At 64.1% G+C, this 56,885-nt stretch carries 53 protein-coding genes (2 of these 53 cut by a window edge); 37 read left to right on the plus strand and 16 right to left on the minus strand.

The window, feature by feature from the left end:
* The 3 genes from L0V05_RS04490 to L0V05_RS04500 form a co-directional block, all read left to right on the plus strand.
* Positions 1–1,454: the 3' portion of an electron transfer flavoprotein-ubiquinone oxidoreductase gene (locus L0V05_RS04490; protein ID WP_234868885.1), read on the plus strand. 199 nt of this gene lie to the left of the window's left edge; only the last 1,454 of its 1,653 coding nucleotides appear in the window; its start codon lies off the left edge, out of view; the stop codon is at positions 1,452–1,454.
* 104 nt (positions 1,455–1,558) lie between these two features.
* Positions 1,559–3,313 (plus strand): tetratricopeptide repeat protein, encoded by a 1,755-nt coding sequence (locus L0V05_RS04495; RefSeq protein WP_234868886.1) that lies wholly within the window; start codon positions 1,559–1,561, stop codon positions 3,311–3,313.
* On the plus strand, positions 3,303–4,148 hold the full coding sequence (locus tag L0V05_RS04500) for a 4-(cytidine 5'-diphospho)-2-C-methyl-D-erythritol kinase (RefSeq protein ID WP_234868887.1): 846 nt from the start codon (positions 3,303–3,305) through the stop codon (positions 4,146–4,148). Before L0V05_RS04495 ends, L0V05_RS04500 begins: the two co-directional genes overlap by 11 nt.
* Before the next feature lie 4 nt (positions 4,149–4,152).
* Here L0V05_RS04500 and L0V05_RS04505 read toward each other — a convergent pair whose 3' ends face one another.
* Complete coding sequence (locus L0V05_RS04505; protein ID WP_234868888.1) at positions 4,153–5,154, minus strand: polyprenyl synthetase family protein; 1,002 nt, start codon at positions 5,152–5,154, stop codon at positions 4,153–4,155.
* A gap of 56 nt (positions 5,155–5,210) precedes the next feature.
* Here L0V05_RS04505 and L0V05_RS04510 point away from each other — a divergent pair, with 56 nt between their 5' ends.
* The 3 genes from L0V05_RS04510 (at position 5,211) to L0V05_RS04520 (ending at position 6,451) form a co-directional block, all read left to right on the plus strand.
* Positions 5,211–5,426 carry a putative signal transducing protein gene (locus tag L0V05_RS04510; protein ID WP_234868889.1) on the plus strand — a complete coding sequence of 72 codons (216 nt, stop codon included), beginning with the start codon at positions 5,211–5,213 and terminating at the stop codon, positions 5,424–5,426.
* The gene (locus L0V05_RS04515; protein WP_234868890.1) at positions 5,426–6,187 is read left to right on the plus strand and encodes a tRNA1(Val) (adenine(37)-N6)-methyltransferase; all 762 of its coding nucleotides are present in this window, start codon (positions 5,426–5,428) and stop codon (positions 6,185–6,187) included. The genes L0V05_RS04510 and L0V05_RS04515 overlap by 1 nt, the downstream gene beginning before the upstream one ends.
* Before the next feature lie 96 nt (positions 6,188–6,283).
* Positions 6,284–6,451 (plus strand): YdcH family protein, encoded by a 168-nt coding sequence (locus tag L0V05_RS04520; protein ID WP_234868891.1) that lies wholly within the window; start codon positions 6,284–6,286, stop codon positions 6,449–6,451.
* A 6-nt stretch (positions 6,452–6,457) separates the two neighbouring features.
* On the opposite strand, the gene yddG is transcribed toward L0V05_RS04520, so the two are convergent.
* The 5 genes from yddG to L0V05_RS04545 form a co-directional block, all read right to left on the minus strand.
* Complete coding sequence (gene yddG, locus L0V05_RS04525) at positions 6,458–7,315, minus strand: aromatic amino acid exporter YddG (RefSeq protein ID WP_234868892.1); 858 nt, start codon at positions 7,313–7,315, stop codon at positions 6,458–6,460.
* 86 nt (positions 7,316–7,401) lie between these two features.
* On the minus strand, positions 7,402–8,127 hold the full coding sequence (phbB, locus tag L0V05_RS04530) for an acetoacetyl-CoA reductase (RefSeq protein WP_234868893.1): 726 nt from the start codon (positions 8,125–8,127) through the stop codon (positions 7,402–7,404).
* Positions 8,128–8,227: 100 nt separating this feature from the next.
* Positions 8,228–8,620, minus strand: coding sequence for a hypothetical protein (locus tag L0V05_RS04535; protein WP_234868894.1), 393 nt, complete (start codon positions 8,618–8,620; stop codon positions 8,228–8,230).
* A gap of 10 nt (positions 8,621–8,630) precedes the next feature.
* A complete protein-coding gene (locus L0V05_RS04540; protein ID WP_234868895.1) occupies positions 8,631–9,806 on the minus strand; it encodes an acetyl-CoA C-acetyltransferase in 1,176 nt (391 codons plus the stop codon).
* Positions 9,807–9,884: 78 nt separating this feature from the next.
* Positions 9,885–10,775 (minus strand): EAL domain-containing protein, encoded by an 891-nt coding sequence (locus L0V05_RS04545; RefSeq protein WP_234868896.1) that lies wholly within the window; start codon positions 10,773–10,775, stop codon positions 9,885–9,887.
* Positions 10,776–10,868: 93 nt separating this feature from the next.
* On the opposite strand from L0V05_RS04545, the gene L0V05_RS04550 reads away from it, so the two are divergent.
* Together L0V05_RS04550 and L0V05_RS04555 are read left to right on the plus strand one after the other, a co-directional pair.
* A complete protein-coding gene (locus tag L0V05_RS04550; RefSeq protein WP_234868897.1) occupies positions 10,869–11,444 on the plus strand; it encodes a DNA-3-methyladenine glycosylase I in 576 nt (191 codons plus the stop codon).
* A gap of 184 nt (positions 11,445–11,628) precedes the next feature.
* The gene (locus L0V05_RS04555; protein ID WP_234868898.1) at positions 11,629–12,168 is read left to right on the plus strand and encodes a DUF2087 domain-containing protein; all 540 of its coding nucleotides are present in this window, start codon (positions 11,629–11,631) and stop codon (positions 12,166–12,168) included.
* Positions 12,169–12,221: 53 nt separating this feature from the next.
* Here the strand turns inward: L0V05_RS04555 and L0V05_RS04560 are convergent, their stop codons facing one another.
* Positions 12,222–12,770 carry a TlpA family protein disulfide reductase gene (locus L0V05_RS04560; RefSeq protein WP_234868899.1) on the minus strand — a complete coding sequence of 183 codons (549 nt, stop codon included), beginning with the start codon at positions 12,768–12,770 and terminating at the stop codon, positions 12,222–12,224.
* Between the two features lie 24 nt (positions 12,771–12,794).
* Between L0V05_RS04560 and argH the strand changes: the two genes are divergently transcribed.
* The 5 genes from argH to L0V05_RS04585 all read left to right on the plus strand — a co-directional run bounded on the left by argH (position 12,795) and on the right by L0V05_RS04585 (position 18,614).
* Positions 12,795–14,201: an argininosuccinate lyase gene (gene argH / locus L0V05_RS04565; RefSeq protein ID WP_234868900.1), complete on the plus strand. Its 1,407-nt coding sequence runs from the start codon at positions 12,795–12,797 to the stop codon at positions 14,199–14,201.
* A complete protein-coding gene (locus tag L0V05_RS04570; RefSeq protein WP_234868901.1) occupies positions 14,198–14,398 on the plus strand; it encodes an argininosuccinate lyase in 201 nt (66 codons plus the stop codon). Before argH ends, L0V05_RS04570 begins: the two co-directional genes overlap by 4 nt.
* A 16-nt stretch (positions 14,399–14,414) precedes the next feature.
* A complete protein-coding gene (locus tag L0V05_RS04575) occupies positions 14,415–14,732 on the plus strand; it encodes a DUF2834 domain-containing protein (protein WP_234868902.1) in 318 nt (105 codons plus the stop codon).
* 64 nt (positions 14,733–14,796) lie between these two features.
* On the plus strand, positions 14,797–16,065 hold the full coding sequence (gene lysA / locus L0V05_RS04580; RefSeq protein ID WP_234868903.1) for a diaminopimelate decarboxylase: 1,269 nt from the start codon (positions 14,797–14,799) through the stop codon (positions 16,063–16,065).
* Between the two features lie 20 nt (positions 16,066–16,085).
* On the plus strand, positions 16,086–18,614 hold the full coding sequence (locus L0V05_RS04585) for a TIGR02302 family protein (protein ID WP_234868904.1): 2,529 nt from the start codon (positions 16,086–16,088) through the stop codon (positions 18,612–18,614).
* A gap of 22 nt (positions 18,615–18,636) precedes the next feature.
* On the opposite strand, the gene L0V05_RS04590 is transcribed toward L0V05_RS04585, so the two are convergent.
* A complete protein-coding gene (locus tag L0V05_RS04590; RefSeq protein ID WP_234868905.1) occupies positions 18,637–19,080 on the minus strand; it encodes a helix-turn-helix domain-containing protein in 444 nt (147 codons plus the stop codon).
* A gap of 69 nt (positions 19,081–19,149) precedes the next feature.
* Here L0V05_RS04590 and L0V05_RS04595 point away from each other — a divergent pair, with 69 nt between their 5' ends.
* A complete protein-coding gene (locus tag L0V05_RS04595; protein WP_234868906.1) occupies positions 19,150–20,403 on the plus strand; it encodes an MFS transporter in 1,254 nt (417 codons plus the stop codon).
* Between the two features lie 2 nt (positions 20,404–20,405).
* Here L0V05_RS04595 and L0V05_RS04600 read toward each other — a convergent pair whose 3' ends face one another.
* Entirely contained in the window at positions 20,406–21,266 is an 861-nt protein-coding gene (locus tag L0V05_RS04600; protein ID WP_234868907.1) for a zinc-ribbon domain-containing protein, read from the minus strand.
* Between the two features lie 240 nt (positions 21,267–21,506).
* On the opposite strand from L0V05_RS04600, the gene L0V05_RS04605 reads away from it, so the two are divergent.
* The 4 genes from L0V05_RS04605 (at position 21,507) to L0V05_RS04620 (ending at position 24,550) form a co-directional block, all read left to right on the plus strand.
* Complete coding sequence (locus L0V05_RS04605; protein WP_234868908.1) at positions 21,507–22,178, plus strand: cell division ATP-binding protein FtsE; 672 nt, start codon at positions 21,507–21,509, stop codon at positions 22,176–22,178.
* Positions 22,179–22,213: 35 nt separating this feature from the next.
* On the plus strand, positions 22,214–23,071 hold the full coding sequence (locus L0V05_RS04610; RefSeq protein WP_234869198.1) for a cell division protein FtsX: 858 nt from the start codon (positions 22,214–22,216) through the stop codon (positions 23,069–23,071).
* Complete coding sequence (locus tag L0V05_RS04615; RefSeq protein WP_234868909.1) at positions 23,071–23,808, plus strand: lysophospholipid acyltransferase family protein; 738 nt, start codon at positions 23,071–23,073, stop codon at positions 23,806–23,808. Before L0V05_RS04610 ends, L0V05_RS04615 begins: the two co-directional genes overlap by 1 nt.
* 136 nt (positions 23,809–23,944) lie before the next feature.
* Positions 23,945–24,550, plus strand: coding sequence for a pyridoxamine 5'-phosphate oxidase family protein (locus L0V05_RS04620; protein WP_234868910.1), 606 nt, complete (start codon positions 23,945–23,947; stop codon positions 24,548–24,550).
* A gap of 21 nt (positions 24,551–24,571) precedes the next feature.
* On the opposite strand, the gene L0V05_RS04625 is transcribed toward L0V05_RS04620, so the two are convergent.
* Positions 24,572–27,124 (minus strand): hybrid sensor histidine kinase/response regulator, encoded by a 2,553-nt coding sequence (locus L0V05_RS04625; RefSeq protein WP_234868911.1) that lies wholly within the window; start codon positions 27,122–27,124, stop codon positions 24,572–24,574.
* Between the two features lie 179 nt (positions 27,125–27,303).
* On the opposite strand from L0V05_RS04625, the gene L0V05_RS04630 reads away from it, so the two are divergent.
* Together L0V05_RS04630 and pbpC are read left to right on the plus strand one after the other, a co-directional pair.
* Positions 27,304–32,763: an alpha-2-macroglobulin family protein gene (locus L0V05_RS04630; RefSeq protein WP_234868912.1), complete on the plus strand. Its 5,460-nt coding sequence runs from the start codon at positions 27,304–27,306 to the stop codon at positions 32,761–32,763.
* Entirely contained in the window at positions 32,760–34,802 is a 2,043-nt protein-coding gene (gene pbpC, locus L0V05_RS04635) for a penicillin-binding protein 1C (RefSeq protein WP_234869199.1), read from the plus strand. The genes L0V05_RS04630 and pbpC overlap by 4 nt, the downstream gene beginning before the upstream one ends.
* On the opposite strand, the gene L0V05_RS04640 is transcribed toward pbpC, so the two are convergent.
* Positions 34,803–35,639 (minus strand): AraC family transcriptional regulator, encoded by an 837-nt coding sequence (locus tag L0V05_RS04640; RefSeq protein ID WP_234868913.1) that lies wholly within the window; start codon positions 35,637–35,639, stop codon positions 34,803–34,805.
* A gap of 112 nt (positions 35,640–35,751) precedes the next feature.
* Between L0V05_RS04640 and L0V05_RS04645 the strand changes: the two genes are divergently transcribed.
* Positions 35,752–36,711, plus strand: coding sequence for an acetyl-CoA carboxylase carboxyltransferase subunit alpha (locus tag L0V05_RS04645; protein WP_234868914.1), 960 nt, complete (start codon positions 35,752–35,754; stop codon positions 36,709–36,711).
* Between the two features lie 13 nt (positions 36,712–36,724).
* On the opposite strand, the gene recQ is transcribed toward L0V05_RS04645, so the two are convergent.
* Together recQ and L0V05_RS04655 are read right to left on the minus strand one after the other, a co-directional pair.
* Positions 36,725–38,767 (minus strand): DNA helicase RecQ, encoded by a 2,043-nt coding sequence (gene recQ, locus L0V05_RS04650; RefSeq protein ID WP_234868915.1) that lies wholly within the window; start codon positions 38,765–38,767, stop codon positions 36,725–36,727.
* A 26-nt stretch (positions 38,768–38,793) separates the two neighbouring features.
* Positions 38,794–39,081 carry a YggT family protein gene (locus L0V05_RS04655; protein WP_234868916.1) on the minus strand — a complete coding sequence of 96 codons (288 nt, stop codon included), beginning with the start codon at positions 39,079–39,081 and terminating at the stop codon, positions 38,794–38,796.
* Positions 39,082–39,210: 129 nt separating this feature from the next.
* Between L0V05_RS04655 and L0V05_RS04660 the strand changes: the two genes are divergently transcribed.
* The 6 genes from L0V05_RS04660 (at position 39,211) to arfB (ending at position 44,344) form a co-directional block, all read left to right on the plus strand.
* Complete coding sequence (locus L0V05_RS04660) at positions 39,211–39,753, plus strand: acyl-CoA thioesterase (RefSeq protein ID WP_234868917.1); 543 nt, start codon at positions 39,211–39,213, stop codon at positions 39,751–39,753.
* 57 nt (positions 39,754–39,810) lie between these two features.
* The gene (locus L0V05_RS04665) at positions 39,811–41,196 is read left to right on the plus strand and encodes an MFS transporter (RefSeq protein ID WP_406565956.1); all 1,386 of its coding nucleotides are present in this window, start codon (positions 39,811–39,813) and stop codon (positions 41,194–41,196) included.
* A gap of 14 nt (positions 41,197–41,210) precedes the next feature.
* A complete protein-coding gene (gene mepA / locus L0V05_RS04670; protein ID WP_234869200.1) occupies positions 41,211–42,089 on the plus strand; it encodes a penicillin-insensitive murein endopeptidase in 879 nt (292 codons plus the stop codon).
* 29 nt (positions 42,090–42,118) lie between these two features.
* Positions 42,119–42,958, plus strand: a complete 840-nt coding sequence (locus tag L0V05_RS04675) for an esterase-like activity of phytase family protein (protein ID WP_234868919.1) — start codon at positions 42,119–42,121, stop codon at positions 42,956–42,958.
* Between the two features lie 82 nt (positions 42,959–43,040).
* Complete coding sequence (locus L0V05_RS04680) at positions 43,041–43,664, plus strand: queuosine precursor transporter (protein ID WP_234868920.1); 624 nt, start codon at positions 43,041–43,043, stop codon at positions 43,662–43,664.
* A gap of 257 nt (positions 43,665–43,921) precedes the next feature.
* The gene (gene arfB, locus L0V05_RS04685) at positions 43,922–44,344 is read left to right on the plus strand and encodes an alternative ribosome rescue aminoacyl-tRNA hydrolase ArfB (RefSeq protein ID WP_234868921.1); all 423 of its coding nucleotides are present in this window, start codon (positions 43,922–43,924) and stop codon (positions 44,342–44,344) included.
* Position 44,345: 1 nt separating this feature from the next.
* Here the strand turns inward: arfB and pncB are convergent, their stop codons facing one another.
* Together pncB and pncA are read right to left on the minus strand one after the other, a co-directional pair.
* Complete coding sequence (gene pncB, locus L0V05_RS04690) at positions 44,346–45,638, minus strand: nicotinate phosphoribosyltransferase (RefSeq protein ID WP_234868922.1); 1,293 nt, start codon at positions 45,636–45,638, stop codon at positions 44,346–44,348.
* Between the two features lies 1 nt (position 45,639).
* Entirely contained in the window at positions 45,640–46,248 is a 609-nt protein-coding gene (pncA, locus tag L0V05_RS04695) for a bifunctional nicotinamidase/pyrazinamidase (protein ID WP_234868923.1), read from the minus strand.
* A gap of 113 nt (positions 46,249–46,361) precedes the next feature.
* Between pncA and trhO the strand changes: the two genes are divergently transcribed.
* The 5 genes from trhO to L0V05_RS04720 all read left to right on the plus strand — a co-directional run bounded on the left by trhO (position 46,362) and on the right by L0V05_RS04720 (position 49,741).
* Positions 46,362–47,273 carry an oxygen-dependent tRNA uridine(34) hydroxylase TrhO gene (gene trhO, locus L0V05_RS04700; RefSeq protein ID WP_234868924.1) on the plus strand — a complete coding sequence of 304 codons (912 nt, stop codon included), beginning with the start codon at positions 46,362–46,364 and terminating at the stop codon, positions 47,271–47,273.
* A 146-nt stretch (positions 47,274–47,419) separates the two neighbouring features.
* Positions 47,420–47,602 (plus strand): hemin uptake protein HemP, encoded by a 183-nt coding sequence (locus L0V05_RS04705; RefSeq protein WP_234868925.1) that lies wholly within the window; start codon positions 47,420–47,422, stop codon positions 47,600–47,602.
* Positions 47,603–47,643: 41 nt separating this feature from the next.
* Positions 47,644–47,940 (plus strand): (2Fe-2S)-binding protein, encoded by a 297-nt coding sequence (locus L0V05_RS04710; protein WP_234868926.1) that lies wholly within the window; start codon positions 47,644–47,646, stop codon positions 47,938–47,940.
* Complete coding sequence (bfr, locus tag L0V05_RS04715) at positions 47,888–48,376, plus strand: bacterioferritin (RefSeq protein WP_234868927.1); 489 nt, start codon at positions 47,888–47,890, stop codon at positions 48,374–48,376. Before L0V05_RS04710 ends, bfr begins: the two co-directional genes overlap by 53 nt.
* 12 nt (positions 48,377–48,388) lie before the next feature.
* On the plus strand, positions 48,389–49,741 hold the full coding sequence (locus L0V05_RS04720; protein ID WP_234868928.1) for a di-heme oxidoreductase family protein: 1,353 nt from the start codon (positions 48,389–48,391) through the stop codon (positions 49,739–49,741).
* A gap of 13 nt (positions 49,742–49,754) precedes the next feature.
* Here the strand turns inward: L0V05_RS04720 and L0V05_RS04725 are convergent, their stop codons facing one another.
* Positions 49,755–50,348, minus strand: a complete 594-nt coding sequence (locus L0V05_RS04725; protein ID WP_234868929.1) for a TetR/AcrR family transcriptional regulator — start codon at positions 50,346–50,348, stop codon at positions 49,755–49,757.
* A gap of 272 nt (positions 50,349–50,620) precedes the next feature.
* Here L0V05_RS04725 and L0V05_RS04730 point away from each other — a divergent pair, with 272 nt between their 5' ends.
* The 5 genes in view from L0V05_RS04730 to L0V05_RS04750 are tightly spaced (at most 9 nt apart) and all read left to right on the plus strand, a layout consistent with a single transcriptional unit that may run on beyond the window.
* Positions 50,621–51,973 carry an aspartate aminotransferase family protein gene (locus L0V05_RS04730; RefSeq protein ID WP_234868930.1) on the plus strand — a complete coding sequence of 451 codons (1,353 nt, stop codon included), beginning with the start codon at positions 50,621–50,623 and terminating at the stop codon, positions 51,971–51,973.
* Positions 51,970–53,586: a phytoene desaturase family protein gene (locus L0V05_RS04735; RefSeq protein ID WP_234868931.1), complete on the plus strand. Its 1,617-nt coding sequence runs from the start codon at positions 51,970–51,972 to the stop codon at positions 53,584–53,586. Before L0V05_RS04730 ends, L0V05_RS04735 begins: the two co-directional genes overlap by 4 nt.
* Positions 53,573–55,132 carry a phytoene desaturase family protein gene (locus L0V05_RS04740; RefSeq protein WP_234868932.1) on the plus strand — a complete coding sequence of 520 codons (1,560 nt, stop codon included), beginning with the start codon at positions 53,573–53,575 and terminating at the stop codon, positions 55,130–55,132. Before L0V05_RS04735 ends, L0V05_RS04740 begins: the two co-directional genes overlap by 14 nt.
* Positions 55,129–56,334, plus strand: a complete 1,206-nt coding sequence (locus L0V05_RS04745; RefSeq protein WP_234868933.1) for an aminomethyl transferase family protein — start codon at positions 55,129–55,131, stop codon at positions 56,332–56,334. Before L0V05_RS04740 ends, L0V05_RS04745 begins: the two co-directional genes overlap by 4 nt.
* Positions 56,335–56,343: 9 nt before the next feature.
* Positions 56,344–56,885, plus strand: the start of a protein-coding gene (locus L0V05_RS04750; protein WP_234868934.1) for an aromatic ring-hydroxylating oxygenase subunit alpha. It continues 595 nt past the right edge of the window; 542 of the gene's 1,137 nt are visible here — the first part of the coding sequence; its start codon is at positions 56,344–56,346; the stop codon falls past the right edge of the window.

Below are 56,885 nucleotides of genomic sequence, written 5' to 3' on the forward strand. Positions count from 1 at the left end.
TCCCGGATTGGCGCGAGAGGGGCGCTCCGATCAGGACCGAGGTCAAGTCGGACAACTTCTATCTCCTCGGCCCGGCGGGCGGTCTTCGTATCCCGAACTGGCCGATGCCGCCGCTGATGAGCAACCACGGCAACTACATCGTCTCGATGGGTAATGTCTGCCGCTGGCTGGCTACCCAGGCCGAGGCGCTCGGCGTCGAGATCTTCCCCGGCATGTCCTGCTCGCAACTGGTCTATGGCGACAACGGCGAGGTGAAGGGGGTGGTTGCGGGCGAGTTCGGCAAGAATGCCGACGGCACGCCGGGCCCGTCCTATGAGCCGGGCATGGAGCTGCGCGGCAAGTACGTGTTCCTGTCGGAAGGCGTGCGCGGTTCGCTGTCCAAGGAAGTGATCGCAAAATACGACCTGACCAAGGGTCACGAGCCGCAGAAGTACGGCATCGGTATGAAGGAAATCTGGGAAATCGACCCTGCCAAGCACCACGAAGGCACGGTCACCCATACGATGGGCTGGCCGCTTGGGTCGAATGCCGGCGGCGGGTCGTTCATCTACCACGCCGAGAACAATCAGGTGTTCATCGGTTTCGTGGTCCATCTGAACTACGCCAACCCCTACCTTTACCCCTACGCCGAATTCCAGCGCCTGAAGCAGCACCCGATGGTGGCCGAGCTTCTGAAGGGCGGCAAGCGCGTGGCCTATGGCGCGCGGGCGATCAGCGAGGGCGGCTGGCAGTCGATCCCGACGATGGTGGCGCCGGGCATGGCGCTGCTCGGCTGCTCAGCGGGGCTGGTCAACGTGCCGCGGATCAAGGGCAACCACAATGCCATGCTCTCGGGCAAGGCGGCGGCCGAAGCGGCCCATTCTGCGATCAAGGCCGGGCGGTCGGGCGACGTGCTGGCCGACTACGAGGCCGAGGTGCGGTCGGGCCCGATCGGCAAGGACCTGAAGCGGGTTCGCAACGTCAAGCCGATCTGGTCGAAATGGGGCCTGACCGCGTCCTTGGCACTTGGCGGGCTCGACATGTGGACGAACAACCTCTTCGGGCTGTCACTCTTCGGGACGGTCAAGCACGGCAAGACCGACGCGGCCGCGACTGGCAAGGCGAAGGACTTCAAGCCGATCGACTATCCCAAGCCGGATGGTGTGCTGACCTTCGACAGGCTGACCAACGTCGCCTTCAGCTTCACCAACCACGAAGAAAGCCAGCCCGCGCACCTTAAACTGAAGGATCCGTCGATTCCGATCCGAGTTAACCTTCCGGAATTTGCCGAGCCGGCGCAGCGTTATTGCCCGGCAGGGGTATACGAGGTGCTGGGAGAAGGTGCCGAAGCCACCTTCCGGATCAACTTCCAGAACTGCGTCCACTGCAAGACCTGCGACATCAAGGACCCAAGCCAGAACATCACCTGGACGACCCCCCAGGGTGGCGACGGGCCAAACTATCCCAACATGTGACATTTGCGCGAGGTGCGGCCCAACTTGCCCCGTCAGCGGGCCGCCCTCATGGACATGGCGCAGAGGCAAGGCTAGCTTCCCAGCAAAGCAGACGGAGATTGCCCTTGCCTTTGCCCCGCCCGTTGATCGCCCTTTGTCTGGCGCTAGGTGCCCTCCCGCATTCGCTGGCGGCGGCAGAACCTGACGCAGGCGCATATCTGGCGGCGCGCAGTGCCGTGATAGCGGCGGACTACGAGGATGCGGTGACATGGTTCACCCGCGCGATAATCTCCGATCCCACGAACATAATGCTGTTGGAAGGCGCGCTGGTCGGGCAGATCTCTCTCGGTCAGTTCGATCCGGCCATCACGATCGCCGAACAGATGAAGCGAAGCGGGCTGAAGACCCGCAGCCAGGCTATCGTGCTTGCCGCCGAGGATGCCAAACGCGGCGCGTTCGAGGGGTATCTGAGCGGGCTAAAGGCCGGCGAAGTGATCAATCCCGCAGTCGACGCGCTGAATGCCGCCTGGGCCGAACTCGGTGCGGGGCGGATGTCGGATGCGCTTGCAGGGTTTGACAAGATCGCCGCCACCAAGGGGCTTGAGGCATTCGGGCTGTACCACAAGGCCCTGGCACTGGCGGCAGTCGGCGATTTCGAGAATGCCGACAAGATCCTGTCGGACCCCAAGCTGCAGGTCATGCGCCGCGGCGTCATCGCCCGCGCCGAGATTCTGAGCCAGCTTGAGCGCAAGGACGATGCCATCAAGGTTCTGGAAGAGAATTTCGGCACCGGGCAGGACCCCATGGTCGACTTGATCATTGCGGACCTGAAGGCCGGAAAGACCTTGTCATTCGACGTTGTCCGCAATGCGACAGACGGCTTTGCCGAAGTGTTCTACACGGTCGCTGCTGCGATGAACGGCCAGGCCGCCAACAGTGAAACTCTGGTTTACAGCCGCACCGCTGCCTATTTGCGCCCCGATCACATCGACGCCATCCTGATGAGCGGCGCGCTGCTTCAGGCGCAGAAGCAGTACGATCTGGCGATCGCAGCCTACAAGACCGTGCCGGCAGACAATCCCGCCCATTACGCGGCGGTCATCGGCATCGCTGAGGCGACCGAAGCCAAGGGCGACGCGGTTCAGGCGATCAAGGATCTGAAGGAACTGGCGAAAGGCACCGATCTGATCGTGGTCAATGTCGCGCTTGGCGACGCCCTGCGTCGGAATGAGCAGTTCGCAGAAGCCGCTGCAACATATGACAAGGCCATTGCCCAGATCACCGAGCCGGAACCGCGCTATTGGGGCCTGTACTACAGTCGTGGCATCGCCAACGAGCGAACCAAGAACTTCGACAAGGCCGATGCTGATTTTCGCGCGGCGCTCAAGCTGAATCCCGATCAGCCTCAGGTTCTGAACTACCTCGGCTATTCCATGGTCGAGCGGAACATCAACCTCGATGAAGCGCTCGCGATGATCCAGAAGGCGGTCTCGCTGGAACCGCAAAGCGGCTACATCGTCGACAGCTTGTCCTGGGCTCTTTTCACCTTGGGCCGCTATCAGGAGGCGCTGCCTATCCAGGAACACGCCTCGCTTCTGGAACCCGTCGAGCCGACGGTGACCGACCATCTGGGCGATGTCTACTGGGCCGTCGGGCGCACCCGCGAGGCAAGCTACCAATGGCAGCGCGCCCTGTCCTATGACCCGACCGAAGAGCAGGCGAAGCGCATCCAGCGCAAGATCGAAATCGGTCTTGATGCCGTGCTGAAGGAGGAAGGCGCAAAGCCATTGCAGGCGGTGGCGCCACCCGAGAACCCGATCGTGCTGCCCGCCGACGAGGGGGTCTCGGAAGAAGAGCCCCCCGCTGACGATGGCAATTGACGCCTTCGCCCCCGCCAAGATCAACCTGACCCTTCACATCACCGGCCGTCGCGCCGATGGCTATCACCTTCTGGACAGTCTCGTGGCATTTGCCGGGGTCGGCGACACGGTCACAGCCGGCCGCGCAGATCAGCTGTCGCTGCGCATCGACGGTCCTATGGCTGCGGGTCTGTCGGCAGGCGAGGATAACCTGGTGCTTCGTGCGGCCCGGCTCCTGGCGCCCAACATGGGCGCTGCATTGCGTCTGACAAAACGCCTGCCCGTTGCCTCGGGGATCGGCGGGGGCTCGGCGGATGCAGCCGCTACGCTGCGCGCCTTGGCCGAACTCTGGACACTGCCGTTGCCCGATAGTGGACGTGTCCTTTCCCTTGGCGCCGACGTGCCGGTCTGTCTGGACGGACGCCCGGCGCGCATGAGCGGCGTTGGCGAGATCGTCGAGCCGTTGGCGGCGCCCTTGCCGCAGGCGTGGCTGGTTCTTGCAAACCCGGGCGTCGCCGTCTCGACCCCGGCCGTCTTTGCCGCGCTTGAGCGGCGTGACAATCCGCCCATGCCTGACCGGCTGCCGGATTGGCCAGATGCCGCCGGCCTGGCGGCATTCCTGATTGGCCAGCGCAACGACATGGAGGCGGCTGCGATCCGGCTTCTGCCGGTCATCGCCGATGTGAAGGCAGCACTCGCTGCACAGCCCGGTTGCCTTGTCGCACGGATGTCAGGGTCGGGGGCGACGTGCTTCGGCCTGTTCGAGGACGCGGCAGAGGCGAGCGCTGCCGCGGGCAGACTACAACAGGACCATCCCGGCTGGTGGGTCGCACCGGCGCCCCTGCTGCGCTCTTAGCGCCTCAGTTAAGCCGCGACACCACATAGTCGGCAAGATCCTCAAGCATCTCGCGCAAGGGGTGGTCCGGCAGGCGGCTCATGGCCGCCTTGGCCTTTGCCGTCCAGGCGAACGCGTCGGCCCGGGCCGCATCGAGTGCGCCGCGCCGCTTCAGGATCGCGATGGCAGCGTCCAAGTCACCTTCGCGCTGGTCGCCCTTTTCGATGACCCGCTCCCAGAAGGCGCGTTCGGCCGCATCAGCCGCAGCGACCGCCTTGATTACCGGAAGAGTCAGCTTCCGCTCGCGAAAGTCGTCTCCGGTGTTCTTGCCGATCTCGGTGCTGTTGCCGCCGTAATCGAGCAGGTCGTCGGCAATCTGGAAGGCAATGCCAAGCGCATCGCCGTAATCCCGGAGCGCGATGACCTGTTCTTCGGTCGCGCCGGCAACGACAGCGCCTGCTTCTGTCGCGGCCGAGAACAGCGCGGCGGTCTTGCCGCGGATCACCTGAAGATAGATCGACTCGTCTGTGCGCAGATCCTGGGCGGCGGTCAGCTGCAGCACCTCACCTTCTGCAATGACGGCTGCGGCGTTCGACAGGATGTTGAGAACCCGCAGGTTGCCCGGCTCGACCATCAGCTGGAAGGCGCGGGCGAAGAGGTAGTCCCCGACCAGTACGCTGGACTTGTTGTCCCACAAAAGGTTGGCCGTAGGCCGGCCACGGCGGCGCTGGCTTTCGTCGACGACATCGTCATGAAGAAGCGTCGCGGTATGGATAAACTCCACCGTCGCGGCCAGGTGGACGTGATAGGGCCCCGCATAGCCACAGAGCCGCGCCGCTGCGAGCGTCAGCATCGGGCGCAATCTCTTGCCGCCCGCCTCGACCAGATGCGCGGTAACTTCCGGAATGCGCGGCGCATGTTCTGACACCATCCGTTTCCGGATCATGTCGTTCACGCCGTCCATGTCTTCCGCAAGCCAACGGCCCAGCCGCTCGTGCGGCTTCACCTTCACTTCGTCCAATCCCATGACCGCCCTGTCAGTATTCCTCGACAGCCCCCGGATCGCCGACTATGTCCTTCGACATGAAAGAGCTTTTGCGCAGCAGCGACCCGACGGTCATCGCCTTTGCTTCGGCCCTTCTCGACGGTGAGGATATAGCCGTCTTTCAGATGGACGTCCACATGAGCATCCTCGAAGGATCGCTTGGCATATTGCCGCGGCGCCTCATGGTAAAGGACAGCGATTTCTACCGCGCCTGCCGCGTGCTTGAAGACAACGATATCCCCCGGGGACTGTGATGTTCTCCGATGCCGAACTGACAGAAGACGGGTTTCTGGACAGTAGACTGCGGGTTCTCCAGCCGATCTCCGGCTACCGGGCTGCGACTGACCCGGTCTTTCTGGCGGCGGCCTGTCCGGCAGAGCCGGGTGACAGCGTGCTTGAACTGGGCTGCGGCGCCGGGGTGGCAATTCTTTGCCTTGGCCACCGGATCGGCGGACTGACCCTGCACGGGCTCGAGCGCCAACCCGACTATGCTGATCTTGCCCGCCGTAACGCCCAGCGCAACGCCATCGACCTTACCGTGACCGAGGGCGACCTGACGCAAATACCCGAACCGTTGCGGATCGCCTTCGACCACGTCATCGCCAATCCCCCCTATTATCCTCCCGGGGGCGGCACCCCGGCCCGCGATCCGGGCCGCGAAGCGGCGCTTCGGGAAGAAACGCCGCTTGCTGCCTGGATCGACGCGGCGACGCGCCGGCTTGCTCCCGGCGGCTGGCTGACGGTCATACAGTCGGTGGACCGTCTGCCCGAGTTGCTGAACGCAGTGGACGGCAGGCTTGGATCGCTTGCCGTACTGCCCCTGCAGGCCCGTTCGGATCGCCCGGCCGGCCGCATCATCTTGCGCGCCCGAAAGGGTGGCCGGGCCGCGTTCCGGCTTCTTGCGCCCCTGCTTCTGCATGAAGGCGCCGCGCATGACGGAGACCGCGACAGCTTCACCCCGCTTGCGCGCTCTGTCCTACGGAATGGTGAAGGGATCGACCAAAGTTTTCACTGAAAGTTGCGCGGGCATTCGCCGAAGCGGCCCAAGATTGCGTGACACGACTCGGGCTTTGTGATGCACTTATGACATTGCAACTGATGGAGGACGAATATGTCGATCACTTCGCACCTGCAGGAACTTCGCCGCAAGCACGAGATCCTTTCTGAACAGGTCGAACGAGATCAGCGCAGTCCCGGGGCCGACGATCTGAAGATCGCGGAACTGAAGAAGCAAAAACTAAAGATAAAGGAAGAGATCGCCCGCCTGATGCAGGCGTGATGGCTTTCAGGCGCTGGCGCGGGCCGCCAGCGCCGCCCCTGCGGCGATAAGTGCCGCAGAAATCAGCAATATGGTCGACGGCTCGGTAACACCCGCCGCAACCAGTGCGAGTGTCGAGAGCAGCGGTGCGGCATAGGACGCAACGCCGAGCAACTGGATATTCCCGCGCTTGACACCGATATCCCACGTATAGAAGGCCAGCCCGACCGGCCCGAGGCCGAGCGCAAGAATGCTCAGCCATCCGGCCGCAGTTGTGGGCCAGACGGTCTGTTCGAAGACCAGATGCGCCAGCGCCGACAGGGCGGCTGTTGCCAGGCAAAAGATGGTGACGCTCGCCGTAGGCACGTCCCCGAAGCGCCGCGAGACAACCGAATAGGTCGACCAAGTCAAGGCGCAGAGAAAGGCCAGCCCCAGCCCCGGCACTGCCTCGCCCGAAATGCCCCCAGCCCCCCGCAGCACGATCAAGGCAGCGCCACCAAAAGCCAGAAGCGCCCCGGCGACGTGAAGCGGTTTAAGCCGCTCGCCTGGTAACAGCCCCGACATCAGCACGATGAACAAGGGCCAGAGGTAAGAGATCAGCCCGGCTTCCGCCGCCGGCGCCAACCGCAGCGCCGAGAAATAGAGCGCGTGATAGCCGAACAGACCCGCCGTTCCGAAGACGAAGACCTGCCACCCGACGGTTCGCAGGACTGCACCCTGCCGGGTGGCGATAGTCCAGATAAGGCCGAGAGTGCCGCCGACGGCAAAGGTCAACGCCGCCAGTTGGAATGGGGGGACAGGCGCCGAGCCAACCGTAAAGAGGGCCAGGAGCGACCAGAGCAGGACGGCGGTAAAGCCGACAAGGGTGGCGTTGCGTTGCGACATCGCCGGCATTCAACCGAACCTGCGCGCCGCGGCAAGCAAAAAGGCCCGCGAAATGCGGGCCTTCCGCCAAAATCCTGGAACAAGGTTCAGACGACGAACTGGCCGCCGTTTGCGCTGATCGTCGAGCCGGTGATGAAGCCCGCTTCATCGGACGCGAGGAACACCACGATGCGCGCGATTTCCTCCGGCTCGCCCAGGCGGCCCACCGGGATCAGCGGGATGATCCGCTCGTTCAGCACTTTCTCGTCGATCGCTTTCACCATTTCGGTCGCGATGTAACCGGGGCAGATCGCATTGACTGTGATGCCGGCGCGCGCACCTTCCTGCGCCAGAGCCTTGGTGAAGCCCAGGTCGCCGGCCTTGGCGGCCGAATAGTTGGCCTGGCCGGCCTGGCCCTTCTGGCCGTTGATCGAACTGATCGAAATGACCCGCCCGAACTTGCGGTCACGCATGCCACCCCAAAGCGGATGGGTCATGTTGAACAGCCCGGTCAGGTTCGTGTCGATGACTTCCTTCCACTGCTGGGGCGTCATCTTGTGGAACATGGCATCGCGGGTGATGCCTGCATTGTTCACCAGGATATCGACAGGGCCAAGATCAGCCTCGACCTGCTTGATGCCGGCCGCGCAAGCGTCATAGTCGGCCACCGACCACTTGTAGGTCTTGATCCCTGTCTCCTTGGTGAAAGCCGCGGCTGCCTCATCATTGCCAGCATAGTTTGCCGCCACGGAGTATCCCGCCGCCTTCAGGGCTATCGAGATCGCCGCGCCGATCCCGCGCGACCCCCCCGTCACCAATGCCACTCTTGCCATGTTCTACTCCTCCGCTTTGGCGTTTCTCGCAAGACTGTTACCGAAAGGCTTTATGCGTCGCAACAATGTTGCGCAACAAATTCAACCCGGACGGTGAGCATCATTGCCGCAGGGGCAGGATGCCGCGCTGACGCCCAAGGGCACCGCAATAGTCGATCCATTTCATGTTGGATGGCAGGGCCAGCAGCTTTTCAGACCGGTTGGACCAGCGTTCGCGCAGATAGCCCATAATCGAGGCTACATCTGCCTTCGGATCGGCCTGTCCGGCCGCGGCGGCTTCCTTTTCCGCTTCGGTCAGGAAGGATGCGGCGACGAACGCCGCATCAGACCGCTGCTGTTCGGTCGTGCCAGCATAGCCATCAGCCTGCCCGACCGCCTCGAAAACCGCGCTGCATTCGGCCAGCAGAGCCCAGAGCGGTGGCTCGGGCGCGGTTTCGGCGAGAGCCGGGAAACCCGCCGCAACAACGGCGGGCGCCAACCGGATCGCGGTCAATCGCCTGCGGTCAGGCACGTTCCAGGCACATGGCAACACCCATGCCGCCGCCGATGCACAGCGTGGCCAGGCCCTTGTTGGCACCGCTGCGCTGCATCTCGAACAGGAGCGTGTTCAGGATGCGCGCGCCCGACGCGCCAATCGGGTGGCCAATCGCAATCGCGCCGCCGTTGACGTTCACGATCGCCGGATCCCAGCCCATATCCTTGTTCACCGCGCAGGCCTGGGCCGCGAAGGCTTCGTTGGCTTCCACAAGATCAAGATCGCCAACCTTCCAGCCTGCCTTCTCCAGCGCCTTGCGGCTTGCATAGATCGGACCGACCCCCATGACCGAGGGATCAAGCCCCGCCGTCGCGTAGGAGGCGATGCGTGCCAGCGGCTTCAGCCCGCGCTTTGCCGCCTCGGCCTCGCTCATCAACAGCACGCCCGCGGCGCCGTCGTTCAGACCGCTGGCATTGGCGGCGGTGACGCTGCCGTCCTTGGTGAAGGCCGGTTTCAGCTTCTGCATCGCCTCGATCGTCGCGCCGTGACGGATGTATTCGTCGCTATCCACCGTGATGTCGCCTTTCCGGGTCGAGATCACGAACGGCACGATCTCGTCCTTGAACTTGCCGGCCTTCTGCGCCGCTTCCGCCTTGTTCTGGCTGCCGACGGCGAATTCGTCCTGCATGTCGCGGCTGATCTGCCACTGGGCGGCGACGTTCTCGGCGGTCTGGCCCATGTGATAGCCGTTGAAGGCATCCCACAGTCCATCCTTGATCATCGAGTCGACGAACTTCATGTCGCCCATCTTTGTGCCCGCACGCAGATGCGCGACATGGGGCGACAGGCTCATGCTTTCCTGGCCGCCGGCGACGACGATCGCCGCATCGCCAAGCTGGACGTGCTGGGCGGCAAGCGCCACCGCCCGCAGGCCCGATCCGCAGACCTGGTTGAGGCTCCAGGCTGAGCTTTCCTTGGGCAGGCCGGCGTTGATATGGGCCTGGCGCGCCGGGTTCTGGCCCTGACCGGCGGTCAGCACCTGGCCCAGGATGGTTTCCGAAACCTCGGACTTGTCGATGCCGGCCCGTTCGACGACGGCCTCGATGACCTTGGCCCCAAGCTCGTGAGCGGGAGTGTTCGCGAAGGAACCGTTGAAGCTTCCGACAGCGGTGCGCGCCGCCGAAACGATTACGACATTGGTCATGGCTGAAGTCCTCTCCCTAAGCCCAACAAGCGGCAATCCGCTTTGCCGCCTTGCAGCATGGCCTAAGGAGCCGTCACGTCAAGCACAAGGCACAACTTGGTCGGAGGTCCGCGACACGTGGCCTCGCCGCGCGCTGCGGGCAGGCTTCTTCTTGGTCTGTCGCCAGACGGGCCGCGTGGTGGGCGCGCCGAAATGGTACCCCTGAAGGCAGTCGACACCGGCGGCGGCAAGCCAAGCCGCCTCTTCCGCCGTTTCCACCGCCTCTGCCACCGTGAACATGTCGAATTGCCGGGCGATCAGCATCAGCGCCTGGGTCAGCACCTGATTGTCGGCATCATGGCCAATACCCCTGATGAACTGACCGTCTATCTTGACGATATCAAAGGAAAACTCCCGAAAATGCCGAAAGGCGGTGAACCCGGATCCGAAATCGTCGAGAGCAAAGGTGATCCCGCGCCGATGCAGGTCGTCCATGAAGGCCACGACGATTTCCGGCATCAGCATGGCGGAGCCTTCCGTGATCTCGAGGATCAGCCGATCGGCAACTGTCCGTTCGGCCACCAGGCCATTGCGCAGGATCTCGTTCCAGCGCGGGTAGCCGATGGACCGCGCGGACATGTTGATCGATACCCGCACTGTTGGCTCACGCCGCAGCGCGGACAGACCAAGCTCAAGCGCTGCGCAGTCGATCAGCCGCCCCAGGTCCGAGTTTTCTGCGACAGGCATGAAGTCGCGCGCGGGGATCGTCCGTCCATTTTCATCAAGTATGCGGATCAAGCCCTCGTGAAAGGCGATTCGGCTGGTTTCCCGAGCGACGACCACCGGCTGGTAGGCCAGCGCCAGCCGGCCTTGGCGCAGCGCAGCGCGCACCATGTCGGTCGTACGGCGCTCCTGTTCTGCCACAGCGAAGCTGAATGGACTCTCCGCCGCGCCCCCCGTGTCCCGTCTGTCTGCCCGGCGCCGCGCCATGCCGATCTCCGCTTTGCTTGGTCTCGACAGGCTGCGATCTGGGCCGTAAAGAAGTGGTGAAGTTTCTATTTTGTTCCAAATTGCGAGAAGCTGATGAGCGAGCCTGTCCGCTGTGGCTGGTGCGGGACCGATCCGCTTTATGTCACCTATCACGACACCGAATGGGGCATGCCCGAACGCGATGGCCGTGCGCTGTGGGAAAAGCTGATCCTCGACGGGTTCCAGGCAGGCCTCGCCTGGATCACCATCCTGCGCAAGCGCGAGGCCTTCCGCAGCGCCTTCGCCAGCTTTCGACCGGAGGTGATCGCCGGGTGGGGCGAGGCCGAGGTCCAGCGCCTGCTGGCCGATCCCAGCATCATCCGCCACCGCGGCAAGATCGAGGGCACGATCCGCGGGGCGCAGGCCTACCTGCGCATCGAGGAACGCGAGGGCTTCTCGAACTACATGTGGCGCTATGTCGGTGGGCAGCCCCTTCGGCCCCGGCCCGCAACCATGTCCGACATCCCGGCCCAGACCGACCTGTCCGCGCGCATCGCCAAGGACCTCAAGAAGGAAGGCTTCACCTTCTGCGGCCCGACCATCGTCTATGCGTTCATGCAGGCGACCGGCATGGTCAATGACCATCTGGTGACCTGCCATTGCCACGACCGGATCGCGGCGCTCGGCTAAGGCTCTTGCCTAGGCGGCAATATTCCGCGATCCTCGGCGTATGGGTCCGCAGTTCACCCAGGCGCCACCAGCCCGTCACGGGCAGCTAGACCTGCGACAAACCGATCGCTTCGCACCTGTCCTTGTCTCGTGCCCGATCGCAAGCGGTGGCCAGCGACCCTGAGCGGCACGTCACGAGGCTGACATGACCAGAACTGCCTTTCCCTTCCGGGTGGATGACATCTCCGCCCTTGCCCGTTCTTTGCGTGCCCAACTGCCAGAGAACGCCGAGCGGCCCGGCCACCTGACGCTTATGAACATGCTCGCCCGCGGCGCGGGCTATCGCAACTTCCAGCATTTCCGTGCCGCGCAGGCGGCGGACGAACGGCTGGAGGCTCCGCCACCCCCTGCACCGGACCATGCCCGCGTCGAACAGGTAATGCGTCATTTCGATCCCGCCGGCCGGCTCCTTCGCTGGCCATCGCGGACCTGGATGCAGCACCTTGCGCTCTGGCCGCTCTGGGCGCGCTTTCCCCGCGGGGAAATCCTGTCCGAGCGGCAGGTGACCACGCTTCTGCGCCAGTGGCACGATTTCGACGATCCGGCGATCCTGCGCCGGACGTTGGTCGAACTGGGGCTTCTGTGGCGCACTCAGGATGGGCGCGAATACCGGCGGATCGAACTTGCCCCCTCGCCCGAGGCGAAGGCGCTGATCCGCCTTACCCATCGCAGCGCCACCGGCTGAGCGAGGCGCCAAGAGTTTTCAAAACTCTTGGCAATTTCCCAAGAAGGAAACTGCTACTGACCTGCCGCAAGCGCGGTGAGGACAGCCTTGGCGTCGTCGCTGTCCCAGACGGCGTCGCCGATCAGTCGCGCGACCTCTTCTCCCTCGGGATTCAGGATCAGCGTGACCGGCAGGCCCAGCACCCCAAGCTCGCGCGACAGCGCCGATTTCGGGTCGCGCAGGATCGGCAGGTTGGTCACGCCGGCATCACCATAGAAACGATTGATAGCCTCGACCGAGTTGCGACCGGTCGCCACCGGCAGGACGGCGACTTCCGGCATCGCCGCCTGAAGCCGGTCGAGTGACGGCATCTCGATCCGGCAAGGCGCGCACCAGGTCGCCCAGAAGTTCAGGACAACCCATTTCCCCTTCCATTCCGCCAACTGCCGCTCTGCATCGCCGCCATCGACGATCGCGATTTCCGGCAAGGGCTTCGGGGCTTCGGCGAAAACCAGCTTCTTCATCTCGCCGGTCGCAAGCGCGGCAGCGTCGGCTCCGGCAAGGGCCGGATTTGCACAGAGGGCAAGGGCCGTATAAAGACCGATCGCGACAATCCGCAGCACGTTTTCCCTCCGAAGGGTCCCAAGATGTCCGACACGACGCCGAAGTCTGCTACCGCCAACCAGATGTGGGGCGGGCGCTTCGCCACCGGTCCCGACGCGATCATGCAGGCCATCAACGCCTCGATCGGTTTCGACAAGCGGCTCTATGCGCAGGACATCCAAGGCTCGCGCGCCCATGCGGCGATGCTCGCCGCGACAGGCATCCTGACCAATAAGGACGTCGAAGCGATCCGGGAAGGCCTTCTCACGGTCTTGTCAGAGATCGAGGCCGGCAATTTCACCTTCAAGGTGGAACTCGAAGACATCCACATGAACGTGGAGGCCCGCCTGAAAGAGATCATCGGTGAACCTGCGGGGCGGTTGCATACGGCCCGCTCCCGCAATGACCAGGTCGCCGTCGACTTCCGTCTCTGGGTCCGCGACCAGTGCGACGCCGCAATCACGGGCATCGAGGCGCTGATGCGCGCCTTCCTTGCTCAGGCCGAGGCGGGTGCTGATTGGGTGATGCCTGGATTCACCCATCTTCAGACCGCGCAGCCCGTGACCTGGGGCCACCACATGATGGCCTATGTCGAGATGCTGGGCCGCGACCGGTCGCGCTTCGCCGACGCCCGCAAGCGGATGAACGAAAGCCCGCTCGGCGCCGCGGCGCTGGCGGGAACCTCGTTTCCGATCGACCGGCAGATGACGGCGACTGCGCTTGGCTTTGACCGGCCAACGGCCAATTCGCTCGACAGCGTTTCCGACCGCGACTTCGCGCTCGAGTTCCTTTCGGCCGCCTCGATCTGCGCCATGCACCTGTCGCGCTTCGCCGAAGAACTGGTCATCTGGTCCTCGGCCCAGTTCCGCTTCGTGCGACTGTCCGACCGCTGGACGACCGGCTCCAGCATCATGCCGCAGAAGAAGAACCCCGACGCGGCAGAGCTTCTGCGCGCCAAGCTCGGGCGCATACTTGGCGCGACGGTCGCGCTTTTCACCGTCATGAAGGGTCTCCCGCTGACCTATTCCAAGGACATGCAGGAGGACAAGGAACAGGTCTTCGACGCGTCCGATACGCTGATGCTGGGCCTCGCAGCCATGACCGGTATGGTGCAGGACATGACGGCGAACCGCGACAGCCTCGCCGCCGCAGCTGCCTCGGGTTTCTCGACAGCCACCGATCTGGCTGACTGGCTGGTCCGCACGCTGAACCTGCCGTTCCGCGATGCCCATCACGTCACGGGCACGCTGGTTGCGAAGGCCGAGGCGAAAGGCTGCGACCTGCCCGACCTCACTCTGGCCGAGATGCAATCCGTCCATCCCGGCATAACCGCCGACGTCTTTACCGTTCTCGGTGTGGAAAACTCGGTTCGCAGCCGTATGTCTTATGGAGGGACGGCTCCGGAACAGGTCCGCGCCCAAATCGCCCGCTGGAAGGAGCTTCTGAAATGACCCGTATCATCCCGGCCCTGGCTATGCTTGCCGTGTTGGCCGCCTGCGGCGCCGACGGAAAACCGATCCCACCGGCGAAGCCTGCCCCGCAAGCGGCTTCAACTGGCACGGGCTTGAGCATCACCGGCGACGGCCGCTTTGGCGTATCGAGCGGCGAGCGCGGCGGTTCGTCCGGAAGCAGCGGGTCCGGCTATTGACGCAAGGCGCCGCATGATGTCCCCGCTACGGTTGATCTATCTTGCTCTCGCCATCTGGGGAGCAATTCACCCGATGTCCTGGTTCGTTGCGTACATGCGCGAAACCGGAACCGGCCTGAGCGGTCTGATCGATGCGTGGTACGTCAACGCCTCGACCACCGGCTTGACCTGGGATCTGACGATCTCGGCCATCGCCCTGACGATATGGATCATCGCCGAAACGCGCATCCGCCGGAACTGGACCGCTCTCGTCGCGATACCGGCAACCTTCTGCATCGGCGTATCCTGCGGGTTGCCGCTGTATCTGTTCCTGCGCACCCGGCCGGTCGGCTGAAAGCCCTTCCGGCGACAGGGAAATTCCCGTATCCCGGGCCGAAGGATCATCGGGGACGACGGGCATGGACCACTTCCTTTACCGCAACGGCGCGCTTCATGCCGAGGATGTGCCCGTGGCCGTGATCGCAGCTGCAGTCGGCACGCCATTCTATGTGTATTCGACTGCGACCCTGACCCGGCACTATCACCTGTTCACCGAGGCACTGGCGCCGCTGCCAAATCTGGTCTGCTTCGCCATCAAGTCGCTGTCGAACGTGGCCGTCCTCAAGACGCTTGGCGATCTTGGCGCCGGCATGGACGTGGTATCGGGCGGCGAGTACCTACGCGCCAAGGCCGCAGGCGTGCCCGGCGAGCGGATCGTGTTCTCGGGCGTCGGCAAGACGCGGGAGGAAATGCGCCTGGCGCTGGAAGGCGGCATCCGCCAGTTCAACGTCGAGGGCGAACCGGAGCTGCGCGCCCTGTCAGAAGTCGCGGCCGGTCTCGGGCGCACCGCTCCTATCACCATCCGGGTCAACCCGGACGTCGATGCCCGCACGCATGAAAAGATCGCGACCGGCAAGAAAGAAAACAAGTTCGGCATCCCGATCGAGCGCGCCTCGGCCGTCTATGCTGAAGCGGCGGCGCTGCCCGGCATCGAGGTCATCGGCATCGATGTGCATATCGGCAGCCAGCTGACCGAACTCGAACCCTTCGAACAAGCCTATCTCAAGGTCGCAGATCTGACCCGACGCCTGCGGTCAGAGGGGCATGACATTCGCCGGCTCGACCTTGGCGGCGGCCTGGGCATTCCCTACACCCGATCGAACGAGGCACCACCTTTGCCGACGGACTACGGGGCGCTCATCAAGCGCACGGTTGGCGATCTGGGCTGCGAGATCGAGATCGAGCCCGGACGGCTGATCTCGGGCAATGCCGGCCTTCTGGTCGCCTCGGTGATTTACGTCAAGAACGGCGAGGGGCGTGACTTCCTGATCCTTGACGCCGCCATGAACGACCTTGTCCGTCCGTCGATGTATGGCGCCCATCACGACATCATCCCGGTCATCGAGCCCGCCCCCGGGACCGCGCCACATCCCTATGATGTCGTCGGACCGGTCTGCGAAACCGGCGACACCTTTGCCAAGGGCCGCCCCGTCGCGCCGCTGCGCGAAGGCGACCTCGTCGCCTTCCGCTCGGCCGGAGCCTATGGCGCAGTGATGGCCTCGGAGTACAACACCCGTCCGCTGGTGCCGGAAGTGCTTGTGAAGGGCGATCAATTCGCCGTCATCCGGGCACGTCCTTCGTTTGACGAAATCCTGAAGCGCGATACCATTCCATCGTGGCTCGAGTAGCCCCGGACCGGCAAAAGGGCATGACACTGGCTTCACAGGACGACATCCTTGACCGAATCCGCCTGCCGCTGCGCCTGACTTGGGCAGGGCTTTGGTGTGAACGTCTTGTCAGGGCGTTCTGGCCGCTTTGGTCCCTCGCCATCGCAACGCTTTCCGCGCTGGCCTTTGGCGTGCAGGACTGGCTCCCTCTCGAAGCCGCCTGGGTCGGACTTCTGTCCATCCTGGCCGGAGCCGTGTGGGCTCTTGTCACGGGCCTGTCGCGGTTTCGAAAGCCGCGCCGGACCGACGCGCTCGAGCGGCTAGACAGCGCGCTTCCCGGCCATCCCATCTCTGCCCTGACCGACACGCAGGCGATCGGCATAGGCGACCCGGCCTCCGCAGCCGTCTGGGAGGCTCACCGCGCTCGAATGGCGGCACGCGCGGCCCAGGCGAAAGCGGTTTCGCCCGATCTTCGGCTTGCACGCCGCGACCCCTATGCCCTGCGCTATGTCGCGCTGACTGCACTTGTCATCGCCCTGATGTTCGGCTCGCTCTGGCGGGTCACGACCGTTGCCGGCCTGACACCGGGCGGCGCTGTCGATCTCGCCTCGGGTCCGGTCTGGGAAGGCTGGGCGCAGCCGCCCGCCTACACAGGAAAACCAAGCCTCTATCTGAACGACATCAGGACCGAGGATCTGACCCTGCCGGTCGGAACGCGGGTGCTTGTCAGGCTATATGGCGATGTCGGCGCGCTGACCTTGGCCGAAACCGTCTCGGGGCGCACCGATCCGCAGCCGGCCTCGGCTCCATCACAGGACTTTACCGTCACGCGCAGTGGCAAGATCAGCATCGACGGTCCAGGGGGCAGGGAATGGGAGATCCGCGCCCTGCCGGATGCGCCTCCATCGATCAGCCCCACAGGGCAGATGACGCGGGGGCCGAAAGGGCAGCTGCAGCAGGCCTTCCAGGCGAATGACGATTATGGCGTCGCCGCAGGTCAGGCCACGATCGCGCTCGACCTCGCCGCTGTCGACCGGCGCTTCGGACTTGGCGTGGACCCGGAGCCGCGCGACCCGGTGGTGCTGGACCTCCCCATGCCGATTTCGGGCAACCGGAAGGATTTTTCGGAAACCCTCGTCGACGACCTGTCGAAGCACGCTTTCGCTAACCTGCCAGTGACGGTCACACTTTCGGTGACTGATGCCGATGGACAGACCGGCACATCCGAGGCGTTCAAGACCGTCCTGCCCGGAAAGCGCTTTTTCGACCCGCTCGCCGCAGCATTGATCGAGTTGCGCCGCGACCTATTGTGGAACCGTTCGAATGCCCCGGACACGGTTCAGATCCTCAAGGCGGTGACTTACAAGCCCGAAGGCTTCATTCGCAGCGAGAAGGCCTATCTGAAGCTGCGCGTTCTGACGCGCGACCTCGACACCCAAGCCGCGACGCTTTCGACGGAGGCGCGCGACCAGATGGCGGACGCCCTGTGGGACATTGCGCTTCTGATCGAGGAAGGCGACCTGGCCTCGGCACTCGCCCGGCTTCAACGCGCGCAGGATCGGCTGGACGAAGCGATCCGCAACGGCGCCGACAAGTCCGAGATCGACGAGCTGATGGCCGAGATGAAGGACGCGCTCAACGAGTATATGCGTCAGTTGGCTCAGCAGGCGCCTAAGGACGGCGAGCAGCAGCTTTCGCAGGACATGCAGGGGCTGCAGATGTCCGCCGACCAGCTCCAGCAGATGCTCGACAAGCTGCAGGAGCTGATGGAACAGGGCAAGACAGCCGAAGCACAGCAGTTGATGGAAGCGCTGCGTCAGCTCATGCAGAACATGCAGGTTGTACAGGGCGAAGGCAATTCAGGCGGTCAGGGCAACACCCAGATGCAGGGCCTTGCCGACATGCTGCGCGAACAGCAGGAATTGTCGGATGACTCCTTCCGCGAGCTTCAGGACCAGTTCAGCACCCAGCAGGGCCAAGGCGGGCAAGGCGGTCAGCAGGGAGAAGGCAGCGGCCCCGGCTCGGGGCAGAAGCCCGGCCAGTCAGGCCAGGGCGAAGCCCAGCCCGACAGCCGCAGCCTTGCCGAACGTCAGGGCGATCTGGGCGACCGGCTGGGCAATATGCAGAACCTTCCGGGAGCCGGGAGCGATGCCGGCGAAGAGGGGCGTCGTCAGCTTGACCGCGCCGGCCGCGCCATGGACGATGCCGAGCAGGCGCTGCGCGATGGCGATCTGTCCGGTGCGCTCGACAAGCAGGCCGAGGCCATGGACGCCATGCGCGAAGGCATGCGCAGCCTGGGCGAAGCCCTGGCCGAGGAGCAAGGTCGCCAGCCAGGAGAGCGTCAGGGCGGCGACCAGATCGGTCAGGCCGACCCGAACAGCCAGCGTGATCCCCTCGGCCGGAATACCGGGCAGGTCGGCAGAATAGGCTCCGATCACAACATGCTTCAGGGCGAGGATGTCTATCGCCGGGCGCAGGAGCTTCTGGACGAGATCCGTCGCCGTTCGGGCGATCAGAGCCGGCCGGAGTCCGAACTCGAATACCTGCGCCGGTTGCTCGAGCGGTTCTGACCCCCCAAGCCTCATTGGCAGTTCAGGCTTTGACAGGCTTAATCTTGCCGCGCCTGCGAACGTGGACGCGCGCCGCCCGGCGACCGGCAAGACGCAAGAGCCGCTGGAAGGTCGGGCATTCCAGATGCGACGGGGCCGGGCAATCGGCCACGTGGCGCAACGTGTCGCGCAGTGCGGCAAGCTCGCGGATGGTCTGGTCGAGTTCGTCTGCCTTCTTGCGCATCTCCTCGCGGGGAAGAACGGGCGCACCGCTACGACCGAAAATCCGGGCAATGTCCTCCAGCGCAAAGCCAGCCGTCTTGCCCATGGCCACAAGAGCGAGCTGAACCAGCACATCAGGGGTGAACTGGCGCCGCAGCCCATGGCGGGCCGCCGAGGAGATCAGCCCAATCTCGTCGTAGTAGCGCAGCGTCGAAGCCGGGATTCCGGTACGCGCCGAGACATCGCCGATGTCGATCAACTTCACGATTGACCTCAAGTTGACTTGAATTCGTAGCCTGCCTCGCATCCCCGATTCTTTCAAGGAGCGAACAGCATGAACGATCTTGATGACCACGAAGCCCAAAGGAAGCCGCGAGGGGTGCAGGCTGTCCTGCTGCTCTCCATGCTTCTCGCCTCACTTGGCACCAGCATTGCCAATGTCGGTCTGCCAGCGCTTTCAGACGCATTCGACGCGCCTTTTCCCAAGGTCAAACTCGTCGTGGTCGCCTATCTGGTCAGCCTGACGGCCACCGTCCTTGTGGCAGGCCGGCTTGGCGACCGCTTTGGTCTGAAGCCGATGCTCTTGCTTGGCCTGGGCATATTCACGACATCTGCCATGCTGTGTGGCATGGCTGGCACGCTACCGCAGTTGATTGCCGCACGCGGCGCCCAGGGGATCGGCGCGGCCTTTCTCATGACATTGAGCCTTGCCATGGCGCGGCAGATCGCGCCGCCCGACCGGGTCGGACAGGCAATGGGGTTGATCGCCTCGGCCTCGGCCTTGGGCACGGCGCTCGGGCCGGCCTTGGGCGGCTTCCTGATGGCCGGGTTCGGCTGGCATGCTCTCTTCCTCGCCCAGGCACCAGGCGGGCTGCTGGCAGCCCTCCTTGCCGCGGCCCTGCTGCCCGCAGCGACGTCCTCGGCTAAGACGCCGCGACCATCTTTCTGGATAATGCGCAACGGCAGCCAGATGGTGGGACTGGTCCTGAATCTGACAGTTTCCGCTGTGATGATGGCGACTCTGGTCGTCGGACCCTTCCTGCTGACCGGCCCGCTTGGCCTGACGGCGACAGCAGTCGGCATGGCTATGGCAGTTGGCCCGATCATCTCGACCTTTGCCGGCCTGCCATCCGGCAGGTTCGTCGATCGTTGGGGGCCGCGCGCTGCCGTTTCACTTGGCCTTCTGATGCTTGCCACCGGCGCGCTCGGATTCGCCCTGCTGCCCGAGCGGATGGGCCTGACAGGATACATCCTGACGGTGGCCATCCTGACGCCGGGCTACCAGCTGTTCCAGTCAGGCAATACCACCGCAACCCTCGCCCTGGCAGCACCGGAAGCGCGAGGGACCATTTCGGGCCTTCTGGGGCTTTCGCGCAATCTGGGGCTTGTCTTGGGCGCATGGGGCCTGGGCGCCGTATTCTCGGCAACGGCCGGGACCACCGAACTGGGCTTTGCCGAACGCGAAGGGGTCCTGCGCGGGACGCGGGACGTCTTCCTTGTCGCCGCAATAGCGATGTCCGGGGCACTGGTCCTATGGCGCAGGGCGAGCCGCACACCAGGGCAAGACCGCGCCGCGTCCGTGCCTTAGGCTCAGCCTTTGTCGCCGCTGAGGTCGCGAAGCTGCTCGGTCGCGGATTTCAGGGCGGCGTCGATGCCCATCCGGACGCGGTCGACCGCCTTGACATAGGTGTCGATCGCACCGGCGCTGGCTGGAAACTGCTCGGCGATGCGGGGGGCCATCCCATAGCCGACCCACAGCGCCACGGCGATGATCATCATCAGCACGAAGCCAGAGCGGAACCCCTGCCGGTCGTCGACAGTCGCAGCCGGGAGCATCGGAATCTCGTCGTCCGTATCGTCCTGGCGCGCACTGCTTGCCCGGAGCGTCGAGTTGATCTCCTCGATGTCGGGCAGAAGCTCTCGGCGCGACGACGGCCGAGCCGGGTGCTCTTCCTCGTCTTCGTGAGCGTCGATCGACAAGTCGCGGAACCGGTCCCGGGCAGCCACGACAGAAGGCGGCAACGGTGGTGGAGGGGGCGGAGGCAAGCCAAGATCCTGCTGCACCTCGATGCCCACGGGCGCCTCGGCCTCACGCACGGCGCGTTCCCGCTCGGCCTCTTCCCGCAGCACGGCAAGCACGTTCGCGTCTATGGCCCTCTTTGGCGACGCGGCTGCCGGAGCGGGTGGCGGAACTTCTTCAACTTCCGTCTCAGGCGGGAAATCGAGTTCGAAGTCCGGCTCGGGTTCGGGCGGGATGGGCGGAGGAGGCGGCGGAGAATCCGGCAGAGGTTCGAAGACCTCGCTTTCCTGTTCAAGCGCCGCAAGTTCGTCGGGATGGAGCTGAAACCAGGCGTGGCCGCAGTTCGAACATTGAACGTCGCGCCCCGATGCCGGTATGGCAGCATCGTCAACCTCGTACTGCGCGTCGCAATTGGGGCAAACCAGCCGCATGCTTTTCCCGTCCCCGGCGGCCCGGCTTACTTCGGCCGACCCTGCTTGATTTGCACATTTCTAACAACAAAGCCCCTCCGCTCCAAGCATCCCTGTGGAAAACTGCCCCGCCTCCGTGGCTTGTCGGTCGCACCCGGGCAGATCACATCGAGTGGCAAGACCCTGTTGCCCCGATTGAATCCGGCGTGAATCCGCGCAAGATAGTCGCCGATCCGGCCAGACTGCCGGGCAGGGGGTGCCGTGATCGCATTTGACAATGTCGCCTACAGCTATGGCGGCGGTGAGCTTCTTTCCGAGGTCTCCCTGCGCCTTGCGCCTGGGTCGTTCCATTTCCTGACCGGCCCGTCGGGTGCTGGCAAGTCGACCTTCCTCAAGCTGTGCTATGCCGAACTCTTGCCGACAGCCGGGCGTGTCACGCTGTTCGACCGCGAGGTAAGGAGCCTCTCCCGCGACGACATCGCCCGCACGCGCCGCCGGATCGGTGTGGTACATCAGGATGTGCAGTTCCTCGACCACCTGCCGCTGGCAGCGAACGTCACCTTGCCGCTGACGGTCTCGGACAGGGAAAGCTCGGCCTCTGACCTTGCGGACCTTCTGGGCTGGGTCGGTCTTGGCCAGATGGCCGACGCCCTGCCCCCCTCGCTTTCGGGCGGCGAACGCCAACGCGCGGCGATTGCCCGGGCGGTCATCATCGACCCTGACGTGATCCTTGCCGATGAGCCGACGGGCAATGTCGACTGGGAAATGTCGCTGCGCCTTCTGACGCTGCTCGTCGAACTGAACCGGATGGGCAAGACGATCCTGATCGCGACCCACGACCTGAACCTGATCCGAAGCGCCAAGAGCCAGGTTGCCGCCCGGGTCCTGCGCATCCGCAACCGTCGCATCCAGCTTGCCGGGGCCGACCTTTGACCGCTTCCCCCGATACCCGCCTGAGCCGGATCACGATGCGGGACCGGGTGGTGCCTCCCTCGGGGCCGACGGCATGGCTCACGACCTTCACGGCCGCCACGATGGCCTTCCTTGCCGTCTTCGCGCTGGCGCTCGCCCTCGCCTCCGGCAGGCTGGCCGACCGCTGGTCGGAGGGACTGGCGAATTCTGCCACCATCCGCATCTCGGCTCCCGCCGACCAGATGGAACGTCAGACCCAGGTCGTCCTGGAGCTTCTGAGTACCACTCCGGGCGTCGCCTCGGCCCGCGCCCTGACCGATGACGAGCAGCGCCGCCTGCTCGAGCCATGGTTCGGCCCCGACCTGCCGATTTCGGCTTTGCCCATCCCTCGCCTTGTCGAGATCATCGAGGCGAGCCCCGGTTACGATGGCGAGGGACTGCGGCAAAGACTTGCCGCCGAGGCGCCGGGGGCCATTCTCGACGACCACACCCGCTGGCGCCGCCCCTTGACCGTCGCCGCCGAACGGTTGCGCTTCCTGGGTCTGGTCTCGATCCTGCTCATCATTGGGGCGATGGCCGCAATGGTGACATTGGCCGCCAATGCGGCACTCGCCACCAATGCCCAGGTTATCAAGGTGCTGCGTCTTGTGGGCGCGCGCGACAGTTACATCGCGCGGGCCTTCGTGCGCCGCTTCACGCTGAGGGCGCTTGGCGGCGCCGCGATCGGAACCATACTTGGCATGCTGGCCGTGCTGGCATTGCCATCGGCCGATGCGGCTGGCGGCTTTCTGACCGGCCTTGGTTTCCAGGGGGCGGGATGGCTTTTGCCGCTTCTGCTCCCGCCACTTGCCGCGGTGATCGCCTTTGCGGCGACGCGCTTCGCCGCCTTCCGCAAGCTGAGGGAGCTGACCTGATGGGAACCGCGCTGCAATGGGTCCGCTCGCTTCTTTTCATCATCCAGATGTACCTGGCGATGGCGGTCTACGGCATCGCTTATCTGCCGCTGGCGATCCTGAAGAAGGATGGCGCGCTACGCGCCTGCAAGGCCTATACGCGGTGGGTCCGGTGGACGGCCCGATGGATGGTTGGGATCGACACCGAAGTGCGCGGCGCCGTGCCGACGGACGAGGTGGTTGTGGCGGCCAAGCACCAGTCTTTCCTCGACATAATCCTGATCTTTGGAGCCCTGCCACGGCCCCGTTTCATCATGAAGAAGGAACTGGTCTATGCGCCCTTCCTTGGCTGGTACGCGCTGCGCGTCGGCTGCGTGCCGGTGGACCGTGGCAAGCGGGGGCAGGCCATCGCCCAGATGATGGAGAAGGTGAAGGCAGGGCAGGAAGAGCCGGGGCAGCTGGTGATCTACCCGCAAGGCACTCGGGTCGCGCCGGGCGCAACCAAGCCGTACAAGATCGGCACGGCGCTGATCTATGACCAGCTCGGCACCGGCTGCGTTCCTGCGGCGACCAATGTCGGAGTATTCTGGCCGCGCCGCGGCATCTACCGCCATCCGGGCCTTGCCGTGGTCGAATTCCTTCCGCGCATCGAGGCGGGCCTGTCGAACGGAGCCTTCATGAGTCGGCTTGAAGATGAGGTCGAGACGGCGTCGAACAGGCTTATGGCGGATGCGGGGTTGAAACGGATCGACAGCTGAGTGGCTGGGCCCGGTGGTGGCAAGTCGAGCATCGACCGCAGCGAGACGTCACAAAATCTTCGCCGCCCCTGGCGATGGCTTTTATCTGGCAAACCAGGTCTGCCCTGACCGGGGCGGGGCATGAAGGTTTCTTCGCATGGAATTTCTGACGAGCCTGGATGAACTCCATACGGCCTATGGCACGCCGGGCCGCGCCTCCACCGTCAAGGTAAGCCCGGTCCTGAACCGGTCCTACCGTACATGGATCGAGCGGTCGCGCTTCTGCGTCCTTACGACCGTCGGCCCGGAAGGAACCGACGGCAGTCCGCGAGGAGATGACGGGCCAGTGGTGCGCATTCTCGACCATCGCACGCTGGCCATGCCGGACTGGCGGGGGAACGAGCGCATCGACTCGCTGCGCAACATCCTGCGCGACGGCCGCGTCAGCCTGCTGTTCCTGATCCCCGGATCAAACACCGCGATGCGCGTCAACGGAACAGCCCGCGTCACGCTTGATCCGGGCCTTTGCGACAGTTTCCGGCGGGGCGATGCGGTGCCCCGTTCTGTCATCGTCATCGCCATCGCAGAGGTCTATTCCCAATGTGCCCGCGCACTGCTGCGGTCGGCACTCTGGACCAGCGGAGACCAGTCGGAGGGCCTTCCGACCGTCGGCGACATGCTGCGCGAGATCACCGAGGGCGATCTGGATGGCGCCGCCTATGATCGAGACTGGCCCGCCCGGGCCGCCAAGACCATGTGGTGAAACCGGCCCGAACGACACGGGTCAAGCGGCAGTGTCATTCGCGGCAGCGATGCCTTGGACCGGATCGCGCGCGCCGGTCGGACAATGGGCCGTGATGGCTTCAATGATCGCGGTGCGGCGCAGCGGCTTGGTCATGTAGCGGTCGATGCCCGAGGCGAGGATTCCATCTGCATCCCCATCCATCGCATGCGCGGTCAAGGCGATGATCGGCACATGGGACTTCCCTTCCTCGGCCGTGCGAATGGCGCGGGCGGCATCGCGGCCGTCCATCTCGGGCATGGAGATGTCCATGAAGATCAAGTCGGGCTTGAGGTCTTGCCAGAACTCGACCGCCTCTCGTCCATTGCCCGCGAAGGTGAGGTCAAGGTCCAGATCCTTCACCATCTTGCGGAAGACGAGTTGATTGGTCCGGTTGTCCTCGGCCACGAGAACCCGCATCTGCCGCCCAGCCGGTTCGAAGGCTCCCCTATCGGGAGCTGTCGCAGCGGGGCGAGACAGGGTCTGTAGCCTGCGGAATAGGTCAGACCTCAGGATTGGCTTCTGCAGAACCGCTGCCGGGATGTCGGCTCCCAAACCTGAGCGGGCCGCAGCGGGGTTGGAAGAGAGAAGAACGATCGGCATCGCAAATCCTGCCTCCCGGATGGTGGCGCATAGCGCCAGCCCGTCCATGTCGGGCATCTCGTGATCGGTGAGGACAACGTCGAAATGGCCGTCACGCAGGAGTCTCTCCATGGCATCTGAACCCGACCGGCACAGCACCACTTCGATGCCGCAGGCGCCGAGCTGTCGTTCCAGGATGGTCCGGTTGATCAGCTGATCGTCGACCACGAGCGCGCGGCGCAGGGTGATCGGCACCATGGCCGTTGCCTCTTCGGCCACCGGCAGGACCAGACGGAACCCGAAGCAGGAGCCGCGACTGACCTCCGACTCGACCCAGACTTCGCCCCCCATCCGCGCGACCAGCCGTTCAGTGATGGCAAGGCCAAGCCCGGTGCCTTCGAACTTGCGGTTCGAGGCGTCCTCGACCTGATTGAACTCGCCGAAGATATGTCCGAGGTATTCTGCCGGGATGCCGATCCCGGTGTCCTCGACCGTCACGTGGAGCTGGCGCTGGCCCGGTTCGGTTTCGATGCCGACGACCCGCACCAGCACATGGCCCACCTCGGTGAACTTCACCGCATTGCCCATCAGGTTCGTAAGAACCTGCCGGATACGGCCGGGGTCGCCGATGTAACGAGTGGGCAGGAACATGTCGACGTCGATGATCAGGTCGATGCCCTTTGCGCGCGCCTTGGGCTGCAGGATCATCGCCACTTCGTGGATCGTTCGTTCCAGATCAAAGGGTTCGGGGTGCAGCGTCAGGCGTTCGGCTTCGATCTTCGAGTAATCGAGAATGTCATTGATGATGACCAGAAGCGCCTCGCCCGAGGAACGGATCGTCTCGGCGAAAAGGCGCTGTTCCTCGGACAGGCTGGTGTCGCACAGAAGCTCCGCCATCCCGACGACACCATTCATCGGCGTGCGGATCTCGTGGCTCATGTTGGCAAGGAAAGCCGACTTGGCGCGATTGGCGGCCTCGGCAGCCTGACGCGCGGTTTCCAGCGCGGCCTGCTGTTCCTTCTGCTCGGTGATGTCGATGCGCAGTCCCACACGCCCGCCGTCCGGCGTGGGGTGATCATGGGCACGCACCCACCGGCCATTTCCCAGTTGCTGCTCGTGCATCGCTACTGGATTGCGATGCTGGGCAAGACGATCGGCAAGCCAGGCCTCCTCTCGACCGACGGCATCGGCGTGCTGACCGCGTTCAAGGCCGTAACGCAGGATTTCCTCGAAGGTCGCGCCAGGGATCATCGCGGGCGCGGTTTCAGGATAGATGTCGCGGTAGCGCTGGTTGCAGGTCAGAAGACGCTCGTTGCGGTCGAACAGCACGAAACCATCCGGGATCGCCTCGATCGCTGCCCAGATCCGCATCTGGTCGGTGATGTCGAGCGCCAGCGTCACAAGATCGCCGCCGCGCGCCCGGCGGTCCTGAAGCCGCAGCCAAGTCCCGCGCGTCAGCCGCAGGTCGAGCGGCTCGATCGGGTCGGCTTCCAGACGTGCAAGCATCGCTGCAACCCACGCGTCCACGGAGACGCCAACGGTATCGACCAACCCACGCTCGGCGACATGGTGCAGGATCGCGGCATAGTCCGTTCCTGGCCCCGCAAGAGGCTGATCGAAAGCAGCGAGATAGGCGCTGTTGGCGACGACCAGCTTGAGGTTTCCGTCGAACACCGCAAAGCCGTCGCGGATCGTGTCGATCGAGTCCCAAAGCCGCCGCTCGGCCATGACGGCAGCGGTATGCGCATTCTCCAGATCAGAGAGGAAGCGGCTGTTCTGCCCCTTCAACTCCTCGGCTTCCGACAGGGCCGAGCGGACGACCTGACGCTGTTCCACGATCTGATCGGACAGGGCGCGGGCATGGAGGGCCAGCTTTTCGTTCGCGGCGAAGAGTTCGCGCTGCTTCTGTTCCAGAAGCCGTTCCGCCGCGAGCCGCCCCCTTCTTTCCTTGGCCAGACGTTCTGCGATGTCCATGTCGCGCCTTGTCCCGGGGTCTTCCAGTGCAAGAAGCCGTTCTGGCCCTGCGCCGACGACCTTCGCGGAACAGGGTGAACGCCCCCTTAACGGCGAAGGGCCAAATTTTCCTCGGTCCCCACCTTGCTTGGACTCACGCGCACATGCGACGATGGACACAGTTTCTCGGGAGGTTTTTTATGCGTCGCATTGCAGGTCTGGGCCGCGCCCTGATGGTTGTTTCGGCCCTTGGTCTGGCGCCCCTTCCACTTGCCGCGCAGGACCAGCCGCTGATCCCCGAACGTCGCTTCGTCCTGTCGGAGAACACCGACATGCCGGGCGGCGACCTGCAGTCGATCTTCGATACCACCATCGAGGCCTGCGAACGGGCCTGCCTTGCCGATACGCAATGTCTCGCCTTCACCTTCAACAGCAAGAATGGCTCCTGCTTCCCGAAATCGACGGTCGGTGAGGGCACGCCCTACGCCGGCGCCTATTCTGGCCGAGTGGTGATGGCGGATCCGCGCGCCATGGCCGATGCCGGCGCGCGTGCCGCGGATCTGTCGAAGTTCATCGGCACTTACGATCTTGGTCAGGCCTATGCACAGGCCGTGGATCTGGCCAACAAGCACATCACAGGCAACTGGACGGCGGAAGAGTTGATGAGGGCCGCGGCAGACGCCGAGATGGGCGGCGATCCCGCTGTCGCCTCGACCGATGTGGGTGCGGCGCTGAACCTGACGGATGCTCCCGATCAATGGGTCGAGTACGCTCGTCTTCTGCTCGCGGCGGGGCAGCCGGACGGCAACAACCAGCGGGCGTTCCGCGACCGGTCGCTGTCAGCCGCGATCAACGGATACCTGCGCAGTGCCGACCCGGCACAGCAGCATTCGGCGCTGGTGCAGATGGCCTTCGCGCTGGAAAGCGTCGATCGGGGCAGCGACATGGTCAAGGCGCTGCGGCTCGCACAGGATATCCAGCCTCGCGATGACACCGAGGCGCTGCTCGACGATGCGATCGGCAAATACGGGTTCCGGGTCACCGAGACGACGGTGGAAAGCGACTCCGCCCGGCCCCGCATCTGCGCGACTTTCTCGGAAGATCTTGTCGAGAAGGGCGTCGACTATGCGAATTTCGTACAGCTTCCCGACCCGGCAATGACCGTGGTGCCCGGAGCGTGGCGGCAGCTTTGCGTCGAAGGGGTCGAGCATGGGCAACGGGTGACCGTGACCTTCCGTCAGGGCCTTCCGGCGGCTGACGGGCAGACTCTGGTGAAATCGGTGCCGATCACCCAGTACGTGCGCGACCGCAGCCCGGCTGCACGCTTTGTCGGGCGCACATATGTCCTTCCGCGCGCAGGCGGCGCGGCAATTCCGGTGCAGACGGTGAACACCAAGGTTCTGGACCTGACGCTTTACGAGGTGTCGGACCGCAACATGCTCCGCGCCATCCAGAACAACCTGCTCGGGCCGATGGATGTCTACAGCGAAGCCGACTTCATGGGGAATGTCGGCGCCGAGGTCTGGGCCGGGACGGCCGACGTGGTGATGGACGTGAACAAGGACGTCACAACCCGGCTGCCGATGGACGAGGCGGTGAAGGATCTGAAGCCCGGGGTCTATGCCCTGCGTGCCGCGGCGCCCGGAACGGACCCCTACACGATTGCGCCAGCCTGGCAGTGGTTCGTGATTTCGGACATGGGCGTCACAAGCATGTCCGGCACGGACGGACTGCATGTATTCGTTCGCAGCCTTGAAAATGCCGGTCCGAAGGCGGGCGTGGCGATCGATCTTGTCAGCCGTGCCAATGCCGTGCTCGCCAGCGCGACGACCGACGATCAGGGCTACGCGGTCTTTGATCCTGGCCTGACGCGCGGCGCCAACGGGTCGGAGCCGGCAATGATCGTCCTGCGCGACGGCGATACTGACATATCCTTCCTGTCGCTGACCGATCCGGAGTTCGACCTGTCCGATCGTGGTGTCGAAGGGCGCGAGGCTGCGGGTGCAGTGGATGTGTTCCTGACTACCGATCGCGGCGCCTACCGCGCGGGCGAAACGGTCAATGCGACAGCGCTGACTCGCGACGCCGAAATGACCTCGGTCGAGGGGCTGCCGCTGACGGCGATCATCTCTCGCCCCGATGGCATCGAGTTCTCCCGGCAGGTGGCGCAGGATCAGGGCGCAGGCGGACATGTGTTCAGCTTCCCGATCTCGGGCGGTGCGCCGCGCGGGGTCTGGCGGATGGAGGTCTATGCCGATCTCGACGGTCCGTCGCTTGCGACCAAGACGTTCCTTGTCGAGGATTTCCTGCCCGAACGGATCGACTTCAAGCTTGCTCTCGCCGATGCTCCGGTCCGGCTGGGCGATGCGCCCGAGGCTACGGTCGATGTGCGCTACCTCTTCGGCGCACCCGGTGGCGATCTCGCAATCGAGGGCGAAGCCCTGCTGCGCGCCGCCGACGGTCTTGCGGAGTTTCCCGGCTTTGTCTTCGGGCGTGAAGACGAGCCGTTCTCGGCCCAGATGCAGCCGCTGGAGGAAGGCATCCGCACCGACGAGCAGGGCAAGGCCGCGTTCAATGTTGCGCTGCCCCAGGTCGAGGATCCGGCGCGGCCGCTGGAGTTGCGGCTGACCGTACGTGTCGCCGAAGGTTCGGGGCGCCCGGTAGAGCGACAGGTCGTCAAGCCGCTGGAGCCGACCGTTCCGATCATCGGGGTGAAGCCCCTGTTCGATGGCACCCTGCCTGAGAATGGAAAGGCGGTCTTCGATGTCATCGGCGTCGGCGAAGGCAACAAGGCCGCCGCGATGCAGGTGAAATGGCACGTCGACCGGATCTCGACCGACTACCAGTGGTATCAGCAATACGGCCAGTGGATGTGGGAGCCCGTGACGTCGCGCCAGAAGATCGCCGAGGGAACCGCCGCGCCGGGCTCGGAACCCGTTCAGATTTCTACTGATACGACCTGGGGCGACTACGAACTGGTCGTCGAACGCACCGATGGGCCCTATGCCGCGACCTCGGTGAAATTCGCCGCAGGCTGGTACGGCACGGCGGATGCGGCGACGACGCCCGACATGCTGGACATGTCGCTCGACAAGGCGGCCTATGAACCGGGTGAAACCGCGAAGCTGCGTGTCGTTCCACGCGCCGCCGGGACAGCTCTGGTCACGGTTCTGTCGAACCGGCTGATCGAGCACAAGACGGTCGATGTCGCGGCGGGCGAGAACATCATCGACCTGCCGGTGACCGAGAACTGGGGCGCAGGCGTCTACGTGACCGTTTCGGCCCTGAAACCGATCGACGTGGCCGCAGGGCGGAACCCGTCGCGGGCACTCGGCCTGTCCTATGCCAGCATCGCGCCGGGAGATCGGCAGCTGAAGGCCACCATAGAGACGGCGCCCGAGGCGGATCCGCGCGGGCCAATGGACGTGGCGGTGAAGGTGGAGGGCGTCCAGCCGGGCGAGAAGGCCTACGTGACTCTGGCTGCAGTGGATGTGGGCATCCTCAACCTGACCGCTTTCGAGTCCCCTGATCCCTCAGCCTACTATTTCGGCCAGCGCAAGCTCGGGATCGGCATCCGAGACCTGTACGGGCGGCTCATCGACGGGATGAACGGAGCCGAGGGCTCCGTGCGTTCGGGCGGGGATGCCGGGGCGCAAGCGAAGCTCAAGGCGCCCCCGCCGACCGAGCAACTCGTCGCCTTCTTCTCCGGTCCGCTGGAGGTCGGCGCGGATGGACTGGCGCGGGCGACCTTCGACCTGCCGAGCTTCAATGGCACGGTGCGCGTCATGGCCGTGACCTGGTCCAAAACCGGCGTCGGTCAGGCCAGTACCGATGTGCTGGTGCGCGATCCCGTCGTGGTCACGGCGAGCGTGCCGCGCTTCCTCGCGCCGGGCGACGAAAGCCGCCTGCTGCTTGAGATTGTTCATGCGACCGGCCCGGCCGGGCGGATGGGTCTTGACGTGACCTCGGCCGGGCTGACGCTTGGCAATGCTCCCTCGGGCGTCGATCTGGCAGAGAAGGGCAAGCAGGTCGTCTCGATCCCCATCACCGCCGGAGAGGAGGGTGTCGACACGATACGCGTCGCCCTGACCACACCGGATGGCAAGCTTCTGACCAAGGACCTGACGATCCCGGTGCAGCTGAACGATCCCGCCATAGCGCGGATCAGCCGGTTCGATCTGGAGCCGGGCCAGACCTTCACCTTCGACCAGAACGCCTTTGCCGGGCTGATCCCGGGCACGGCGCAAGCAACACTGGCGGTTGGACCGATCGCACGGTTGAACGCACCTGGGCTGCTCGCCAGCCTTGACCGCTATCCCTATGGCTGCACCGAACAGCTGACATCCAAGGCGATGCCGCTTCTTTACCTCGACCAGATCGCCAAGGCGATGGAGTTGCCAGGATCGGACAACATTCACCAGCGGATCGAGGAAACGGTCGCCGAGGTGCTCACCAATCAGGGCGCCGAGGGGGCCTTCGGCCTCTGGGGACCGGGGTCGGGCGACTTCTGGCTGGATTCCTATGCGACCGACTTCCTCTCGCAGGCGCGGGCCCAAGGCATCGATGTGCCTGACGTCGCCTTCCGGCAAGCGTTGGACAACCTGCGCAACCAGGTGAACTACCAGCCCGATTTCGACTCGGGCGGCGAGGCGCTGGCCTATGCGCTGATGGTGCTGGCGCGCGAAGGCGCGGCGGCTGTCGGCGACCTGCGCTACTATGCGGACGTGAAGGGCGATGCCTTTTCGACTCCGATGGCGGCGGCACAGCTTGGCGCGGCGCTAGCAAGTTACGGTGACCAGACCCGGGCCGATGCGATGTTCACCCGCGCGGCGAAGATGCTGAAGGCAGCGCAGCCCGATACCGGCAGTCAGATCTTCCGCGCCGATTTCGGCTCAAACCGCCGGGATGCCGCGGCCGTCCTGACCTATGCCGTGGGATCCGGCTCGAACGCAGTGGATCCTCAGGCTTTGGCGGGGCAACTGGCACAGAACGAAGGGAACCTCTCGCCGCAGGAAACGGCATGGCTGCTGCTTGCGGCAAATGCGCTGCTGACCGGACCGGACGGATCGGGCATCACGATGAACGGGCAGAAGGTGGACGGACCGCTGGTCCGTTTGCTGGACAGCGCCGTCACCGAGCCTGTGATGGTGGCGAACACCGCCGCGAAACCGGCGACGCTTACCGTGACGGCCTTTGGCGTCCCTTCAGATCCGGTTCCGGCGGGCGGCAACGGCTATGCGATCGCGCGGAGCTATTTCACGCTCGATGGCCAGCCGGCGGATATCGCCTCGGTCAAGGCCGGGACGCGACTGGTGGCAGTCGTCGATGTGACGCCTTTCGACAGCGGCGAGGCGCGGCTGATGGTCAACGATCCGCTGCCGGCGGGCTTCGAGATCGACAACCCGAACCTGATCCGGGGCGGCGATGTGTCGGCTTTGGATGATCTGGGGCTGGAGACCGAGGTAACCCATGCCGAGTTCCGGCAGGACCGGTTCCTGGCCGCGCTGGACCGTCAGGACGCGACACCGTTCCGCCTGGGCTACATCGTTCGCGCCGTCTCGCCGGGCCGGTTCCATCATCCCGCCGCCTCGGTCGAAGACATGTATCGACCGGACTTCCGCGCGCAGTCGGATGCAGGCGAGGTTGTCGTGACGCCCTGATGCGCGCGCGATGGTTCTTCCTGATCGCGGCCGTCCTTTGGCTGGCCGCGGTCGGGCGCGATCGGTTTGACGCCTGGGTTGCGGCAACGGATTTGCCGCCCCTGGTTCCAGCTACCTCCGTGGAGGTCGTCGACCGAAATGGCAAACTCCTGCGACCCTATCAGGTGGCCGATGGGCGCTGGCGGCTGGCCGTGGACGGCGAGCAGGTCGATCCGCAGTTCCTTGCGATGCTGGTCGCTTATGAGGACGGTCGGTTCTACGACCATCACGGCGTTGATCCGGTGGCGCTGCTACGTGCGGCGGGACAAGCCTTGCGCTATGGCCATGTTGTCTCGGGCGGATCGACCCTGACAATGCAGGTCGCACGGCTTTTGGAGAACAGCGGAACCGGAAAGGTAGGCGGCAAGCTGCGACAGATGCGGGTGGCGCTGGCGCTGGAACGACGGCTGACCAAGGCGCAAATCCTGAACCTGTATCTGTACCTTGCGCCCTATGGGGGGAACCTCGAGGGGATCCGGGCGGCGAGCCTCGCCTATTTCGGCAAGGAGCCAAGGCGACTGACCCCAGCTGAGGCGGCGCTGCTGGTCGCGATCCCGCAGGCGCCGGAATCCCGCCGCCCCGATCGGTTCCCGGCCAAGGCTGGATCGGGTCGTGCCCGGGTTCTGGCGAGGGCGGTAGCGGAGGGCGTGATCGACGCGGATCAGTCCGAAGCCGCCAAGACAGAGCCGGTTCCAAATGCCCGCCTGCCCTTCCCCGCGATTGCCCCTCATCTGGCCGACCGGGTGCGGGCTGCCGATCCTACGGCAGGGCGGATCATGCTGACGGTCGATGCGGGTCTGCAGGCCAGGCTGGAAGAACTGGCGGCCGAGGCGGTGGCCGACAAGGGCGACCAGATGCAGGTGGCGGTCGTGGTGGCCGATCACCGGTCGGGCGAGGTGCTCGCCTCGGTAGGCTCGGCCGGCTACCAGGCGGACGCGCGGCAGGGCTTCGTCGACATGACGATGGCGCTGCGCTCGCCCGGATCGACACTCAAGCCGCTGATCTACGCGCTGGCTTTCGACCAAGGGCTGGCGCATCCCGAGACGCTGATCGACGACCAGCCAATCAATTTCGACGGCTATGCACCGACGAACTTCGACCGGACCTGGCATGGAACGATCCGCGTGCGCGAAGCTCTGCAGGAGTCGCTGAACATCCCCGCCGTGCTGCTGACCGAGGCGATGGGTCCCTCGGCGCTGCTGGCGGGCCTGCGGCGGGCCGGGATCGAGCCCGTCATTCCGGGCAACCAGCCGGGGCTTGCCGTCGCTCTGGGCGGGGTCGGGGTGACGCTGACCGACCTCGTACAACTCTATGCCAGCCTCGCGCGCGGTGGGGTGGCACTGCCGCTTCACTGGACGGGAGAGGAGGGCGACGAGGGGCAGCGCGTCGTGTCTGACGTTGCCGCCTGGGAGATCGGCGATATCCTGTCGGGCCTCGCACCGCCACCCGGTGCGCCAGCGAACCGCCTCGCCTACAAGACCGGGACAAGTTACGGCAACCGGGATGCCTGGGCGATCGGCTTCGACGGCGAGACGGTGATCGGCGTCTGGATGGGCCGTGCCGACGGCACACCCGTCCCCGGCATCTTTGGCGCTGATCTGGCCGCGCCGGTGCTTTTCCAGGCCTTCAACCGGGTGAAGCCTGCCTTTACGCCCCTGCCGCCCCCACCGCCCGCGACTCTGCTCGTCTCGAACGCCCAGTTGCCGGCGCCCTTGCAGAGATTCCGCAACCGGCACGCGGCTTTCGAGGCGGCTGATGCGCCGCAGGTCACCTTTCCCCCCGATGGCGCGGCGGTGGAGCTAGTGGGCGATGCGGTCAAGGTAAGGGTAACAGGGGGCACCGCCCCCTTTACCTGGCTGGCCGATGGCCTGCCGATCCTGATTGCCGACCGGGAGCGGGAAGCGATGCTCACGCTGCCCGGCACCGGGTTCATCACGCTGTCGGTGATTGACGCATCAGGTCGGTCGGCACGGACGTCAGTGGAGGTAATCCGGCCGTGATCATTTCAGTGGGACGCAGATCTCGGTCAGCAGGTCGCCCTGTCGCACCTCCATCGGCGTGTTGAGGTACACTTCGTAGGGTGCGCGGTCGGCCGGTTCCTCGTCGCAGGTGGCGAGCCATCCCCGATAGAGGGCGTCCCAGGACGCGGGCAGCCCGGCATAAGGGCCGCGATGGGTCAGGACGGCAGTTCGTCCGCCATCGACGATGACCTCTTCCAGTGGGGCTGCGATCTCAGCGCCCTCGGGCAAGGCAATTCCCGCATGGGAGCGCAGTTGCTCGGGCGGGACGGTCGAAGGGTCGTCGTAGTAGAGCGCCAGCATCGATCCGGCCTGGACCAGAAGCCCACGGGCAGCAAGCGTGGTGAACAACTTTTCAAAGGCGCGCCCGATCTCGGAATAGGGTCCGGTATGGGTAACGGCGGCAAGGCGGCGGCGTGGTTCGGTGCGGATCGTGACATCAGGCATGGAATCATCTCCTGTTGGGGTGGGAAGGAGCGGTGGTCGATGCTGACCGCGGTGCCGGTAGCTGGACGGAGGCACGCCATAGAGGTCGGCGAAGGCCCGCGAGAAACTGTCGGCATCAGGATAGCCGACCTCGCCCGCGATCTGCGCGACTGGCGTCGTGCCGGTGACAAGGGCCACGGCCGCCCGGTGCAGCCGCATTCGCCGGACCGTCTGGGCCGCCGTTTCCAGCGTCATGGCACGCCAGAGACGGTGGAAGTGGAAGCGGCTGAGCGCGGCCACCTCGGCCAACCGATCAAGCGACAGGTCGTCCGTCGGGTTGTCGTGGATGTAGTCGAGCACCCGGTTAAGGCGTTTCTCATGGTGGTGGGTCATTCGCATCCTCCGGTCCCTCAACCTTGCCACGGCCGCAGCCGGCAAATCTTGCCGAGTTGCATCGACGGGACGCCAAGGCCATATAGGGGCGACTCCTCAAGGATGATCCGTCATGAACTATCTCGAGTTTGAAAAGCCCCTCGCTGAGATCGAAGGCAAAGCCGAGGAGCTGCGCGCGCTTGGCCGCGCCAACAAGGAGATGGATGTCGAGAAAGAGGCGGCGGCCCTCGACAAGAAGGCCGATGCGCTGCTCAAGGACCTGTACAAGGACCTCTCGCCCTGGCGGAAGTGTCTGGTCGCGCGCCATCCCGACCGTCCGCATTGCAAGGACTACATCGACGGGCTGTTCACCGAGTTCACCCCGCTCGCAGGCGATCGCAACTTCGCCGACGACCACGCGGTGATGGGCGGGCTTGCCCGGTTCAACGATCAGGCGGTCGTGGTCATCGGTCACGAGAAGGGATCGGACACCAAGACCCGGATCGAGCGCAACTTTGGCATGGCGCGGCCCGAAGGGTATCGCAAGGCGATTCGGCTGATGGACCTCGCAGACCGGTTCGGCCTGCCGGTCGTTACGCTGATCGACACGCCCGGTGCCTATCCCGGCAAGGGAGCCGAGGAACGAGGCCAGTCCGAGGCGATCGCGCAGTCGACGGCGAAATGCCTTGCCATCGGGGTGCCGCTGATCTCGGTCGTCATCGGCGAGGGTGGATCGGGCGGAGCGGTGGCCTTTGCCACTGCGAACCGCATCGCCATGCTGGAGCATTCGATCTATTCGGTCATCTCGCCCGAAGGCTGCGCCTCGATCCTGTGGAAGGATGCCGAGAAGATGCGTGAGGCGGCCGAGGCCCTTCGCCTGACCGCGCAGGATCTGCAGAAGCTGGGCGTGATCGACCGGATCATCAAGGAACCGATGGGCGGCGCTCAGCGCGGGCCTAAGGAAACAGTGGAAGCGGTCGGCAAGGCGATCGAGACGATGCTGAAGGAACTGTCCGGCAAGAAGCCCGAGGCGCTGGTCAAGGATCGCCGGCAAAAGTTCCTCGACATGGGTTCAAAAGGTCTGGCTGCCTAACCGCCAAGCAGAGTCAATCGCCCTCGATTGCCGCCAGGAAGGCCGCGCCGAAACGCTCGGCCTTCATCTGGCCGACCCCGGAAATCCGTTCCAGCTCTGCCAATGTCCTGGGTCGCGTCTCGGCGATCTTGCGCAGTGTCGACTGGGTGCAGGACAGCGGTCTTTCCGTGCCCTCCTCGCCCCGTGACAGGCGGATATTCAATTCGGCGAGCCGGTCGAAGATCTCGCCTTCCTCGCGACCGGCAAGGCGCATCCGTTGCGGATGAAGCGGGTCAGCTCCGGCACCGGTGATCACCGAAAGGAAGGCCAGGCCGAAACTTTCCAGTTTCTTGGAGCCGACACCGCTGATACGGGCCATCTCGTCCATGGTCTTCGGTCGGCGTTCCGCCATCTCGATCAGCGTTCGGTCCGGAAAGACGATGTAAGCGGGCACGCCGGCCTCCTCGGCCAAGGCCCGACGCTTGGCCTTGAGCGCCGACAGAAGTGGCGCATCCTCGTCGGCGACAAGCGCCCGGACGACCGGTTTGGATCGGTCAGTCACCGTATCGCGCCGGAGAGTGATGCTTTCCTCGCCGCGCAGAACCGGCAGCGCCGCATCGGTCATCCGAAGCGCCCCGTGCCGGTCAGGGTCTGGACGCACGAGGTCACGCCCCATCATCTGTCGGAACACCGCCGTCCAGGCCGGCTTGGTCAGCTCCCGTCCGACGCCGAAGGTCGGCAGCCCGTCATGCTTGCGCTCGCGTACCTTGTCGGTCGCGTTCCCGGTCAGGATGTCGATCAGGTGGCCGGTGCCGAACCACTCACCGGTGCGCAGAATCGCCGACAAGGCCTTGCGCACCGCCTCGGTTCCGTCAAACAGCGCCGGCGGGCGTTCACAGAGATCGCAGTTGCCACAGGGCTCGGACGTTTCGCCGAAATAGCCAAGCAGCACTTGCCGGTGGCAACCCGTCGCTTCGGCCAGACCGAGAAGGGCGTTGAGCCGGGCATGATCCGCCGCTTTGCGATCCGGCGGCGCCAGTCCCTCGTCGATCTGCGCGCGGCGCAGCCGGATGTCCTCGGGCCCGTAGAGCGTCAGGGTATCGGATGGCGCGCCATCGCGCCCGGCGCGCCCGATCTCCTGGTAATAGGCCTCGATGGACTTCGGCAGGTCGGCATGGGCGACCCAGCGGATGTCAGGTTTGTCTATGCCCATGCCGAAGGCGATCGTTGCAACAACGATCAGCCCGTCTTCCTGCTGGAAGCGAACCTCGACCCGCCGGCGTTCGTCCGCCTCCATACCTCCGTGATAGAAGCAGGCGAAATGCCCGGCCTCGGTCAGGGCTGCGGCGAGCGTCTCGGTCTTGGCGCGGGTTGCGGCATAGACGATGCCGGACTGGCCGCGTCGCGCCGCGGCAAAATCGAGGATCTGCCGGCGCGGCTGATCCTTCACCTCGAAAGCCAGCCGCAGGTTCGGCCGGTCGAAGCCGCGCAGGAACACTTCGGGCATCGCGCCGTCGAACAAACGCGCGACGATCTCGGCCCGTGTTTCTTCATCCGCCGTAGCAGTGAAAGCCGCAAGAGGCACGCCAAGGCCGCGGCGCAACTCGCCGATGCGCAGATAGTCGGGCCGGAAATCGTGGCCCCATTGGCTGACACAATGCGCCTCGTCGACTGCGATGGCCTTCGTTCCGATCCGCCGCAGCATCGACAGAGTTGCAGCGGAGGCGAGACGTTCGGGCGCCATGTAGAGGAGCTTGAGCCGCCCCTCATCCAATGCCCGAAAGACTTCCTCGGTTTCCTCCTCGGTGTTACCCGAGGTGAGGGCTCCCGCCTCGACTCCAGCTGCCCTGAGCGCCCGAACCTGATCCCGCATCAGCGCAATCAGGGGTGATATCACGACTGTCACGCCATCGCGGCACAGTGCCGGCAATTGAAAGCAAAGCGACTTTCCGCCCCCGGTCGGCATGATCGCCAGCGTGTTGCGCCCGGCAAGCACCGCCTCAACGATTTCAGCCTGCCCCGGCCGGAAGCCGGAGAAGCCGAAGATCGAATGAAGAAGCTCGGCTGGCTCGGTCATGGCCGGGGGCGATGCCCGTCAGGACATCACATGAAGGCCATGGCGTTGTTGAACAGGACGATGCGGAGCGCGTAGATCGCCACCAGGACGACCAGAGGCGTGAAGTCCAAACCGCCCATGACCGGTATGATCTGGCGAACCCGCGAATAGACCGGATCTAGAATGCGGTTCAGTGCGTCCCAGATTTGCCCGACAACGGGCTGGCGCAGGTTCAGCACCTGGAAATTGATCAGCCAGCTCATGATGATGTGCGCGAGCACCACGAACTTGGCGATGTCGAGAAGCAGAAGGAGGATCTGGAACAGCGAAGTCATGCGGCCACCGGCGATGAAAGATGCGCCAGAGGTATAGGGCGGCCGCGCCAAGGGCAACCAGTTCCGCAGCGTTTCGCTTGACGCTGGCGTTCCGCCCGGAGAAAGCGCGGATCAGAAAGGTAGTCTTTGATGTATCCCTTTGCCCGCATGCTTCTCGAGGTGCGATCCGTTCGCCACCAACCCCGGTTGAGCCTGACCGGCACCCATGTTTCCTGGCACCGCTGCTGGCCTTGGGATCTGGACATCTTCCGCGAACTGAATAACGGCCGGACGCTGACGCTCTACGACCTCGGCCGCTTTCCACTGGCATTGCGGTCGGGCCTGGTCGGAGTGGCGCGCCGCAATGGCTGGGGCATGACTGTAGCCGGGAACTCGACACGCTACCGCCGCCGCATCAGAGTGTTCGAGCGGATCGAAATGCGCAGCCGCTGCATCGGCTGGGACCATCGGTTTTTCTATATCGAGCAAAGCATGTGGAAGGGGGATGACTGCGCCAACCACATCCTTATCCGCATGGCTGTAACGTCGGACTCCGGCATCGTCGCTCCCGAGCAGGTCGCGCGCGCCATGGATGCAGCGCCGCAAAGTCCGGCCCTTCCCGATTGGGTCCAGGCGTGGATTGCCGCCGACGCTCAGCGCCCCTGGCCACCCGGACCGGAGATCGCCGACTGAGCTGTGGCGGAATCGGGCCGTGCAACCGGCTTGCGGCTTGCACCTTTGGGGCTTTGCCTGTTTCATCGCGCCAGACCTGATCATGCGGCGCGGGCGGGCCACGAAATGACGACACCAAAGCGCCGCATCTGGGGCTGGTTCTTTTTCGACTGGGCCAGCCAGCCCTACAATACCCTTCTTATGACCTTCATCTTTGCCCCCTACATGGCATCGATCATGCAGGATGGGACAGCAGCGCAGACCGTCTGGGGATACGGCATCGGAGCGGCCGGCATCCTAATCGCGCTTGGCTCGCCTCTGCTTGGCACGATTGCAGATCACACCGGCGGGCGAATGCGGTTCATCCTGCTGTTTTCGCTGATGTATGTGATTGGTTCCTGGGGACTTTGGTACGCCAGGCCAGATGACCCAAATATCTGGCTGGTGATGCTCAGCTTCGGAATCGGCCTGTTGGGCATGGAATTCGCCACCACCTTCACCAATTCACTGCTGCCCGATCTTGGCACCCGCGAGGAGATCGGGCGCATCTCGGGCTCCGGCTGGGCCTTTGGATATCTCGGAGGAGTGGTGTCGCTGATCTTGGTGCTGTTCTTCCTTGCCGAGAATCCGGAAGGCAAGACACTGCTAGGGGGTGCGCCGCTTTTCGGCCTCGACGCTGCATCGCGAGAGGGAACGCGCGCGGTCGGGCCCTTCACGGCGATCTGGTATGCGATCTTCATGGTCCCCTTCTTCCTTTGGGTACGCGAGCCGCGGAAGGCCGACGCCATCAGCGTTTCCGCTGCAGCCCGCCGCGCCTTGCCCGACCTGAAGCAAAGCTTGCGGGCGCTGCCTCATCAGCGCAGCCTGTTCCATTTCCTGATTTCGTCGATGCTTTACCGCGACGCGCTCAACGGCATGTTCACCTTCGGCGGCATCTATGCAGCGGGTGTGCTTGGATGGAGCGTCACCTTCGTGGGGATCTTCGGGATCCTCGCGGCGATCACCGGTGCGGTCTTTACCTGGCTTGGCGGTCATGCTGACAGCCGGTTCGGGCCAAAGCCGGTGATCAAGGGCTGTCTGGTGATCCTGTCACTGGTTGCAATCAGCATCGTCTTCGTCTCGCGCGAGGCGGTATTCGGTCTCGCTGTCGGGCCGGAGAGCCACATGCCTGACATCGCCTTCTTCATTCTCGGCGGTCTGATCGGCGCAGCCGGCGGTTCGATCCAGGCCGCCAGCCGCACGATGATGGTCCGCCAGGCTGACCCGGAGCGCATCACCGAAGCTTTCGGCCTTTACGCACTGGCGGGGAAGGCAACCTCGTTCATCGCCCCACTTTCAATCGCAGTCGTCACCGCAGCCACCCAAAGCCAGGCGGCAGGCATCACGCCGCTTGTCGTTCTGTTCCTGATCGGGCTTATTCTTCTGGCTCCCGTCCGTCCACAAGGAGACCATGCAACGCCATGACGATGCGCAGCTGGATGATACGCCTTACCTTCGCGTCGCTGCTCGCTGCTGCGCCTGCCGGCGCTGCTCCGCTGGCGACGCAACTGTTCGGGTCTGTCGATACGCCGTCGAACCAGCAGCCGATGCCGATCGGCGGTTATGACCGGGGGTGCGCCGCAGGCCTTGTGGAATTGCCCGAGACGGGACCCACCTGGCAGGCGATGCGGCTTAGCCGGAATCGCAATTGGGGCATGCCGGTAACGATCGAATACATCGAAGACCTGAGTGCCAAGGTGCAGGCCGCCGGTTGGAGAGGTCTCTATGTTGGCGATATCGGGCAACCGCGCGGAGGCCCGTCCGTCTCGGGGCATCAAAGCCACCAGATCGGTCTGGACGTCGACATCTGGATGCTTAAGCCCGCGCGCCTGGATCTGAGCCGCGCCCAGAGGGAATCGATCAGTTCGGTCTCGGTCCGTAGCGAGGATCAGCGCAGCCTCAACGGCAACTGGACGCCCGCACTGGGCGAGGTGCTGAAACTGGCGGCCTCGGACCCGCGCGTCGACCGCATCTTCGTGACCGCTCCCGTGAAGATCGAGCTGTGCCGGACCGCAAAGCGCAAGGACAAGGAATGGCTGCAGAAGATCCGTCCGTATTGGGGACATGATTCCCATTTCCATGTCCGGCTGAAATGTCCGCCCGGCGCGACCCTGTGCAAGACGCAGACGCCGACCGTCAAGGATCTGTCCAAAGGCGGTGATGGCTGCGACGAAACGCTGACCTGGTGGGTGACGGATGCGCTCAATCCGCCCAAGGCCACGAAGAAGGAAAAACCCGCCGCGCCCAAACGCGGCCCGCGGCAATACACGATGGCAGATCTGCCCAAGCAATGCTCCGGCGTACTCGCCTCGCCTTAGGCGCAGGCCTTCTCCTTGCCCTCGGCCCGGTGACGATTACAACACGTGCCGACCCGCCGGGATTGATCGACGACTTTCGTTGGGCCGGCAGCGATCCCCTCTTTGGCGGTTGGTCCGGTCTTGAGGTCACCGATGGCGGGCGGCACCTTTTTGCCTTGTCGGACCGGGGCGCCTGGGTCGAGGCCGAGATCACGCGGGACGATCAGGGCCGGATAGAGGGGATCAGCACGGGCGCAGTTCATGTGCTGAATGGTATCGGCACCGCTCCACTGCCTGCCGACAGCCGTGACAGCGAAGGGCTGGCTATCGCGACGGATGGCACCGCCTATGTTTCGTTTGAGGGACCGGCGCGCGTGATGCGCTATCCCAGCCTGGACGAACCGGGCACTCTGCTTGCATCCGCTCCGGAATTCGTAACGATGGCGCCGAACGGCTCGCTTGAGTCCCTGGCGGTTTCTGCCGACGGAACGCTCTTCACCCTGCCCGAAGAGACGCTTCGCGACGACGGGCTGACACCGCTCTTCCGGTTCAGGAACGGGGTTTGGGACCAACCCTGGCTGTTGCCTGTTGATGGGTCATTCTACCCGGCCGGCGCGGACATCGGCCCTGATGGCCGGCTCTACGTAGTCGAGCGGCAGTTCCGCGGACTTGGGGGATTCGCCTCGCGCCTGCGCCGCTTCACGTTTGGGGCCGAAGGGATCCTGCCAGGCGAGACGATCTTCGCGTCATCTCCTGGTCGCTTCGGCAATCTTGAAAGCGTCGCCGTCTGGCAAGCACCGGATGGCAGCCTGAGGGCTACGATGGTGTCTGACGACAACTTTCTTGATCCACGCGGCACTGAACTGGTCGAGATCCGGCTTTCCAATTGACTTGGGGCTTTGCGGCGCGGTAAGGCGGCGCGCCCCAAGGATCGGGGCCAAGTCTCCGCTACCTTGTCAAAACGGATCAGACATGGACAAGAAACTTCTGCCGGCCGTAATGGCCATGGCTGCGATCGTCGTGGCCTCGAACATCCTCGTGCAGTTCCTGTTCGGCCAATGGCTGACCTGGGGTGCCTTCACCTATCCCTTCGCCTTCCTTGTGAACGAGCTGACGAACCGGTTCTACGGCGCTCCGGCCGCGCGCAAGGTCGTCGTCGCCGGCTTCATCACGGGGATCATCTGTTCGCTGATCGGATCGCAGATCCAGGGCGAATTCGGCCCGCTGGTCAGCTTCCGCGTCGCGCTCGGCTCCGGCGCGGCCTTCCTTGCGTCGCAACTGATGGACGTGACGATTTTCGACCGGATGCGGCGCGACGCCTGGTGGAAGCCGCCGCTGATTTCCCCGATCGTCAGCTCGGTTCTGGACACCGGCCTGTTCTTCTCCATCGCCTTCGCGGCCCAGCTGAGCTTCCTCGACCCGGCCAACGACGTGGCTTGGGCGAACGAGGCGATCCCGCTTCTGGGTGTGGGGCCGGTGCTGCCGTTATGGATTTCGCTCGCATCTGCCGACTATCTGGTGAAGCTCCTGATCGCTTTTGTGGCGCTCATGCCGTTTCGTCTGTTTATTCGGCGGAAGCTCACAAGGGTTGCGTGAAAACTTTTGACAAACACAAAATCTGTGGCACGATTCGAATATCGGCAACCCATTGAAAGGAGGTGATCCAGTGTCTAGAGGGATATTGGAGATAGGTGTCGGGACAGTCGGAGGGCGTGTTTGCTAGGGGCAGCCCCCGTGTAAACAGACCAGCGATTGGGCTTGAAACCTAACTGGCCCATCTCCTTGAACTCGGAAGGGGTCGCCTCGCGGGGCGACCCTTTCTCTTGTGGAACATCGTCTCGGAAACCTGCGCCATGCTGCGGATCACCGACACACTGACAATCGCCGACTGGGAGCTGACCGAGACCTTTTCGCGGTCGTCGGGGCCCGGCGGTCAGAACGTGAACAAGGTCGAAACCGCCGTCGAACTGCGGTTCGAGGCAGAGCGGTCGCCCCACCTGACGTCTCCGGTCAAGACCCGGTTGAAACGACTGGCGGGTCGGCGGTGGACAACCGACGGCGCCATCGTCATCCGCGCCGAGGAGACCCGCAGTCAGATCCGCAACCGTGAACTTGCCCGCGAGCGGCTGGTCGAGATGATCCGTCAGGCGCTGGTCGCACCCAAGCGCCGCATTGCCACCAAGCCGACGCTTGGCAGCCAGCGCCGGCGGCTGGAGGCAAAGGCCGTCCGGTCCGAAGTCAAGGCCGGCCGTGCCGCGCCGAAAGACGAAGAATAGCCTAGACCACCACTTCAGCCGCGACCTGCTGGCCCACGCCGAAAACGCGCTTGTAGCGCTCGATCTCGTCGGCCGGGCCCATCGCCTTGTTGGGGTTGTCGGACAGCTTGACCGTGGGGCGGCCGTTGGCCGAAACCGCCTTGCAGACGAGGCTGAACGGCGCGAGTTCGTCGCCCGGGACCAGCCCGCGGAAATCGTTCGTCAGCATTGTGCCCCAGCCGAAGCTGACCTTCACGCGACCGGCGAAGCGGCGCTGCAATTCCTCGATCTTTTCGACATCGAGGCCATCGGAAAAGATCACCAGCTTCTGCCGCGGGTCCTCACCGCGTTCCTGCCACCATTTGATGGCGGTCTCTGCCCCGGTCGCAGGATCACCGGAATCGATCCGGATCCCCGTCCAGCTGGCCAGCCAGTCGGGCGCATTGCGCAAGAAACCCTCGGTTCCATAGGTGTCAGGAAGGATGATCCGCAGGTTGCCTTCATGCTCCTCATGCCAGTCCGCGAGCACGCGGTAGGGCGCCTGCGCCAACTCGTCATCGGTTTCGGCCAGTGCAGCATAGACCATCGGCAATTCATGGGCGTTGGTTCCGATCGCCTCGACCTCTCGGCGCATGGCGATCAGGCAGTTCGAGGTGCCGGTGAACTTGCCTTCCAGCCCTTCCATCATCGCCTGCACGCACCAATCCTGCCACAGGAAGGAATGGCGTCGCCGTGTGCCGAAATCGGCGATACGCAGACCCTCGATCTGCCGCAGACGTTCGATCTTTTCCCACAGCTTGGTCATCGCCCGGGCATAGAGGACCTGAAGCTCGAACCGGCCCAGATGCTCCAGCACCGCGCGGCTGCGCAGCTCCATGATGATGGCGATGGCAGGGATTTCCCACAGCATCACTTCCGGCCAGCGCCCCTCGAATGTCAGCTCGTACTGGCCGTCACGTTTTTCCAGATGGTAAGGCGGAAGCTGCAGATGCTCGAACCATTCCATGAAGTCGGGACGGAACATCTGGCGCTTGCCGTAGAAGGTGTTGCCGCGCAGCCAGGTGCTTTCCCCGCGCGACAGCCGCAACGTGCGGACATGATCCAGCTGTTCGCGCAGTTCTCCCTCGTCGATCAGTTCGGCCAGCCGGATCTTCGTCGAGCGGTTTATGAGGGAAAACTCGACATTGGTGTCGGGTCGATTTCGGAAAATCGACTGACACATCAGAAGTTTGTAGAAGTCGGTGTCGATCAGGGACCGGACGATCGGATCGATCTTCCATTTGTGGTTATAGACGCGTGTGGCGATATCGACCATTTCAGGGCTCCAGGATCACACCCGCCGCCAGCATCTTCTGCCGGGCATCCTCCAGCGAGCCGTTCAAGTCAATCGCGCGACAGGCGCCTTCCAGCACGGTTGTCCGAAACCCGTGCCCAACAGCATCGAGCGCGGAATATGCCACGCAGAAATCGGTGGCCAGGCCGACGATGGTGACTGCTGTAACCCCGCGTGACCTAAGGTAGCCGTCAAGCCCCGTCGGGGTAACCCGATCATTCTCGTAGAAGCCCGAATAGCTGTCTATCGCCGGACGGAAGCCCTTGCGAATGATGAGGTCCGCGCGGTCCACCTCCAGATCGGAATGGAACTCGGCGCCTGCTGTGCCCTGCACGCAATGCACCGGCCAGAGCACCTGCGGGCCATAATCCATCTCGACCATGCTGAACGGCGCGGCGGCCGGGTGATTGGCGGCGAAAGATGAATGGTTCGCCGGGTGCCAGTCCTGGGTCAGGACCCGCACGTGAAACTGTTCCAGAAGGGCATTGACCCTAGGAATGATCAGGTCGCCTTCTGCCACGGCCAACGCGCCACCGGGGCAGAAATCGTTCTGGATATCGATGACAATGAGCGCCTCGTTCGCAGCTCTCATGGCGCCCTCCGCGCGATACACCGGTCCTGCCTAAGGGCGGGTAGGCCGAGCGTCAAGCCGGGCAACCAGATCAGGGGCTTGCGAAGCCGAAGGCGCGGGTCCAAACAGCCGGAATGCTGACCGTTGCCGCGCTCTACCAATTTGCCCGCTTCGAAGATCCTGCCGCCCTTCGCGCTCCGCTCTTGGCTCTGTGCGAGGCCGAAGGCATTCGCGGCACGCTGCTTCTTGCGGCTGAGGGCATCAACGGCACGATCGCCGGCCCCCGCGCAGGCATCGACAGGGTTCTGGCACATATCCGCGCGTTGCCCGGCTGCGCCGATATCGAATGGAAGGAGAGCCTTGCCGAGGCCATGCCATTCGGCCGGATGAAGGTGCGCCTGAAGCGCGAGATCGTTACCATGGGGCAGCCGGATGTCGATCCGATCGCAAAGGTAGGGCGTTATGTGCTCCCGGCCGACTGGAACGAACTGATCCGGCAACCCGATGTCGTCGCAATCGACACCCGCAATGCCTATGAGGTGGCAATAGGCACCTTCGATGGAGCGATCGATCCAGGTACCGGCAGCTTCCGCGAGTTTCCCGAATGGTGGGCTGCGAACCGGGCCCAGTTCGAAGGCAAGCGGATCGCCATGTTCTGCACCGGGGGTATCCGTTGTGAGAAATCGACGAACTGGCTTCTGGGGCAGGGCGTCACCGAGGTCTTTCACCTCAAGGGAGGGATTCTGAAATATCTCGAGGAGATTCCGCTGGATCAGAGCCTGTGGCATGGCGAGTGCTTCGTTTTCGATCAGCGGGTCTCGGTCGGGCATGGACTTATTCCGGGGCACCTGACGACCTGCGGGGCCTGTCGACGCCCGGTCAGCGAACAGGACAGGGCCGACCCCTCCTTTGAAGAAGGGGTCTGCTGCCCCGCTTGTGCAGAAGAATACTCGGATCAGGATCGGATCCGCTTCCGCGAACGGCACCGGCAGATGGCGCTGGCAGAAAGGCGGGGGCGCCGCCATCTTGGCCCCGAAGCCGGCTGACTGCCGGCATGAAGACCAACTAAAATAATCGGTCTTTACAAACCATATTCTTTTTGTCAGGTATAGATTGCCCAGCCAGCCATTCGGTGAGCCCGGAGCCATCGCCCTGCCTTTGACCGCTCCCTGACAGGATGGAGACACCGCAGATGAACGCCCGGATCGACCCTTCGCAGCTTCCCCTGCCGCAGGTGCAGCCTGTTGCGAAGGAGTTGCCTTTGCATGACGCCGAACAACTGACCCATGGCGGTTCGCAGGCGCGGATCACCCTGAATGGCCAGACCTATTTTCTGCGGATTACCCGCGCCGGAAAACTGATCCTGACGAAGTAGAACTCCGCCGTTCAGCACCCCGGCAAGAGACAAGCACCAAGATGATCGTCTGCCACTGCCACGCAATTACTGACAGCGACATTCGAGCGGCCGTGCGCTGGATGCGCGCGGCCGATTCTTGCACCGTGATTACCGCAGGCAAGGTCTATCGGGCGCTTGGCAAGCGGGCCGAATGCGGCGGCTGTATGCCGATTTTCCTTGAAACCATGCGCAGCGATGCCAGTTTCGAAATACCCGCGAACTTGCGCGGGCTTCGGACGGCAGCCACGAAAGAAAGGGAGCGCAATGAAGGGCGACGCCAAGGTCATCGAATATCTGAACTCGGCACTCCGGTCTGAACTGACTGCCGTCAGCCAGTACTGGCTTCACTACAGGCTGCAAGACGACTGGGGCTTTGGCCATCTGGCCGACAAGTCCCGCGCCGAAAGCATCGAAGAGATGCATCACGCCGACCGGCTGATCGCGCGCATCATCTTCCTGGAAGGCCATCCGAACCTGCAGCGGCTCGATCCCCTGCGGATCGGTCAGAACATCCGCGAAACGCTTGAAGCCGACCTGGCCGGCGAGCACGACGCCAGGAAGCTCTATATCGAGGCCCGCGACCATTGCGAGAAGGTCGGTGACTATGTGTCGAAAGCCCTGTTCGAAAACCTGATCGCCGACGAAGAAGGCCATATCGACTTCCTCGAAACCCAGCTTGGCCTGTTCGATCGCCTGGGCGAAGAGCGCTATGGCCTGTTGAACGCCAAGCCGGCAAGCCAGGCCGAGTCCTGATCGCCGCGCCAGATGGCCCGGCGGACCAGATCCCTTGTGCTGATCCTGCCGGCCACGATCGTCTTGTCGTGGCCGGCTGAGCTTTCTGCCGAAGGCGAGTCTTCGGACAGCCGCAACGCATTCTCGCAGCCCCTTCCGACGCTGGACTTCGAAGGCTTACAGAGATTTCGCGAGGGTAACCTCCTGTTTCGCAAGCTCTGGGTCTCGGCGCCTTCTGCCTTTCCGGGGTCCGACGGTCTTGGTCCGCTGTTCAACGCCCGGAGTTGCCAGTCCTGCCATGTCCGCGACGGAAGAGGTCGTCTTCCGGAGGGTACGGCTGACAGCAACTCAGGCCTTGTGCTGCATCTGTCGCTCGCGGGGCGGCCTGAGCCGACCTATGGTCGGCAGCTACAGACGATGGCAGTCCCGGGATTGTCGGTCGAAGGGCGTATCAGCGTAACCTACAGCGAATTCGCGATTCCGATCCGTGACGAACCGCCCGTTACGTTGCGGGATCCTCAGTATCGGATTTCATCCGCAGCGTTCGGCCCCATGTTTCCCGGGGCCCTGCTGTCCCCGCGCATCGCGCAGCAATTGATCGGCCTCGGCATGCTGGCCGCAATCCCGGACGAGGCGTTGCTTGCAAATGCCGATCCAGAGGATCGCGACGGAGACGGCATTTCGGGCCGCGCCAATCTTGTTTCCTCAATTGAGGGCGGCCAGATCAAGCTCGGCAGATTTGGGCACAAGGCAGGACTGCCCGACCTGCGCGACCAGACGGCGACGGCGCTAATGCTGGACCTTGGTCTTTCGACTGACCTTTATCCGGCGCCGTGGGGCGATTGCACCAAGGCAGAAGTGGACTGCCGGGGGGCACCCAACGGCGAAACGCCGGGCGATACAGACCCGCGCGAAGTCAGTCGCAAGAACCTCGATGACCTGACCTTCTACACTGCATCCCTTGCCGTTCCGTCGCGCCGCAACCCGGATGCACCTTTGGTGATGCGGGGCGAGACTGTCTTTGGCGACGCAGGCTGCGCGTCCTGTCATGTCAAGGAGTTCCAGGTCCCAACTCCCGGTCAGGGCAAGACCGACACGATCCAACCCTACACGGACCTTCTGCTCCATGACATGGGTCCGGGTCTTGCGGATGGCTTGACCGAAGGGCTGGCAACCGGCACGGAATGGCGCACTGCGCCTCTTTGGGGGATAGGGCTGACAGAAGCGGTCAGCGGTCAGATACATTTGCTGCATGACGGCCGCGCAAGGACATTGCTTGAGGCAATCCTCTGGCATGGCGGCGAGGCAGAGGCATCGCGCAACCGCGTCGCCGCCCTGCCGCCCCCGGACCGCGCAGCGCTCATCGCGTTTCTGGAAAGCCTTTGATCTTCCGGCCCGGCTAGGCCTGCGGGATTGGTCCGTTCTCGGAGAAATGGCGAGGAAAGAAGGCCGACGCGCAAGTATGGACTGTGCGAAGCCCTTCTTCCCTCGGATAGGGGTCGCGCATCGTCATCATGTCCAGCCAGACGCCTTCGATCGTAACCCGCACGACCCTCGCCGTCCGTTCGGCAGACCCGGAGTAGCCGCCTGCCGCGATCAGGCGGGCGCAGATCTGTTCCATGTTCCGGTTGTAGGCTTCGTCGTTGGCACCATACCGTTCCTGATAGAGCGGCCGGCTTTGCGCCTCGCCCCAGAAAGCACACCAGGCCGAAAGGCGCGCCGGCGTGCAGATCGCGGGCTCGAAATCAGCCCGGATCAAGGCGGCAAGCTGAGAGGCTGGGTCAGTTGCCGCAGCAGCCAAGGCTGCCTGCCAGTTTTCCCTGTACTCTTCGGCAAGAAAAGCCAGGGTCTCTTCAAGCAGCTTTTCCTTGGTCTCGAAATGAAAGTTGACGAGACCATGGGACAGCCCGGCGGTCCGGGCAACCTCGCTCAGCGTCGTGCGGGCATAGCCACGCAAGGCAATCGTTTCGATCGTCGCCTCGATCAACTGCATACGCCGCTCTTCGCGGCTTTGCTTGCGTCGAGCAGGCTCCCCCTTCTCACCAGAGGATTCTGTTGATGAATTCGGCTGGGCAACGGCCATACGGGTGTCCCGACAAGTTCTATCGCTCTTATTAGGGCATTCACGGTCTCAGGAAAGGGTCAGGTTGCCGGCAAGGTCAAGATAGATTTTGATTGACAGTTCAGTCAAAATAATTCGATGCTTTGATCAAAACAGGGAAAAAGGCCGGAATCGAACCTGGCCAGCGACGAGGAACAAACATCATGACCCGCCTGCCGACGCGCACTCTCGCGAAGTCGAATGCTCAATTCCAGAAGGCCGTGAAGCGTTTGCCGCTCGGGGTTTCGTCGACCTTCCGTTACTGGGGCGACGACCGGACGATCTATGTCGATCACGGCAAGGGCGGCAGGACCTGGGATATCGATGGCAATGCCTATGTCGATTACCGGCTTGGCTACGGCCCGGCGATTCTGGGCTATGCGGACGACCGCGTGGATGCCGCGGCCCGCAGGGGCATGGAGGTTGGCGGGGTCTTTGCCCTTTCGACCGAACGGGAACTTATCGTCGCCGACCGCATCGCCAAGATGGTGCCGGCGGCAGAGCTTGTCCGCTTCTCGAACTCGGGGACCGAGGCGGTGATGGCTGCCCTGCGGCTTGCCCGTGCCCATACGGGGCGTGAAAGCTACCTTCTAGTCGAGGGGGGCTATCACGGGCTGTTCGATGCCGCGATGTGGATGTCGAACATGGAGGAATGGGACCTGGGCTCGAACAAGGACCCCGAGCTTGTTCCTTACGGCAAGGGCATTCCGCCAACTGTCAAGAAGCTGGCGCATATCACACCGATGAACAATTTCGAGCGGCTTGAGGAAATGTTCCGCAAGCATGGCGACAAGCTTGCGGCGATGCTGATCGAGCCGATCCAGGGCAACTGCTGCTCGATCATGGCGCAGCCGGACTATGTGAAACTCGCGCGCGAACTCTGCACCAAATACGGCGTCATGCTCATCATCGATGAGGTGAAGTCGGGCTTCCGCGTCGGCAAGAGCGGCATCCAGGGTATCATGGGCGTCACGCCCGACATCACGACCTTTGCCAAGGCGGTCGCCAATGGCTACCCGATCTCGGTCGTCGCCGGCCGCGAAGAGGTGATGCGCACGTTCAAGTATGGCGGCGCGTCCCATGGCGGGACCTACACAGCCCATTCGGTGTCGCTGGCAGCTGCAGAAGAGACCCTTCGCATCCTCGACGAAACACCTGCGTTGGAGACACTGGCCAACTATGGCGAGCGGCTGAAGGGCGGCATCTCGAAGATCCTCGACGCTCGTGGAATCGTCCATTCCTACACCGGCCATCCGTCGATGTTCGGCCTGTTCTTCGCGGAAACTCCGCCCGACAACTACCGCGACTGGAAGACTTCGGACTACTCCTTCTACGACCAGATGGCCTACTTCCTGCACGACCTCGGCGTGATCTGCGAGCCCGACTCGCGCGAGCCCTGGTTCATGTGCGAGGCGCATGGCCTGGACGAGACCTGCCTGACCGACACGCTGAAGGCGGTCGAGACGGCAGTAGACCTGACCCTTGAACATTTCGAAGAAGAAGCAAAACGCGCATGAACTACGATGCCGTCATCGTCGGGGCAGGGCATAACGGCCTCGTCGCCGCCTGCTATCTCGCCCGGGCGGGCCAGAAGGTCTGCGTGGTGGAGAAGAACGACTGGATCGGCGGCGCGGCCGTCAGCCGCGAGCTCTATCCGGGCTTCACCTATTCCAACTGCTCTTATGTCGCCTCGCTGTTCCGGCCCGAGATTATGCGCGACCTCGAACTGCCGAAATTTGGCCTGCAAATCCTGCCCTATGAAGGCGGCGCCGTGTTCATGGAGAACGGCGACTACCTTGGCATGCACCGAGATCACGACGCAAACCGCCGCGAGTTCGCCCGACATTCCAAGCGCGACGCCGAGGCCTATGACCGCTACTCGCGGGACGTGCTGCGGCACTGCCGGTTCATCCGGCCGATGCTGCTGCGCACCGCGCCCGATCCGTCGAGTTTCCGTCCGCGCGACCTGTCGGAACTCGCCTGGCTGGGCAAGCAGATGTTCGGCCTGTCGGAAGCGGCGATGTACGACATGATCCGCTTCTGGACGATGTCGATCAGCGATTTCCTGGACGAGTATTTCGAACATCCGACCGTGAAGGCCTATCAGGCTGTCGCCTCGATCATCGGCACCGCCCTTGGCCCGATGTCGCCTGGCACGGCCTATGTCCTGCTGCATCACGCGATGGGCGACGTAGACGGCAATGTCGGCGCCTGGGGCTTTGCCCGGGGCGGGATGGGGTCGATCACCAAGGCGCTGAAGGCCTCGCTCGAAGCGGCGGGCGGCGAGGTGCGCGCGGGCAACGGAATCGAGAAGATCCTCATCAAGAACGGCCGGGCGATCGGTGTCGCGATGGAGAACGGCGATGAGGTCCACGGCAAGCGCGTCGTCTCGAACATGGACGTCAAGCGCACCTTCCTGAAGCATGTCGACGAAGGCGAACTGCCTGGTGACTTCGTCAAGCGCGTCAAGGCATTCAAGATCCGCGGCTCGTCAGGCAAGCTGAACATCGCGCTCGACAAGGCGCCGGTCTTTACCGCGCTTCCGCCGAACTCGCCGCATATGAAGGGCGACATGCATTTCACCGACTCGATCGAGAAGATGGAGCGCGCCTATGACGACTGGAAGGCCGGCCATTACAGCGCCGACCCGTTCCAGGACATGATGATCCCGACGATGATCGACCCGACGATGACCCCGCCGGGCAAGCACTTCATGTCCTGCTTCGTGCAATACGCCCCGCCGAAAGTCGAGGGGCAGGATTGGACCGACGCCGACCGCGACGGCTTCGCCAAGGCCTGCCTCGACCAGATCGAGAAATATGCACCGGGCTTCAAGAACTCTATCCTGCATGTCGAGGTCCGCACGCCGCGCGAGCTGGAAAAGGAAGTCGGCCTGACCGAAGGCAACATCTTCCAAGGCGAACTGACCTTCGACCAGTTGCTGTTCAACCGTCCCGTGCCAGGTTGCGCGCAATATCGCAGCCCGATCAAGGACCTGTGGATCTGCGGATCTTCCACCCATCCCGGCGGCGGCGTCATGGGCGCACCGGGTCGCAACGCGGCTTCGGAAATCCTGCGCGACCTGCGTGCGCCCACCAAAGACATGAGCGAAGCCTATGCCGTCCTTTGATGTCATCGTGATCGGCGGCGGGACCAACGGCCTTGCCGCTGCGCACCGCCTGCAAACGTCGGGCCGCAAGGTTCTGGTGCTGGAACAGGCCGGGCAGGCCGGCGGCGCGGCCGTCGCGCGGGAATTCGCGCCCGGCTTTCGCACGCCGGGCCTTGCCCATATCGCCAACCAGATCGACAGCCGGGTGATGTCGGGCATGGACCTTGGTCGGCACGGGCTTGGCTTCGTAACCTCGGGACTGAGTTCCACGGCGTTGTCCGCGACCGGCGACCACCTCGTGCTGGAAGGCTCGGCGGGCGCCACGATCCGCGGCACGATTTCGGACGCCGACCGCAAGAACTGGCTAGCCCTGCGCAAGCAGCTTCTGTCCTTCGCCGAGGTTCTGGCACCGTTCAAGCAACTCACCGCGCCGCGCATCGCCAAGAGGGCGGGCAACGAATACGGCAAGCTCGCCAGGTTCGGCCTGAACCTGCGGATGCTTGGAAAGGCAGACTTCCGCGAGTTCCTTCGGATGATCCTCATCAATGTCTATGACGTGGTGAACGACGAGCTGACGGACAAGCGTCTGAAGGGCCTGCTGACCTTTGATGCCACCCTTGGCTCGTGGCTCGGGCCCCGATCCCCGAACTCCCTGATCCTGCTTCTGAACCGGCTGGCGGGCGAGGGTGCCGGCCAGCGTGCTGCGCTGGCGTTGCCGAAGGGCGGCATGGGTGCCGTGGCCGACGCGATGGTGAAGTCGGCGACAGCGTCAGGCGTAAATCTGCGGACCGGCGCGACCGTCGACAGCCTGCTCATCGAGGACGACAGGGCAGCCGGCGTAAGGCTGGCAAATGGCGAGGAGGTACGGGCGAAGATCGTCGTCTCGGCCATGAGCCCGAAAACTACCTTCCTGAAACTGGTCGGCCCCCGCCATCTTGACGCGGGTTTCGTCAAGCGCATCGGCGACCAGAAGTCGCGTGGCGCGGCGGCCAAGCTGCACCTTGCCCTGAAAGGGGCGCCGGATTTCCGCGGGGCCGACCTGAAATCGCGCCTTGTGATCGCCCCGTCCGACGATCAGGTCGAGCTGGCATACAACGCCGTGAAATACGGCGAGGTACCAAAGCGACCGGTGATGGAAATCGTGATCCCCTCAGCGCATGAACCCGGCTTTGCCCCGGCCGGGCACCATGTCCTGTCTGCAGTGGTGCAATTCGCGCCGCACAAGCCCAAGGCCGGGGCAGACGCCGCCCGTGCCGAGATGCTGGAGAATGCGCTCGCGATGCTCGAGGAACACGCACCGGGGATCCGGGCGCTCGTCACCCATGCCGAACTCCTGATGCCCTATGACATCGAGGCCCAATACGGCATGGTAGGCGGCAACTGGCACCACGGTGAACTGTCGGTGGAGCAGATGCTGTTCCTGCGCCCAGTCGCTGGCATCGCGCAGTACGCGACGCCGATCGAGGGGCTGTGGCTCGCCGGCGCGGGCTGCCACCCGGGAGGCGGCATTTCCGGCGCAGCCGGCTGGAACGCCGCGGAACGCATCATTCGGGAGGCGCGGGCATGAATGTCATGAGGAACTCGGATCCCCGGCTGCATTACCTGACGCCGCTGAAGCAGACGCCCTTCCATCCACGCACCGCCGCCGAGAATCGTCTGAACGACTGGGGGCCGTGGGCTGGCTACACCACCGCGCTCAGCTTCGGCGACACCGCGATGGAGCACAGCGCGATCCGCAATGGCGCCTCGGTCTACGACCTCTGCCCGATGGTCAAGTATCGAGTGACCGGCAGGGACGCAGCTGCCTATCTTGACCGGCTGACGGTGCGGAATGCCTCGAAGCTGTCCGTTGGCGGCGTGCACTACACCATCTGGTGCGACGATGCCGGCAAGGTAATCGACGATGGCACCTTGTTCAGGCTTGGGCAGACCGACTACCGCATCTGCTGCCAGGAGCGGCACCTGCCCTGGCTCTTGGACAGCGCGATCGGCTTCGAGGTCTATATCCGTGAAGAAACCGAGGATGTCGCGGCGCTGTCATTGCAGGGTCCTTGCGCGTGGTCGGTGCTGAATGCGGCAGGCTTCGACGTGGCGGACCTCAAACCGTTCCGGATGCGGTCTTTCCCCTTCGACGGGGGCGAACTGATGATCTCGCGCACCGGGTTCACCGGCGATCTGGGGTACGAGCTCTGGACAACGCCCGCGCATGCCATCGCGCTTTGGGATCATCTCTTTGCGGCAGGCGCCCCATGGGGCATCCGTCCGATCGGCACGCATGCCCTCGACATTGCGCGGATCGAGGCCGGATTCATCATTACCAACATGGATTTTATCCCGGTTGATCAGGCCGTGCGCGAAGATCGCGCCCGCTCGCCGTTCGAGCTTGGGCTCGAATGGATGGTTGATTTCGACAAGGGCCATTTCACCGGTCGCCGCGCCCTTCTGAAGGAAAAGGTGAACAAGAGTTCGAAATGGGCTCTGGTTGGCCTCGACATCGACGGCAACGTCTCGGTCGAAGGGTCGATCATCTACCACAATGGCAAGACCGAGGTGGGCACGGTGACGGCGGCGTGCTGGTCACCCTCGGCCAAGCGCAACGTCGCGCTGGCGCAGATCCGCCGGCCCTATCACGAGACCGGAAACCTGTTCGTTGAAGTCTATGCCCTGCGCGAGCTTCAATATGCCAAGCTGATGCTGCCCGCCCGCATGTGCGAGCGGCCGTTCTTCGCGCCGCCCCGTCGCCGGGCGACGCCTCCGGGTCCATTCTGAGGTGCCGAGATGACGTTTCACACCCAATCGCCTCTGCTCAACAACTGCCCCGACTCCCTTCCGGCATCCGCCTACTTCGATGCCGACTGGTTTGAACGAGAGCGACGCGCGATCTGGGCGAGGGACTGGGTTTATGTCGGCCGCCTGAACGACCTGAAACCCGCCACGATGCGGAAGGTGTGCGTCGCGGGAGAGAACCTGATCCTTTGCCGTGATCAGAGCGGCAAGGTGACGGCCTTCCACAACACTTGCCGCCATCGTGGCGCCGAGCTTTGCTCGGCCGCCGAGAAGCCGCTTGGCAAGCTCATAACCTGTCCGTACCACGCCTGGGCCTATGCGACCGACGGGCGCCTGGTTTCTGTCGCCCATGCCACACCGACCGCCGACTTCCGGAAGGAAGACCATGGCCTGTATGCGGTGCATGTGAAGGAATGGAACGGCTTCCTGTTCCTGTCGCTTGCAGAAGAGGCCCCGGAGTTGAGGCCGGACGTGGGCCTGAGCGCGCTAGACAACTGGCCGATGGCGGATCTCGTGACAGGCCATCGCCTGGA

The organism is Alitabrizicola rongguiensis (assembly GCF_021491355.1).
GTDB classification, from domain to species: Bacteria; Pseudomonadota; Alphaproteobacteria; order Rhodobacterales; family Rhodobacteraceae; genus Aliitabrizicola; species Aliitabrizicola rongguiensis.

Coding starts and splice junctions, on each gene's coding strand:
- L0V05_RS04500 (WP_234868887.1), top strand. CDS start 3,303: ATGGCAATTGACGCCTTCGCCCCCGCCAAGATCAACCTGACCCTTCAC.
- L0V05_RS04505 (WP_234868888.1), bottom strand. CDS start 5,154: ATGGGATTGGACGAAGTGAAGGTGAAGCCGCACGAGCGGCTGGGCCGT.
- L0V05_RS04510 (WP_234868889.1), top strand. CDS start 5,211: ATGAAAGAGCTTTTGCGCAGCAGCGACCCGACGGTCATCGCCTTTGCT.
- L0V05_RS04515 (WP_234868890.1), top strand. CDS start 5,426: ATGTTCTCCGATGCCGAACTGACAGAAGACGGGTTTCTGGACAGTAGA.
- L0V05_RS04520 (WP_234868891.1), top strand. CDS start 6,284: ATGTCGATCACTTCGCACCTGCAGGAACTTCGCCGCAAGCACGAGATC.
- yddG (WP_234868892.1), bottom strand. CDS start 7,315: ATGTCGCAACGCAACGCCACCCTTGTCGGCTTTACCGCCGTCCTGCTC.
- phbB (WP_234868893.1), bottom strand. CDS start 8,127: ATGGCAAGAGTGGCATTGGTGACGGGGGGGTCGCGCGGGATCGGCGCG.
- L0V05_RS04540 (WP_234868895.1), bottom strand. CDS start 9,806: ATGACCAATGTCGTAATCGTTTCGGCGGCGCGCACCGCTGTCGGAAGC.
- L0V05_RS04545 (WP_234868896.1), bottom strand. CDS start 10,775: ATGGCGCGGCGCCGGGCAGACAGACGGGACACGGGGGGCGCGGCGGAG.
- L0V05_RS04550 (WP_234868897.1), top strand. CDS start 10,869: ATGAGCGAGCCTGTCCGCTGTGGCTGGTGCGGGACCGATCCGCTTTAT.
- L0V05_RS04555 (WP_234868898.1), top strand. CDS start 11,629: ATGACCAGAACTGCCTTTCCCTTCCGGGTGGATGACATCTCCGCCCTT.
- argH (WP_234868900.1), top strand. CDS start 12,795: ATGTCCGACACGACGCCGAAGTCTGCTACCGCCAACCAGATGTGGGGC.
- L0V05_RS04570 (WP_234868901.1), top strand. CDS start 14,198: ATGACCCGTATCATCCCGGCCCTGGCTATGCTTGCCGTGTTGGCCGCC.
- L0V05_RS04575 (WP_234868902.1), top strand. CDS start 14,415: ATGTCCCCGCTACGGTTGATCTATCTTGCTCTCGCCATCTGGGGAGCA.
- lysA (WP_234868903.1), top strand. CDS start 14,797: ATGGACCACTTCCTTTACCGCAACGGCGCGCTTCATGCCGAGGATGTG.
- L0V05_RS04585 (WP_234868904.1), top strand. CDS start 16,086: ATGACACTGGCTTCACAGGACGACATCCTTGACCGAATCCGCCTGCCG.
- L0V05_RS04595 (WP_234868906.1), top strand. CDS start 19,150: ATGAACGATCTTGATGACCACGAAGCCCAAAGGAAGCCGCGAGGGGTG.
- L0V05_RS04600 (WP_234868907.1), bottom strand. CDS start 21,266: ATGCGGCTGGTTTGCCCCAATTGCGACGCGCAGTACGAGGTTGACGAT.
- L0V05_RS04610 (WP_234869198.1), top strand. CDS start 22,214: ATGCGGGACCGGGTGGTGCCTCCCTCGGGGCCGACGGCATGGCTCACG.
- L0V05_RS04615 (WP_234868909.1), top strand. CDS start 23,071: ATGGGAACCGCGCTGCAATGGGTCCGCTCGCTTCTTTTCATCATCCAG.
- L0V05_RS04620 (WP_234868910.1), top strand. CDS start 23,945: ATGGAATTTCTGACGAGCCTGGATGAACTCCATACGGCCTATGGCACG.
- L0V05_RS04625 (WP_234868911.1), bottom strand. CDS start 27,124: ATGGACATCGCAGAACGTCTGGCCAAGGAAAGAAGGGGGCGGCTCGCG.
- L0V05_RS04630 (WP_234868912.1), top strand. CDS start 27,304: ATGCGTCGCATTGCAGGTCTGGGCCGCGCCCTGATGGTTGTTTCGGCC.
- L0V05_RS04640 (WP_234868913.1), bottom strand. CDS start 35,639: ATGACCCACCACCATGAGAAACGCCTTAACCGGGTGCTCGACTACATC.
- L0V05_RS04645 (WP_234868914.1), top strand. CDS start 35,752: ATGAACTATCTCGAGTTTGAAAAGCCCCTCGCTGAGATCGAAGGCAAA.
- recQ (WP_234868915.1), bottom strand. CDS start 38,767: ATGACCGAGCCAGCCGAGCTTCTTCATTCGATCTTCGGCTTCTCCGGC.
- L0V05_RS04655 (WP_234868916.1), bottom strand. CDS start 39,081: ATGACTTCGCTGTTCCAGATCCTCCTTCTGCTTCTCGACATCGCCAAG.
- L0V05_RS04660 (WP_234868917.1), top strand. CDS start 39,211: ATGTATCCCTTTGCCCGCATGCTTCTCGAGGTGCGATCCGTTCGCCAC.
- mepA (WP_234869200.1), top strand. CDS start 41,211: ATGATACGCCTTACCTTCGCGTCGCTGCTCGCTGCTGCGCCTGCCGGC.
- L0V05_RS04680 (WP_234868920.1), top strand. CDS start 43,041: ATGGACAAGAAACTTCTGCCGGCCGTAATGGCCATGGCTGCGATCGTC.
- arfB (WP_234868921.1), top strand. CDS start 43,922: ATGCTGCGGATCACCGACACACTGACAATCGCCGACTGGGAGCTGACC.
- pncB (WP_234868922.1), bottom strand. CDS start 45,638: ATGGTCGATATCGCCACACGCGTCTATAACCACAAATGGAAGATCGAT.
- pncA (WP_234868923.1), bottom strand. CDS start 46,248: ATGAGAGCTGCGAACGAGGCGCTCATTGTCATCGATATCCAGAACGAT.
- trhO (WP_234868924.1), top strand. CDS start 46,362: ATGCTGACCGTTGCCGCGCTCTACCAATTTGCCCGCTTCGAAGATCCT.
- L0V05_RS04705 (WP_234868925.1), top strand. CDS start 47,420: ATGAACGCCCGGATCGACCCTTCGCAGCTTCCCCTGCCGCAGGTGCAG.
- L0V05_RS04710 (WP_234868926.1), top strand. CDS start 47,644: ATGATCGTCTGCCACTGCCACGCAATTACTGACAGCGACATTCGAGCG.
- bfr (WP_234868927.1), top strand. CDS start 47,888: ATGAAGGGCGACGCCAAGGTCATCGAATATCTGAACTCGGCACTCCGG.
- L0V05_RS04720 (WP_234868928.1), top strand. CDS start 48,389: ATGGCCCGGCGGACCAGATCCCTTGTGCTGATCCTGCCGGCCACGATC.
- L0V05_RS04725 (WP_234868929.1), bottom strand. CDS start 50,348: ATGCAGTTGATCGAGGCGACGATCGAAACGATTGCCTTGCGTGGCTAT.
- L0V05_RS04730 (WP_234868930.1), top strand. CDS start 50,621: ATGACCCGCCTGCCGACGCGCACTCTCGCGAAGTCGAATGCTCAATTC.
- L0V05_RS04735 (WP_234868931.1), top strand. CDS start 51,970: ATGAACTACGATGCCGTCATCGTCGGGGCAGGGCATAACGGCCTCGTC.
- L0V05_RS04740 (WP_234868932.1), top strand. CDS start 53,573: ATGCCGTCCTTTGATGTCATCGTGATCGGCGGCGGGACCAACGGCCTT.
- L0V05_RS04745 (WP_234868933.1), top strand. CDS start 55,129: ATGAATGTCATGAGGAACTCGGATCCCCGGCTGCATTACCTGACGCCG.